Annotated in this window: 50 protein-coding genes (1 of these 50 running past the window's edge); 25 read left to right on the forward strand and 25 right to left on the reverse strand. The window is 65.3% G+C overall.

Annotated features, from left to right (window positions below; all coding sequences use genetic code 11):
- Window positions 1-102: 102 nt before the first annotated feature.
- On the reverse strand, window positions 103-1554 hold the full coding sequence (locus tag ACFWPK_RS23060) for a bifunctional ADP-dependent NAD(P)H-hydrate dehydratase/NAD(P)H-hydrate epimerase (RefSeq protein WP_378918938.1): 1452 nt from the start codon (window positions 1552-1554) through the stop codon (window positions 103-105).
- Between the two features lie 70 nt (window positions 1555-1624).
- Between ACFWPK_RS23060 and ACFWPK_RS23065 the strand changes: the two genes are divergently transcribed.
- Window positions 1625-2050 carry a plastocyanin/azurin family copper-binding protein gene (locus ACFWPK_RS23065; protein WP_378918940.1) on the forward strand — a complete coding sequence of 142 codons (426 nt, stop codon included), beginning with the start codon at window positions 1625-1627 and terminating at the stop codon, window positions 2048-2050.
- A gap of 35 nt (window positions 2051-2085) precedes the next feature.
- On the opposite strand, the gene glmS is transcribed toward ACFWPK_RS23065, so the two are convergent.
- Window positions 2086-3966, reverse strand: coding sequence for a glutamine--fructose-6-phosphate transaminase (isomerizing) (gene glmS / locus ACFWPK_RS23070; RefSeq protein ID WP_378918942.1), 1881 nt, complete (start codon window positions 3964-3966; stop codon window positions 2086-2088).
- A 36-nt stretch (window positions 3967-4002) separates the two neighbouring features.
- On the opposite strand from glmS, the gene ACFWPK_RS23075 reads away from it, so the two are divergent.
- Window positions 4003-4857, forward strand: a complete 855-nt coding sequence (locus tag ACFWPK_RS23075; protein WP_378918944.1) for a dienelactone hydrolase family protein — start codon at window positions 4003-4005, stop codon at window positions 4855-4857.
- Window positions 4858-4874: 17 nt separating this feature from the next.
- Here ACFWPK_RS23075 and ACFWPK_RS23080 read toward each other — a convergent pair whose 3' ends face one another.
- From ACFWPK_RS23080 to ACFWPK_RS23105, 6 genes are all read right to left on the reverse strand, one after another.
- Window positions 4875-6050 carry a serine/threonine-protein kinase gene (locus ACFWPK_RS23080; RefSeq protein WP_378918946.1) on the reverse strand — a complete coding sequence of 392 codons (1176 nt, stop codon included), beginning with the start codon at window positions 6048-6050 and terminating at the stop codon, window positions 4875-4877.
- Window positions 6051-6215: 165 nt separating this feature from the next.
- Entirely contained in the window at window positions 6216-6557 is a 342-nt protein-coding gene (locus tag ACFWPK_RS23085) for a hypothetical protein (protein ID WP_378918948.1), read from the reverse strand.
- 25 nt (window positions 6558-6582) lie between these two features.
- Entirely contained in the window at window positions 6583-8160 is a 1578-nt protein-coding gene (locus ACFWPK_RS23090; protein ID WP_378918950.1) for a hypothetical protein, read from the reverse strand.
- Between the two features lie 45 nt (window positions 8161-8205).
- Window positions 8206-8556, reverse strand: coding sequence for a hypothetical protein (locus tag ACFWPK_RS23095; RefSeq protein ID WP_378918951.1), 351 nt, complete (start codon window positions 8554-8556; stop codon window positions 8206-8208).
- A 94-nt stretch (window positions 8557-8650) separates the two neighbouring features.
- A complete protein-coding gene (locus tag ACFWPK_RS23100; RefSeq protein WP_378918953.1) occupies window positions 8651-8959 on the reverse strand; it encodes a DUF6802 family protein in 309 nt (102 codons plus the stop codon).
- Between the two features lie 91 nt (window positions 8960-9050).
- Window positions 9051-9245 carry a PspC domain-containing protein gene (locus ACFWPK_RS23105; RefSeq protein ID WP_378918955.1) on the reverse strand — a complete coding sequence of 65 codons (195 nt, stop codon included), beginning with the start codon at window positions 9243-9245 and terminating at the stop codon, window positions 9051-9053.
- A gap of 196 nt (window positions 9246-9441) precedes the next feature.
- Between ACFWPK_RS23105 and tnpB (ACFWPK_RS23110) the strand changes: the two genes are divergently transcribed.
- The 3 genes from tnpB (ACFWPK_RS23110) (at window position 9442) to ACFWPK_RS23120 (ending at window position 13157) form a co-directional block, all read left to right on the forward strand.
- A complete protein-coding gene (tnpB, locus tag ACFWPK_RS23110; protein WP_378918957.1) occupies window positions 9442-10905 on the forward strand; it encodes an IS607 family element RNA-guided endonuclease TnpB in 1464 nt (487 codons plus the stop codon).
- A 133-nt stretch (window positions 10906-11038) separates the two neighbouring features.
- Window positions 11039-12727, forward strand: a complete 1689-nt coding sequence (locus ACFWPK_RS23115; RefSeq protein WP_378918959.1) for an ABC-F family ATP-binding cassette domain-containing protein — start codon at window positions 11039-11041, stop codon at window positions 12725-12727.
- A 4-nt stretch (window positions 12728-12731) separates the two neighbouring features.
- Window positions 12732-13157, forward strand: a complete 426-nt coding sequence (locus ACFWPK_RS23120) for a hypothetical protein (protein ID WP_378918961.1) — start codon at window positions 12732-12734, stop codon at window positions 13155-13157.
- Here ACFWPK_RS23120 and ACFWPK_RS23125 read toward each other — a convergent pair.
- The 7 genes from ACFWPK_RS23125 to ACFWPK_RS23155 all read right to left on the reverse strand — a co-directional run bounded on the left by ACFWPK_RS23125 (window position 13154) and on the right by ACFWPK_RS23155 (window position 20353).
- The gene (locus tag ACFWPK_RS23125) at window positions 13154-13516 is read right to left on the reverse strand and encodes a hypothetical protein (protein ID WP_378918963.1); all 363 of its coding nucleotides are present in this window, start codon (window positions 13514-13516) and stop codon (window positions 13154-13156) included. The two genes, ACFWPK_RS23120 and ACFWPK_RS23125, sit on opposite strands and share 4 nt — an antisense overlap.
- A 132-nt stretch (window positions 13517-13648) precedes the next feature.
- Window positions 13649-14986, reverse strand: a complete 1338-nt coding sequence (glmM, locus tag ACFWPK_RS23130; protein ID WP_378918965.1) for a phosphoglucosamine mutase — start codon at window positions 14984-14986, stop codon at window positions 13649-13651.
- 167 nt (window positions 14987-15153) lie between these two features.
- Window positions 15154-15678 carry a 30S ribosomal protein S9 gene (gene rpsI, locus ACFWPK_RS23135; protein WP_378918967.1) on the reverse strand — a complete coding sequence of 175 codons (525 nt, stop codon included), beginning with the start codon at window positions 15676-15678 and terminating at the stop codon, window positions 15154-15156.
- Window positions 15675-16118: a 50S ribosomal protein L13 gene (gene rplM / locus ACFWPK_RS23140; RefSeq protein WP_194825954.1), complete on the reverse strand. Its 444-nt coding sequence runs from the start codon at window positions 16116-16118 to the stop codon at window positions 15675-15677. Before rplM ends, rpsI begins: the two co-directional genes overlap by 4 nt.
- Window positions 16119-16344: 226 nt before the next feature.
- Window positions 16345-17685: a hypothetical protein gene (locus tag ACFWPK_RS23145; protein ID WP_378918969.1), complete on the reverse strand. Its 1341-nt coding sequence runs from the start codon at window positions 17683-17685 to the stop codon at window positions 16345-16347.
- A complete protein-coding gene (locus ACFWPK_RS23150; RefSeq protein WP_378918971.1) occupies window positions 17682-17834 on the reverse strand; it encodes a hypothetical protein in 153 nt (50 codons plus the stop codon). Before ACFWPK_RS23150 ends, ACFWPK_RS23145 begins: the two co-directional genes overlap by 4 nt.
- Window positions 17831-20353 (reverse strand): ATP-binding cassette domain-containing protein, encoded by a 2523-nt coding sequence (locus ACFWPK_RS23155; protein WP_378918973.1) that lies wholly within the window; start codon window positions 20351-20353, stop codon window positions 17831-17833. The genes ACFWPK_RS23150 and ACFWPK_RS23155 overlap by 4 nt, the downstream gene beginning before the upstream one ends.
- 107 nt (window positions 20354-20460) lie before the next feature.
- On the opposite strand from ACFWPK_RS23155, the gene ACFWPK_RS23160 reads away from it, so the two are divergent.
- Window positions 20461-21906 (forward strand): metallopeptidase, encoded by a 1446-nt coding sequence (locus ACFWPK_RS23160; protein WP_378918975.1) that lies wholly within the window; start codon window positions 20461-20463, stop codon window positions 21904-21906.
- Here the strand turns inward: ACFWPK_RS23160 and ACFWPK_RS23165 are convergent.
- A complete protein-coding gene (locus tag ACFWPK_RS23165; RefSeq protein ID WP_378918977.1) occupies window positions 21903-23225 on the reverse strand; it encodes an FHA domain-containing protein in 1323 nt (440 codons plus the stop codon). The two genes, ACFWPK_RS23160 and ACFWPK_RS23165, sit on opposite strands and share 4 nt — an antisense overlap.
- Before the next feature lie 166 nt (window positions 23226-23391).
- Between ACFWPK_RS23165 and ACFWPK_RS23170 the strand changes: the two genes are divergently transcribed.
- Window positions 23392-23985 (forward strand): hypothetical protein, encoded by a 594-nt coding sequence (locus ACFWPK_RS23170; protein WP_378918979.1) that lies wholly within the window; start codon window positions 23392-23394, stop codon window positions 23983-23985.
- Between the two features lie 297 nt (window positions 23986-24282).
- On the opposite strand, the gene tnpB (ACFWPK_RS23175) is transcribed toward ACFWPK_RS23170, so the two are convergent.
- Together tnpB (ACFWPK_RS23175) and ACFWPK_RS23180 are read right to left on the reverse strand one after the other, a co-directional pair.
- Entirely contained in the window at window positions 24283-25611 is a 1329-nt protein-coding gene (gene tnpB / locus ACFWPK_RS23175) for an IS607 family element RNA-guided endonuclease TnpB (RefSeq protein ID WP_378918981.1), read from the reverse strand.
- Entirely contained in the window at window positions 25608-26183 is a 576-nt protein-coding gene (locus ACFWPK_RS23180; RefSeq protein WP_378918983.1) for an IS607 family transposase, read from the reverse strand. Before ACFWPK_RS23180 ends, tnpB (ACFWPK_RS23175) begins: the two co-directional genes overlap by 4 nt.
- A 143-nt stretch (window positions 26184-26326) precedes the next feature.
- On the opposite strand from ACFWPK_RS23180, the gene ACFWPK_RS23185 reads away from it, so the two are divergent.
- The 9 genes from ACFWPK_RS23185 to ACFWPK_RS23225 all read left to right on the forward strand — a co-directional run bounded on the left by ACFWPK_RS23185 (window position 26327) and on the right by ACFWPK_RS23225 (window position 38489).
- The gene (locus tag ACFWPK_RS23185) at window positions 26327-27526 is read left to right on the forward strand and encodes a hypothetical protein (protein WP_378918985.1); all 1200 of its coding nucleotides are present in this window, start codon (window positions 26327-26329) and stop codon (window positions 27524-27526) included.
- The gene (locus tag ACFWPK_RS23190; protein ID WP_378918987.1) at window positions 27523-28752 is read left to right on the forward strand and encodes a hypothetical protein; all 1230 of its coding nucleotides are present in this window, start codon (window positions 27523-27525) and stop codon (window positions 28750-28752) included. Before ACFWPK_RS23185 ends, ACFWPK_RS23190 begins: the two co-directional genes overlap by 4 nt.
- Before the next feature lie 383 nt (window positions 28753-29135).
- The gene (locus ACFWPK_RS23195; RefSeq protein WP_378918989.1) at window positions 29136-30128 is read left to right on the forward strand and encodes a hypothetical protein; all 993 of its coding nucleotides are present in this window, start codon (window positions 29136-29138) and stop codon (window positions 30126-30128) included.
- A gap of 41 nt (window positions 30129-30169) precedes the next feature.
- Window positions 30170-31327, forward strand: coding sequence for a hypothetical protein (locus tag ACFWPK_RS23200; RefSeq protein ID WP_378918991.1), 1158 nt, complete (start codon window positions 30170-30172; stop codon window positions 31325-31327).
- A 39-nt stretch (window positions 31328-31366) separates the two neighbouring features.
- The gene (locus tag ACFWPK_RS23205; protein WP_378918993.1) at window positions 31367-32608 is read left to right on the forward strand and encodes a hypothetical protein; all 1242 of its coding nucleotides are present in this window, start codon (window positions 31367-31369) and stop codon (window positions 32606-32608) included.
- Window positions 32609-32686: 78 nt separating this feature from the next.
- Window positions 32687-34270: a serine/threonine-protein kinase gene (locus ACFWPK_RS23210; protein WP_378918995.1), complete on the forward strand. Its 1584-nt coding sequence runs from the start codon at window positions 32687-32689 to the stop codon at window positions 34268-34270.
- Window positions 34271-34352: 82 nt separating this feature from the next.
- Window positions 34353-35915: a serine/threonine-protein kinase gene (locus tag ACFWPK_RS23215; RefSeq protein WP_378918997.1), complete on the forward strand. Its 1563-nt coding sequence runs from the start codon at window positions 34353-34355 to the stop codon at window positions 35913-35915.
- A 7-nt stretch (window positions 35916-35922) separates the two neighbouring features.
- A complete protein-coding gene (locus tag ACFWPK_RS23220; RefSeq protein WP_378918999.1) occupies window positions 35923-37191 on the forward strand; it encodes a hypothetical protein in 1269 nt (422 codons plus the stop codon).
- Between the two features lie 203 nt (window positions 37192-37394).
- Window positions 37395-38489 (forward strand): hypothetical protein, encoded by a 1095-nt coding sequence (locus ACFWPK_RS23225; RefSeq protein WP_378919001.1) that lies wholly within the window; start codon window positions 37395-37397, stop codon window positions 38487-38489.
- Window positions 38490-38891: 402 nt separating this feature from the next.
- Here ACFWPK_RS23225 and ACFWPK_RS23230 read toward each other — a convergent pair whose 3' ends face one another.
- The 3 genes from ACFWPK_RS23230 to ACFWPK_RS23240 all read right to left on the reverse strand — a co-directional run bounded on the left by ACFWPK_RS23230 (window position 38892) and on the right by ACFWPK_RS23240 (window position 40770).
- Window positions 38892-39179, reverse strand: a complete 288-nt coding sequence (locus ACFWPK_RS23230) for a WXG100 family type VII secretion target (RefSeq protein WP_378919003.1) — start codon at window positions 39177-39179, stop codon at window positions 38892-38894.
- Window positions 39180-39215: 36 nt separating this feature from the next.
- Window positions 39216-39548, reverse strand: a complete 333-nt coding sequence (locus ACFWPK_RS23235; RefSeq protein WP_378919005.1) for a WXG100 family type VII secretion target — start codon at window positions 39546-39548, stop codon at window positions 39216-39218.
- 397 nt (window positions 39549-39945) lie between these two features.
- Window positions 39946-40770 carry a hypothetical protein gene (locus tag ACFWPK_RS23240; protein ID WP_378919007.1) on the reverse strand — a complete coding sequence of 275 codons (825 nt, stop codon included), beginning with the start codon at window positions 40768-40770 and terminating at the stop codon, window positions 39946-39948.
- Between the two features lie 336 nt (window positions 40771-41106).
- On the opposite strand from ACFWPK_RS23240, the gene ACFWPK_RS23245 reads away from it, so the two are divergent.
- From ACFWPK_RS23245 to ACFWPK_RS23255, 3 genes are all read left to right on the forward strand, one after another.
- Window positions 41107-41307: a hypothetical protein gene (locus tag ACFWPK_RS23245; RefSeq protein WP_378919009.1), complete on the forward strand. Its 201-nt coding sequence runs from the start codon at window positions 41107-41109 to the stop codon at window positions 41305-41307.
- A 265-nt stretch (window positions 41308-41572) separates the two neighbouring features.
- Window positions 41573-41824 carry a hypothetical protein gene (locus ACFWPK_RS23250; RefSeq protein WP_378919011.1) on the forward strand — a complete coding sequence of 84 codons (252 nt, stop codon included), beginning with the start codon at window positions 41573-41575 and terminating at the stop codon, window positions 41822-41824.
- On the forward strand, window positions 41821-42234 hold the full coding sequence (locus ACFWPK_RS23255; protein WP_378919013.1) for a type II toxin-antitoxin system VapC family toxin: 414 nt from the start codon (window positions 41821-41823) through the stop codon (window positions 42232-42234). The genes ACFWPK_RS23250 and ACFWPK_RS23255 overlap by 4 nt, the downstream gene beginning before the upstream one ends.
- A 16-nt stretch (window positions 42235-42250) precedes the next feature.
- On the opposite strand, the gene ACFWPK_RS23260 is transcribed toward ACFWPK_RS23255, so the two are convergent.
- The gene (locus ACFWPK_RS23260) at window positions 42251-43681 is read right to left on the reverse strand and encodes a type VII secretion-associated protein (RefSeq protein WP_378919015.1); all 1431 of its coding nucleotides are present in this window, start codon (window positions 43679-43681) and stop codon (window positions 42251-42253) included.
- The gene (gene eccCa, locus ACFWPK_RS23265) at window positions 43678-47715 is read right to left on the reverse strand and encodes a type VII secretion protein EccCa (RefSeq protein ID WP_378919017.1); all 4038 of its coding nucleotides are present in this window, start codon (window positions 47713-47715) and stop codon (window positions 43678-43680) included. The genes ACFWPK_RS23260 and eccCa overlap by 4 nt, the downstream gene beginning before the upstream one ends.
- A gap of 187 nt (window positions 47716-47902) precedes the next feature.
- Between eccCa and eccD the strand changes: the two genes are divergently transcribed.
- The 3 genes from eccD (at window position 47903) to ACFWPK_RS23280 (ending at window position 51614) form a co-directional block, all read left to right on the forward strand.
- The gene (eccD, locus tag ACFWPK_RS23270; RefSeq protein ID WP_378919019.1) at window positions 47903-49369 is read left to right on the forward strand and encodes a type VII secretion integral membrane protein EccD; all 1467 of its coding nucleotides are present in this window, start codon (window positions 47903-47905) and stop codon (window positions 49367-49369) included.
- Between the two features lie 59 nt (window positions 49370-49428).
- Window positions 49429-50784 carry a type VII secretion-associated serine protease mycosin gene (gene mycP, locus ACFWPK_RS23275; protein WP_378919021.1) on the forward strand — a complete coding sequence of 452 codons (1356 nt, stop codon included), beginning with the start codon at window positions 49429-49431 and terminating at the stop codon, window positions 50782-50784.
- A gap of 62 nt (window positions 50785-50846) precedes the next feature.
- Window positions 50847-51614, forward strand: a complete 768-nt coding sequence (locus ACFWPK_RS23280) for a potassium channel family protein (protein ID WP_378919023.1) — start codon at window positions 50847-50849, stop codon at window positions 51612-51614.
- On the opposite strand, the gene eccB is transcribed toward ACFWPK_RS23280, so the two are convergent.
- Window positions 51611-53089 carry a type VII secretion protein EccB gene (gene eccB, locus ACFWPK_RS23285; RefSeq protein WP_378919025.1) on the reverse strand — a complete coding sequence of 493 codons (1479 nt, stop codon included), beginning with the start codon at window positions 53087-53089 and terminating at the stop codon, window positions 51611-51613. The two genes, ACFWPK_RS23280 and eccB, sit on opposite strands and share 4 nt — an antisense overlap.
- A gap of 113 nt (window positions 53090-53202) precedes the next feature.
- On the opposite strand from eccB, the gene eccE reads away from it, so the two are divergent.
- On the forward strand, window positions 53203-54846 hold the full coding sequence (gene eccE, locus ACFWPK_RS23290; protein WP_378919027.1) for a type VII secretion protein EccE: 1644 nt from the start codon (window positions 53203-53205) through the stop codon (window positions 54844-54846).
- Window positions 54847-54871: 25 nt separating this feature from the next.
- On the opposite strand, the gene ACFWPK_RS23295 is transcribed toward eccE, so the two are convergent.
- The gene (locus ACFWPK_RS23295) at window positions 54872-55432 is read right to left on the reverse strand and encodes an NADPH-dependent FMN reductase (protein WP_378919029.1); all 561 of its coding nucleotides are present in this window, start codon (window positions 55430-55432) and stop codon (window positions 54872-54874) included.
- Window positions 55433-55713: 281 nt separating this feature from the next.
- Between ACFWPK_RS23295 and tnpB (ACFWPK_RS23300) the strand changes: the two genes are divergently transcribed.
- Both tnpB (ACFWPK_RS23300) and ACFWPK_RS23305 read left to right on the forward strand, forming a co-directional pair.
- The gene (gene tnpB, locus ACFWPK_RS23300; RefSeq protein WP_378919031.1) at window positions 55714-57009 is read left to right on the forward strand and encodes an IS607 family element RNA-guided endonuclease TnpB; all 1296 of its coding nucleotides are present in this window, start codon (window positions 55714-55716) and stop codon (window positions 57007-57009) included.
- On the forward strand, window positions 57006-57671 hold the 5' portion of the coding sequence (locus ACFWPK_RS23305; RefSeq protein WP_378919033.1) for a GAF domain-containing protein. It continues 318 nt past the right edge of the window; the window shows 666 of its 984 coding nt (coding positions 1-666); the start codon lies at window positions 57006-57008; its stop codon lies beyond the right edge, outside the window. The genes tnpB (ACFWPK_RS23300) and ACFWPK_RS23305 overlap by 4 nt, the downstream gene beginning before the upstream one ends.

The following is a 57671-nucleotide window of genomic DNA, read 5'->3' on the forward strand; positions in this document are numbered from 1 at the left end:
GGCGACGAAGGAGCAAGCAACGGCGCCTAACCGGCGGCCCCTCGGGGCCGCGACTCGAGCGCGCCAGCGCTCCAATAAACACAGCGTCAAACCTGCCTGGGACTACCAGACCTCTGATCCCCCACCAACCTCCCGCAACACCCGCACCGCCCCCCGAACATGCCCGAGCAAAGGCGTAGCAGAAATAGGCGCCCCCGCATCCCACCCCTCATAAGCAGCCAAGTTAGCCGCCAAAGCATGCACCCGAGCCCCCGCGGCAGCAGCCCACCCCGGATCCCGCCCCGCAGCGAGCAAAGCCCCGATAACCCCCGACAACACATCCCCCGACCCCGCGGTAGCAGCCCAATCCCCACCCGCGTCATTCACAAATGCCGCTTCCCCCGGCGAGGCAACAACCGTCGCCCGCCCCTTCAACAGCACAGTCACCCCCCACTCATCAGCCAGCTGCCGCACCGCCCCCACCCGATCAGCCCCCACCGCCGCACCGGTCAACCGCGCGAATTCCCCCGCATGCGGCGTAATCACCGTCGGAGCCGAGCGCCCGCGAACCAGCCCCGGCTCCGTGGAAAGAATCGTCAACCCATCCGCATCGACAAGCACCGGCAGATCAGTAGCAAGCACCTCGGCCAACCGATCCCGCGCCCCCGGATCGGTACCCCCGCCCGGCCCGAACACCCAAGCCTGCACCCGCCCCGCCTCCGAAATCGAAGTACTGGCAACAACTTCCGGAAACTTCTCCAACACCTCGGTATCCGTCCCCACATACCGAACCAGCCCCGAAGTAGCCACCACCGCCGCCCCCGTACACAACACCCCCGCCCCCGGATACTTCGAACTCCCCGCACAAACCCCCGTCACCCCCTGGCTGTATTTGTCATCAGCAGGCCCCGGAACCGGCCAACCAGCCCCCACCGCCCCCGGATCGAGCTGCACCAGCCCAGCCGCCGGAAGCTCTAACCCGATCGGCACCAACACAATTCGCCCACAGTGCGGCACAGCCAGCGCGTGCACCGGTTTGAAGGCCCCGAACGCGACCGTCACATCCGCCGTCACCGCGGGCCCGTCCACAGCCCCCGTATCAGGATCGACCCCACTGGGCAGATCCGCCGAGATGATCGGAACATCCACGGCGGCAACAATTTCCGCAGCCTCGGGCCGCAACGGACCACGCCCGGAAATCCCCACGATCCCATCGATCACCAGATCAACCGCATCGAGCCGATCGACCACCCGTCCCCCAGCAGCCCGCAAGGCAGCAAGCCCCTCCCCATGAGCCCGTTCAGGATTCAACAGGACGGCCGATACCCGAACCCCCCGCCGCCGCAGAAAGGCCCCCGCCCACAACGCATCCCCACCGTTGTCCCCCGACCCCACAAGCAACCCCACCGCCCGACCGGCCACTCCACCGGTCCGCGAACGCAATTCGTCGACAACCACCCCCGTCAGCCCGAAAGCCGCCCGCCGCATCGGCATTCCCGCAGGCACCCGAGTGAACAGCTCGGCTTCCGCCGCCCGAACCTCGTCGACGGTGTAGTAGCCACGCCGATCCGACATAGTCGCCTCCCAGCTGCCCGAACGGGCCGCCGACCGGCCCAGGATCGCTCGCAGACTACGCTCCACACCCATGTCGATGGTTCGTCACCGCGCCGCATCCGCCCGGTTTGTCGCCGGATTCGTCGTGGCCGCCGCCCTGTTGTCCGCCGGCTGTTCCGGCGACTCGGGAAACGCCGCCACCACCACAACCCGCAAACCCCGCCCGGTCAGCACCTCGACCACCACCCAACAACACGCACCGACCAACCTCACGGTCGAGGTCGGCGGCATGGAATACGCCCCCGCCGACGCCACCATCAAGGTCGGCGAGACGGTCACCTGGAAGTTCTCCGACAAGGTCCCGCACAACGTGCAGGGCATCGGCGACAAGGCGATGGGCCTCAACAGCCCCATCATCGACAAGGGCGAATGGTCCTACACGTTCACCCAGCCCGGCACCTACCGCTACATGTGCACCCTGCACCCGGACATGCGCGGCAGCATCACGGTCAAGTGACCCTGCCGGCCTCGCGACGAGGCCGGCACGCAGCCTTATTCGACGGTGACCGACTTGGCCAGGTTGCGTGGCTTGTCCACGTCGTAGCCCAGCGTCTGCGCCACCTCGGCGGCGAAGATCTGCAGCGGCACCGTGGACAGCAGCGGCTGGTACAGCGTGGGCGCGGCCGGGATCTCGATCAGGTCGTCGGCGAAGGGCCGCACCGTGTCGTCGCCCTCTTCGGCGATCACGATCGTGCGGGCCCCGCGCGCCTGGATCTCGCGAATGTTGCTGAGCAGCTTGGAATGCAGCACCGCGCGCCCCTTCGGCGACGGCATCACCACGATCACCGGCAGACCTTCTTCGATCAGCGCGATCGGCCCGTGCTTGAGCTCGCCCGCGGCGAACCCCTCGGCGTGCATGTAGGCCAGTTCCTTGAGCTTGAGCGCGCCTTCCAGCGCCACCGGGTAGCCCACGTGGCGGCCGAGGAACAGCACCGTCGGCACATGCGCCAGCTCGCGCGCGATGGCCCGCACCTGCGGCGCGGTTTCGAGCACGCGAGAGATCAACTTCGGCATCGACTCGAGCTCGGCGAACTCACGAGCCACCTCGTCGGGGTATTTGGTCCCGCGTGCCTGGGCCAGCGCCAGACCCACCAGATAGTTGGCGGCCACCTGCGCCAGGAACGCCTTGGTCGACGCGACACCGATCTCGGGCCCGGTCCGCGTGTAGATCACCGCGTCGGATTCGCGCGGAATCTGCGCCCCGTTGGTGTTGCAGATCGCCAGCACGCGGGCCTTCTGCTCCTTGGCGTGGCGCACCGCCTCGAGGGTGTCCGCGGTTTCACCGGACTGCGAGATCGCCACCACCAGCGTCGACCGGTCGAGAACCGGGTCGCGGTAACGGAATTCGCTGGCCAGCTCCACTTCCACGGGCACCCGGGTCCAGTGCTCGATCGCGTACTTGGCGAGCAGTCCCGAGTGATACGAACTGCCACACGCGACGACGAACACCTTGTCGAACTCGCGCAGCTCCTGATCGGCGAGGCGCTGTTCGTCCAGGACGATCCGGCCGCCCTTCTCGTCGACGACGAAATGACCGAGCAGGGTGTCGGCGACCGCGGTGGGCTGCTCTTCGATCTCCTTGAGCATGAAGTAGTCGTGGCCGCCCTTCTCGGCGGCGGCGAGGTCCCAGTCGATGGTGAACGGCCTGCTGAGGACACCGTCGGTGTTGCCCGCGAAGTCGGTGACGCTGTAGCCGTCCTTGGTGATCACCACGGCCTGGTTCTGGCCGAGCTCGACCGCCTCGCGGGTGTGCTCGATGAACGCGGTGACATCGGAGGCGATGAACATCTCGCCCTCGCCGACCCCGACCACCAGCGGCGTCGACCGGCGGGCCGCGACGATCGTGCCGGGATGATCGGCATGAGTGAACACCAGCGTGAACGCGCCTTCGAGACGCCGCAGCACGGCCAGCGCGCTCGCGGTGAAGTCACCGGCGGTCGGTCCTTCGGCGTAGGCGCGCGAAACCAGGTGCACCGCGACCTCGGTATCGGTGTCGCTGAGCAGCTCCACGCCCGCGTCCTCGAGCTCGCGGCGCAGCGGCGCGAAGTTCTCGATGATGCCGTTGTGGACGACGGCGAGCTTGGCGGAGACGTCGCGGTGCGGGTGCGCGTTGCGGTCGGTCGGCGCGCCGTGGGTAGCCCAGCGGGTGTGGCCCATACCGGTCGACCCGGCGAAACGCTCGGTCCCCGCCTCGCCCAGTTCGGCTTCCAGATTGGCCAGCCGCCCGGCCTTACGTTCGACCGCGATAGCACCGTTTCCGTCGAGGATCGCGACCCCCGCAGAGTCGTATCCGCGATACTCCATGCGTCGCAGCGCGTCGACGACAACGCCGAGCGCATCCCGGTATCCGACGTACCCCACGATTCCGCACATGGTCCCCCACCCTACTGATCGGATACTCTTCTCGCCGTGTCGGTGTCTGCAAAATCGCTCCTGAGCACCCTGTCCGTGCGCGGCCCCCACCGGGTGCTGCGTGGGAATTTAGGGATCGCAGGTCAGCCGGGTGTGGTGTACACGCCCGAGTCCGGACTGAACCTGCCCGCTGTCGCGTTCGCGCACGGCTGGCTGACCAGCGCCGAGAACTACAAGAGCCTGCTCGAGCACATCGCGTCGTGGGGTTTCGTGGTCGCCGCGCCCGACACCGAGCGCGGCCCGATCCCGTCACATCTGGACCTCGGCACCGACTTGCTCACCACGCTCGACATCGTCAGCAAGGTCCGTCTCGGTGACGGCACCATCAGCGTCCACCCCGACCGCCTTGCCCTCGCCGGCCACGGCATGGGAGCCGGTGCCGCCGTGATCGCCGCAGCTCAACGCCGGGTAGCCGCCGTAGTCGCGCTCTTCCCGGCCCCCACCTCCCCCGCCGCGGAGAACATCGCCCCCGACATCGACACGCGCGCCCTGATCCTGACCGGCGACGACCTCGACTCGGTCAGCTCCAACGCCCGCGCCCTCGCCACCGCGTGGTCGGGCCCGGCGATCCTGCGCACCATCAGCGGCGCCTCCCACAACGGCATCATCGAAGGCCGTCGCCTCTTCGCCGCCCTCGGCGCGGGCCGCTACGAACACAAAACCGACAAGACCACCCGAGCCCTGGTCACCGGCTACCTCCTCGCCACCCTCATGGCCGACAAGAAGTACGCGGTCTTCGCCGACCCGGAGGGCGAGATCCCCCATACCAAGGTGGTCGACCCGCATGCCGAGATAGAGGTCGAGGCGCCGAAGCTGTCGATCGGCACGGTCGCCAAACTGATCCGCGGCTAGAAATCCGCCTGCGTCACCTACCAGTTGGTGATGTCGGTGAAGACCAGGACGAACAGCACGGCAAGCACTGCCACATAGACCAAGGCCAGGACCTGCCGTCGTTGTAGCGGCGGTTCACGATCCGGGAGGCCGGGCACGCCGGCCTCGTGCTGCACAGTCATCGCGGCCCACCCCGGCCTGCCTTTGACGACAGGCGGCCGCACGGGCCCGGAGTCGACCGCCGCACGATCGACCACCGCGACGGCCGTCATCGCAGGTCGCGGTTCCGTATCCGGTAGGAGCGCAACAGGACTGAGCGGCACCGGAATGGGCTCGACCGATCGGTGCGCACCCGCTGACACCTCGGTCGCGGCCCCCGGACTCGACATGTCGCCGGGCACCTCGAACGCGCGCCGCACCGCGTCCGCGAACTCCCCGCAGGAAGCGAACCTGTCAGCTGGACGCTTGGCCATCGCCCTGGCCAGCACCGCATCCAACGCCGACGGCAAGTCCGGCCGGAGGCGCACGATCGATGGCGGCGGGGCGGACATGTGTGCCTGGATCACCATCACCGGGTTCGTCGCACTGAAGGGTGCCGTGCCTGTCAGCATCGCGAAAAAGGTACAAGCCAGCGAGTATTGGTCGCATTGTGGATCGAGCGTCGATGCCGCCAACTGTTCGGGAGACGCGAATGCCAGTGTGGCAGTGAATGATCCGGTGCGCGTGAGCGGACTCTGGTCGACACGCAGACGCGCGATACCGAAATCGGCGAGCAGCACTCGCTCCGGCAGCCCGTGCACCGATTCGCCGAGCAGGATGTTGCCGGGCTTGATGTCCCGGTGCAGCACGCCGTGCGTATGCGCGAAATCGAGTGCCGTGGCAACCTCGGACACCACCCGCACCGCCCGCATCGGCTCGAACACCCCGACCGCGGCCGCGTCGGTCCCCGGCACATACTGCATCGCGATCCAGGGCCGATTCCCCGCCACCCCGCGGTCGTACACCGCGACGATGTTCGGATGGTCGAGCCGTGCGGCGAGATCAGCCTCCCGCTGAAACCGCGCCCGCACCTCCACGTCCCCGAACATGTTCTCATCCAGCAACTTCAACGCCACCGACCGAGGCAGCCGAGGATGCCGGGCCAGATAAACCGTCCCCATCCCACCCTGCCCGAGCACCCGCTCAACCGCATACCCGGCAACGAACTCGACCATAGCCACCCCTACCCACGTGTCGGCGGCGCCATCCTATCCAACAATGGCGCCCACCGCCGGGTGCCGAATCCGCACTGCTCGAGCGCCGATCCGACCGGAAGCCGGGCGCCCTGTCGCTCCGGCTTCCCGCGCGACGCCACCCCTATCCGGCGCCGCGCTGCGGAGTCAGACCAACCAACTCTTGCGGCGGTAGTAGTCCCCTTCGGGATCGTCGTCATCCATTGGAGCAGCGCGGTCATTGGCTCGCCTGGCGGCGATCGACCGTGCGATGGCCTCGCGTTGTTCTCTGGCCTCGGCTTCCTGACGCTCGCGTTCCTCCGCCTCGAGCCGCTCCCGCTCTTCGGCTTCGGCAGCTTCACGCTCCCTGACCGCTTGGATCTCGGCCAGGATCTCGTGACCATTGTTGTGAACGGCGAGGCTGTTCCGCATCTCGTCATACTCGTAGTCCAGAATCTGCACCCGGCGAAGGAACTCATAGGCGCCTTCTTCGATCCGTGATCGACTCATGACGAAACCCCCTCAACTCGTTGACTCACAGCGGTCCTGCCTCGGCCAAGACCGCACCGGTGTCACCCGGATCGGGTTGCTGGCCCACGGGGTATTGCTCCGCCCAATGTTCGCCGTCGGGCTCGTTGTCCGCACTCGGCGTCGACCCTGCCCCCGGCATGTTCTCGGCGGCATAGCCTTTGGCGTTCAGCGACCCGGTCGGATTGGGTGTCGCGCCCGAGGACGTCCCCTCCTCGGCGTCTTCCAGACCGGCCGGCCCCTGGCCCGTGCCGGTCTCCGGTGTGCCAGAGCCGATTTCGCCGCTGGACTGATCGTCGCTGATCACCGGTATGCCGTTGGCATCGAGCGTCATGCCGTACTCGTGCGAGTTTCCGGCGGAGTCGGTAGTGCTCACTGTCAGTTGGCCGTTCTCATCTGTCCCGACGCTGACCTGCGTCCCGTTCAGATCGAACGTCGCGCCACCGGACATCAAGCCGTTCAGCTGGCTCGAAATCGACGCGAAGCCCTCTTGGATCGAGGTGTTGAGCGAAGTGAGGCCGGTACTGATCGTCTCCGCGGTAGTCGTGAAGAGCGATTCGAGTTGACTGACCGATGACACGAGCGAGGTGAGGCCTGTCATCACCTCGCTGACCGTATCGGTGATTTCGCTTATGGTGTCGGTGATGTCGTCATCATCGTCATCATCGTCATCATCGTCGTCCTTGGTGGTCGACGGATCCTCGGTGGTCGCCGGCTTGGTCGACGTGTCCTCTGTTGTCGACGGTGTGCCGCCGGTCGACGTATCTTGTGTCTGGGGCTGCTGTGTCGTCACCGGCGTTTGTGGCTTGCTGGAATCCTGCGGCATCGGGTATGCGGCAGTATCCAGCCTGTTCAAGGCTTCAACAAGCACGCCGTAAATCCGACGCACCTCAGTGTCGACTTCCTTGCAGAGCTGAATGAACTTATCGTACGTTGCGTGAACGTGAGGTATGAATACCTCGACCAACCACTCCTTCGCCTTCTGACCCAATTCAGAATAAGGGCTCTGCGCCACCAATCGTATATAATCATCGATCGCTGCACGCCCCACTCCACTGCCGTTCTGCTGCGGGATGTCAGGTGTATTCGGAGACCAAAAGCTCTGGACCGTAACGGCTTTATGCCGCACAGCTGTGCGCAGCGCAGTTGATACGTTGCTGAGCTCCAGGGATATCGTCGCGGCTTCGGTACGATCTTGCTCGGCACGGATAATCTGCGCATTGAGCATATTGGACGCAGAGTCGCCCGCTTGCCCTTGCCAAATCGACGGCAGCGCCGAGAGTTGCCGCCGCTGTTCGTCGATCTCGCCGGGCAATTTGGCCATCACCTTGGATAAACCCGCAGACATCCGATCAATGGCGGCGATATCCATACCACGTTCAGTGTCGTATTTCGCATAGATCAACGTATTCAAGTCGGCGTTCACGAGTTCCGCTCGGCCCGCCGTCGACTTCGTTACCGCGAGTGCATTCTCATAACGCGGTAGATACTCGACGAAATACTGCAAGCCCTCGGCCCCGAGGTTGAGAATCTCGTCTGCGCTACCACCGGTGGGGATATTCGGCCACGTCGGAGAGTCAGCCATGGATGCCCCCTTCGAGCACGACAGAATCCGACGCCATTATGCGCATCAAAGGTTCACCCCAGCAGCAGTTATTTTCTTGACGTTGGCATCGTCGACCGTCGCATAGGTATCCGCACTGGTACCGAACTGAGCGCCCGTCTTGTCGACCGCGGTCTGCCAGTTCTTCAACCAGGTCTCGACCTTCCCAATCACGCCGCCGACCTTGGCCCCCTCCGCGCCGTAGTCGCGACCGGCTTGCGCGGCCGTGAAGGACCAGCCCTTGATGTCGGCGGTGTACGTCCCGATGTCGGCCGCCGACGCCTTCAAGTTCGACCCAGCCTTACGCAGAGCCGTCGGATCGACCGTAACTGAATCGCCCACTTCCCCCTCCTTCTGGTCACGCGCCGGCAGGCGCACTACTCCCTTAGACGCGCCAAGACCCGGATCGGTTCCACGATCACACGACGAATGCCGCTGTGCTCGGATTCGATCACAGCGGCACCCTCGTGCGCTACTTCTCCAGGTTCCCCTGATCGGTCCGCCGCCACTCCGACGTGCCGTCGGGATGGCGGTGGTACTCCCAGGCGGCGTAGTCGCCGTCTTCCTCGACGACGGTGACGTGGTCGGCGAGACCGTCGTGGTCGTAGTCGGACCAGATGCTGGTCGAGTCGGTGTCGCTGGTGGAGAGGGAGTCGACGACGCCGTCGTGGTCGAGGTCGAGGGATGGGTTGTTCAGCTCGACGGGGCCGAGGCCGCCCAGGGACGAGTGGGCGTCGATGTCGGGTAGGCCGAGGCCGGGGAACTCACCCGAGGTGACCATGACTGCTCCTCCAACGGGAAACTCGCGGATGACGACGTGGCGGGGTTGCCACCATCTTGTCATCCGCGAGCGGGTGCCGCGGGGTTCGGGGCTACTTCTTGGGAATGAGGATCCACATCGCCAGGTAGATCAGGAACTGGGGGCCGGGCAGCAGGCAGGAGACGACGAAGACCAGGCGGACGATGTTGGGGTTCCAGCCGTAGCGTTCGGCGAGGCCACCGCAGACGCCTGCGATCCAGGAGTTGCTGGTCGAACGGGTGAGGCGGCGGGCGGGGACGGCGGTCATGATTTTTGCCTTCCTGTGTGGTGGTGATACCTCCACTGTGCCGTCGCGACACCCGCGCCCGCATCGGTCCAAACACCTATCCGCACCCTGATTTCGACGACCCCGGCCTCAGGGGGTGAGATATGTCAGACGGCTATGGCATGGTGGTCGAAGATGGTGGGCAGCAACGAAACCTGGGGAACGGAGGTGAGCGCCGATGGCGAGGTTCGACATTCCTGACGGGTGGACAGTGCAGGCCTACCGATACGCTCTCGACCCCACCCCACACCAACTGTCGATGTTCAGCTCACACAGCGGTGCGGCCAGGTTCGCCTTCAACCACATGCTCGCCCTGGTCAAGGCCGTAGTCGATCAACGAGCGGCGGAACGAACCTACGGGATCGTCGACCGGGACCTGACCCAGTCGATCGGATGGTCTCTTCCACAACTCCGCAAGATCTGGAATCAGCGTAAACACGAGTACGCGCCCTGGTGGGCGGAGAACTCGAAAGAGGCCTACAACACCGGACTCGATGCCCTGGCCCGCGCCCTCGACAACTGGACCGCCTCCCGCCGTGGTCAGAGGGCAGGCAATCCGGTCGGCTTCCCGAAATTCAAAACAGCGGCCAGGTCGCGGCGGTCGGTGCGGTTCACCACGGGAACGATCAGGGTCGAACCCAGCCGCCATCACATCGTGTTGCCGAGGCTCGGGCGACTCAAAACCCATGAGTCGACCCGAAAACTCGCCCGCCGGGTCGAGACTGGAACCGCACGGATTCTGTCAGCGACCGTGACCCGGGACTCACGTGACCGCTGGTATGTGTCGTTCCAGTCTCTCGTCGAAGCAAAGACGCGACCCGCGCACGCGCGGCGGTCACCGTTTCCGGTAGTCGGTGTCGATGTCGGCGTCACAGCTGATGCCCTGATGGTGATCGCGACCCCTGACGGGCGTGAGGTAAAGCGTATTCCGGCACCGAAACCGTTGACCGCCGCCCAGTCCCGGTTGCGGGTGTTGCAACGCCGGGCAGCGCGCCAACAAAGCCCATTCGACCCGGTCACCAAGACTCGGCGGCGTCCGTCGAAACGATGGCAGGCCACCATGGCACATGTCGCCCGTACTCATGGGCGGACTGCCGCGATCCGTCGCGATGTTCTGCACCAGGCCACCACAGCGCTCGCCCAGCAGTACGAAGTGGTCACGGTGGAAACGTTGAACGCCGCCGGGATGCGATCAGCCGGTGGTGTCCGCAAGAAGGCGCTGAACAGGGCGCTCGCCGACGCGGCACTAGCTCAGATCCGACAGCAGTTGACTTACAAGAGCCGCTGGTACGGGTCGGTGTTGGTGGAGGCCGATCGGTGGTTTCCGAGTTCGAAATCGTGTTCGGGGTGTGGTGTGCGAAAGCCAAGCCTGACCCTCGCCGACCGTGTGTACGACTGTGAGTTTTGCGGTTTGTCGATTGATCGTGATCGAAATGCCGCGATCAACCTCGCCCGACTCGGCGAAAGCCGCATGCTGGGTGAACAGAGTCCCGCCGGGAGTGGACCGGTGGCAGGACGTGGAGCCATCCAGGAGACCGAGCCCGCATGCGTGGGCGACGCAGGAGGCCGTGAAACGTCAACCCCGCATCACCACCAGGTGAATCAGACGGGGACCGCCTCACCGCAAGATGAGGCTGCCTGATGGAGAGCAACTCGGTTTGCTCACAAACAGGCAACGGCGGTCATGGTGTTGCCTTTGCAGAGGTGCTCGACTGCGCCGTCGAAGCGCCCCGCGCCCGCATCGGTCCACAGACCTATCCGCACCCTGATTTCGGATGGCCCCGACCTCAGGGTTCAACCCCGAGACGGGCACAATTGTCGAGGTGAGCACGACATTGCACGCCAGCGGCCTGTCCGCGGGGCACGCCGAACGGACCCTGTTCGCCGACCTCGATTTCACTCTCGCCCCCGGCGATGTGATCGGGCTGGTCGGGGTGAACGGTGCGGGCAAGTCGACGCTGCTGCGGATGCTGGCCGAGCGGGAGCCGGGCGAGGGCACCATCGCGCTGAGCCCGCCCGACGCGACCGTCGGCTACCTGACGCAGGAACCGGAGCGCATCGCGGGCGAGACGGTGCTCGAGTTCCTTTCGCGCCGAACCGGGGTCGCGCACGCCCAGCAGGTGATGGACGCGGCAGCGGAACGGCTGGGCGACGGTGGTGACGACGATTACTCACCCGCGCTGGAACATTGGCTGGCCCTCGGCGGCGCGGATCTCGATCAGCGCGCCGAAGAGGTCGCCGCGGATCTGGGGCTGACCAACGGCTTGGCCAGTGGGCTCGACACCCCGATGACGGGCCTGTCCGGCGGGCAGGCGGCTCGTGCGGGGTTGGCCTCGGTGCTGTTGTCGCGCTTCGACATTCTGCTGCTCGACGAGCCGACCAACGACCTCGACCTCGACGGCCTCGACCGGCTGGAACGGTTCGTCACCGGCGTGCGGGTGCCGCTGATGGTGATCAGCCACGATCGGGAGTTCTTGGCGCGCACCGTCAACAGCGTCCTCGAACTCGATCTGGCTCAGCAGCAGACAGGCTTCTACGACGGCGGCTACGACGCCTACCTCGCCGAACGCGAGATCGCCCGCAAGCACGCCCGCGAGGCCTACGACGAATTCGCCGACACCAAAGCGGGTTTGGAGTCGCGTGCGCAGATGCAGCGCAACTGGCTCGAGCACGGCGTGCGCAATGCCCGCCGCAAGGGCAAGAACGACTCCGACAAGATGGGCCGCAAGACCCGCGCGGAATCCACCGAGAAACAGGCCGCCAAGGCCCGCCAGACCCAGCGCCGCATCGAACGCCTCGACGTGGTCGACGAGCCGCGCAAGGAATGGGAACTGCGGATGGAGATCGCGACCGCGCCCCGCAGCGGCGCGGTCGTCGCGACAGCCAACAACGCCACCCTCGCACGCGGCGAGTTCACCCTCGGCCCGATCACCACCCAGATCGACTGGGCCGACCGGATCGTGCTCACCGGCGCCAACGGCTCTGGCAAGTCGACCCTGCTCGGACTGCTGCTCGGCAAGATCGCACCCGATTCCGGTTCCGCCGCACTGGGTTCCGGTGTCGAGATCGGCGAAGTCGACCAGGCCCGCGGGCTGTTCCGCGGTAAGGACGCGCTGGCCGCTACCTTCGCCGCGGCGATGCCCGACTGGCCCGACGCCGAAGTCCGCACGCTGCTGGCCAAGTTCGGCCTGCGCGGACCGCACGTGACCCGCGCCTGCGACACCCTGTCCCCCGGTGAACGCACCCGCGCCGCCCTCGCCCTGCTCCAGGCACGCGGGGTGAACCTGCTCGTCCTCGACGAGCCGACCAACCACCTCGACCTGCCCGCCATCGAACAGCTCGAGCAGGCGGTCGAATCCTTCACCGGCACTTTGATTCTGGTAACGCACGATCGCCGAATGCTGGATTCTGTTCGTGCGACCCGTCGTTGGCATATGTCCGGTGGGCTACTCACCCAGGAATAGGCGCATGGACTACGTATTAGGCATCGACACCCGGATCACCCTGCTCATCACCGGATTCATCTTCCTGAGCGCCTTGCTGCTCGGGGTCTGGAAGTACCACGGCATCCGGGTCGCCGGGGCGGCACACGTCTATGTCGACATCGCCCACCGCGCCGCGCTGATGTACTCCTTCGCGGGGATCCTGCTCGCGGTGTTCACCGAGCTCAGCGCCTGGCCGACGATCGTCAACCTGACCGCTGACCTGGTCGTGCTCGCGTTCTTCGTCGGCGCGATCGCCAGTTACGCCCTGCACGGGCTGCGCCGCGACACCACCAACCAGTTCGGCGGGCAGGTCCCCGCCGAACTACGGCTGTCGATGTACGGGCTGATCGCGGGCGAGATCGGTGGTTTCGGAGTGCTGTTCAGCGGTTTCGTCGCCGGGCAGTTCTAGAACGACCGCACCACAACAGGTTCGCCTGCACCGAACAGCGAAATATCGGAGCCGAGCTTGGCCCCGATCAGTCCGGCACCGAGGGTGACACCGAGCACGGCGACCACCGCGATGAACGATCGCGAGCGTGGCACCCGCGGCGCCGCGAACGAGTGTGCGCGTGGCGCCTCGGCGACGTGCTCATACGCGGACTGGCCGTAGCCTTCGTCGCGGATCGGCACCGTGGGCGAATACTCTTGCGGCACTTCGCGGCAGCCCGGTCGTCCACAGGCGCCACCACAGCGGTGCGGCTGGTCGGCTTCGCCGTACTCGTACGGGTACTGATCTTGATAGTTGCGGGCAGGCAGCGGCGGAACCATGATCGGCCCCCTTCGAATCGTGCTGCGCGCCAAAATAACCGCCTGCGCCGAGCAGCACACACGCGCCACGGGCACACAGGTCCTTACGGCGTCTCTCGATACTAGTTGTACCTGACCCGACCCGCCAGACAACTAGACCGCGGCGACCTGCTTCGCCAGATCGTCGGCCAGCTGACGTGCCTGCACCGGATCGGTGGCCTCCACCATCACCCGCACCAACTGCTCGGTCCCGCTGGGCCGCAACAGAACCCGCCCGGACTCCCCCAGGATCCGCTCCGCCTCCGCGACCGCCTCACGCACCTCGGGAGCCGCCGCGACGGCGGCCTTGTCCGACACCGCGACATTCACCAGCACCTGCGGCACCGTGGTCATCACCGAAGCCAGCGAGGCCAGCGAAGACCGGGTCTGCGCCATCCGCGCCATCAGCCGCAGGCCGGTGAGCACCCCGTCGCCGGTGGTGCCGAACCGCGGGAACACCACATGCCCGGACTGTTCCCCACCCAGGCTGAACCCACCGCGCCGCAGTTCCTCGAGCACATACCGGTCACCGACAGCGGCGGTGATCACGGTGATCTCGGCGGCGCGCATCGCGATGTGCAGGCCGAGGTTGCTCATCACGGTCGCGACCAGCGTGTTGTCGACCAGCTCGCCCGCGTCACGCATCGCCAGCGCGAGCACGGCCATGATCGCGTCGCCGTCGACGATCTCGCCCGCGGCGTCCACCGCGAGGCAACGATCGGCGTCACCGTCGAGCGCGATGCCGAGGTCGGCGCCGTGTTCGAGAACCGCGCGCCGCACATTGTCCAGATGCGTCGAGCCGCAACCATCATTGATGTTGAGCCCGTTGGGTTCGGCGTTGATCGCGATCACCGCCGCGCCCGCCTCCCGGTACACCTGCGGCGCCACTTCGGCGGCCGCACCGTGCGCGCAGTCGACAACGACGGTCAGCGCGGACAGGTCCTGCCCGGTGGATTCGAGCAGATGCTCGACATAGCGTTCGTGTGTGCCCTCGACGGTGTAGTCCCCACGTACCCGGCCGATGCCCGCGCCGGTCGGGCGCACGGTGACGCCTTCGGCGATCAGGGCTTCGATCCGTGCCTCGATGACGTCGTCGAGCTTGTGCCCGCCCGCCGCGAAGATCTTGATGCCGTTGTCTGGCATGGGGTTGTGCGAGGCGGAGATCATCACGCCGAAGCACGCGTCGTACAGGCTGGTGAGATAGGCCACGGCCGGGGTGGGCAGCACGCCGACGGAGAGGACATCGACGCCGACGGAGGTCAGGCCCGCGGTCACCGCGGCCTCCAGCATCTCGCCACTGGCGCGGGGGTCGCGACCGAGCACCGCGACCGGGCGCTTCTTGCCGCGCGAGAGCACCTGCGCTGCCGCGGCGGCGACGCGCATCGCCAGTTCCGGGCTCAGCGACTCGTTGGCGAGTCCACGAACACCGTCTGTGCCGAACAGCCGTCCCATAAAAACCTCTATACCGGTAGTAGGTCCCCCGCATACAGCACGAGAGCAGGCGACCAGCCGTGCTGGAAGCCTGCTCTCGCATATGTGCTCCGCCGACCCGGCTCATCCCCACTCGCGCGGGGAGCATACCTAGCGTATGCGAAAGCCGAAAGTCGACAGTGCGTAAATCAGCGCTTCGAGTACTGAGGCGCCTTACGGGCCTTCTTCAGGCCGTACTTCTTACGCTCGGTGGCACGCGGGTCACGCGTCAGGAAGCCGGCACGCTTGAGGGCGGGACGGTCGTCCGGGGTGACCACGATCAGCGCGCGGGCGATAGCCAGACGCAGGGCGCCTGCCTGACCCGACGGGCCGCCACCGACCAGGCGAGCGAAGATGTCGAAGTTCTCGACACGCTCGACCAGAACCAGCGGGGACTTCACGAGCTGCTGGTGCACCTTGTTCGGGAAGTAATCCTCGATGGTGCGGCCGTTGAGCTCGAACTTGCCCGAACCGGGCACCATGCGAACGCGAACGACGGCTTCCTTGCGGCGGCCGACGGTCTGCACCGGGCGGTCGAGGCCGAGCGGCTCGAAGGCCAGCTCTTCTTCGACGTACTCGGCGTCATCGTAGGCTTCGCCGTCTTCGACGATCTCGACTACGACCTCATCGGTGGCGTCGAACTCTTCGGCTGCGAACTCTTCAGGAGCGGTCACTGGGCCACCTGCTTGATCTCGAACGGAACCGGCTGCTGCGCGGCGTGGGGGTGGTTCGGGCCTGCGTAGACCTTCAGCTTGCCCGCGATCGCGTTACCCAGCTTGTTCTTCGGGATCATGCCCTTGACGGCCTTCTCCACGAGACGATCGGGACGGGTCGCCAACACCTCGCCGACAGTGCGCGACTTGAGGCCGCCCGGGTGTCCGCTGTGGTGGTGGATGAGCTTGTCCTGCTTCTTGTTGCCGGAGATGGCAACCTTCTCCGCGTTGATGATGATGACGAAGTCGCCACCATCGACGTGGGGTGCGTAGGTCGGCTTGCCCTTGCCGCGCAGCAGGCCAGCGGCCTGCACGGCGAGACGGCCGAGGACTACGTCAGTGGCGTCGATGACGTACCACTTGCGGGTCACGTCACCCGCCTTGGGGCTGTACGTAGGCACAGTCGTTCCCTGTCTGTCGTCGGTGTTGCCGGCCCTGATGTGTGGATCGAGGCTGTCCTGGCGGCCGGTGGAGACCCAGGACATCGAGGTGACGCCGACCCGCGAACGGTTCGACGTTCCACACGCCAACCGGCAACGATACCAGCCACGCATCACCGACCCACAATCGGGCGATGCCCGATCACGATCGGCGAGGACACGATGGATCGGCGACCGGGTGGTGGCGCTAGATCACTACCGGCGGTCCGGGATCGGTCGCCCGCGCCGGGCCGGGGATGAGGTAGCGCAGGGTGTCGATACCGGGGGTGACGCAGGCGCCGTCGTCGACGAGCTCACCGCGGGCGGTCGCGATGCCCGCACGCGGAACCGTGTTCGTGTACGGGGTGAACGCGCAGCTCACCTGTTCGGCGGCCGTGGCGACGGCGGGATCGGGCTGGAACGCGACCAGCGCCAGCGCGCCGACCACGGCCGGTGCGCCGAAGAAGCCCTTCTTCACCTTGCCGAGCAGTTTGCCGCGGCGGTCCTCGTCGTCATCGTCGTGCTCGAGCGCGTGCCGCGGCGAACCACCGGGCCTCGGCGGCTGCGCGCCGGGCGGACCGGCGACGAACCCAGCGGGCCCCGGCGGCTGCGCGGCGGGCGGGGCCGTGGGCTGGGCACCCCATCCGACCTGCGCGGCGGCCGCCTGGCCGGGATGATTCGGCTCCGGGTAGTCGTCTTCTTCGTCGAGGTCGGGCTCGGTGACCAGCAGATGCGCGGCACCGAGTACCAGCGCGTGCATCGGATGGTCGGCCACGTGCAGACGCTGGCCGAGATGGTTCTGGAAGGCGAAGCGCAGCGCGTCGTTGAAACAGACATTGCCCGCCAGCAGCACCGTCGAGGTGTCGGCGCCGATCGAGCGGGCCGCGGCCATCGCCTCGATCACGACGTTGTCGGCCGTGCGGGCATCGCGCAGCGCCTCGGCGCTGACCGCGACCTCCGTCGATTCGGTCGGCTGTTCGTCGTCGCCGTGCACCGCGACCACCAGCAGCGCGCGACCGTCGGAGTAGATCCCGGTGGCGCCGACGCCGGTGTGATGGCGCTCGCTGGGCGGGGAGACCAGGCCGAGCGCGCGCACATAGCCCGAGAGCGCGACGCTTTCCGGCAGTGGTTCCACGACCACGTCGAGCTGCTCGACGAGCGCCGCGTACACGTCGACCTTGTCCTCGGGCCAGCTGTCCGGATACGGCAACGCGACCACCTGCGGCTTGCCCTGCAGGTGCTTGCCGATCGCCGCGAGCGGGTTGTAGAGCCGGGCCCGGAAGACGAGCTCGGCCGGCCAGGTGGCGCCTGCGATCACGATCTGCGGATGGCCGAGGATGTCGCGCACATCGGCGATCGCCATCCCCAGATCCGGTCGCTGCCGGTCGACACCGGCGGTGTGCAACCTGCCCGCGGCATCAGCGAGCAGGTAGGCGGGCGGGGTGTAGGTGCCCTCGACCTGTACCGGGCGGACCGGGGTCGCACCGCCACCCGCGGCCACGGACACCACGTCCCACCCCAGATGTAGGGCCCCAACTCGAACGGTCACAGGATCAAGTGTGCCCGGTCGGCGACAGACACGCGCATCTTGCCCACCGAAATGGTGCTGACCTCGCCGATCATGCTGGGTTCATCGAGGCATGCTCGGGCGCCCTGCGTGGTTACGCGAGCTGCCGCCTCCGGGCGCTGACCGCTCATGCCTGTGACTTCTTCAGCCGCAGGCGGCTCCAGGTGAGCAACGCGATGATCGAGGTGATCACGATGAGCATCACGATGTCGAGAATCCAGATCCCGATCGAGTGGGTCCACAGTGAGTCCTCCTGCGTGCCGAGGACCAGCTCCTTCAAGTCCACCGTCGACGCACCCGCCGCGTAACCCCAGCGCGAGGGGAACAGGTACGACACCTGCTCGAGGCCGACCCGGTCGGTCACCGGGATCAGGCCACCGGCCATCACCAGCTGCACCATGATCATGACCACGAGCATGGGCATGACCTGCTCGTTGGACTTGGCCAGGCTCGACATCAGCAGGCCGAACACCACACAGCACACCGCCGTCATCGCGATGTCGAAATACAGCTCGACGCTGCCGCTCGGGATCAGCGAACCTTCGCCCGGCGCCTTCTTGCCGACGAACGTGATGCCGATCAGCACCGCCGACTGCAGGAACGCGGTCACGCTGAACACGACGATCTTGGCCATCAGGTACGCCGACGGCAGCAGGCCGACAGCGCGTTCCCGCAGGAAGATCGACCGTTCGCCGACCAGATCACGCACCGTGAGCGTGGCGCCCATGAAGCACGCGCCGAGGATGAGCACCACCAGCAGCTGCTGCGCCTCACCGCCGCTGGCCCGCCCGAACGAACCATCGGGCAGCTGCACCAGCGGCGCCGCCGTGAACCCGTCGCTACCCGGCACCACCAGCGACAACGCGCCGAGGATGAACGGCAGCACCACCAGGAACGCCAGATACCCGCGGTCGGCGAAGATCAGCCGCAGCTGTCTTCGGATCAGCGTCGAGAACTGACGCATCCCGTTCGACTGCGGCGGCGCGCCCACATTGCCGCGGTTCGGTTGCGCGGGCGGCGGTGGCGGCACATACGCCTGCCTGGACCGATACTTCGCGAAGGCCTGATCGGGATTGGCCGCGACCTCGGCGAAGATCTCCGCCCAGTCGCTGGTCCCCATCGCCGCACCGACACCACCCGGATGACCGGCGAAAGCCGTCTTACCACCGGGCGCGAGCAGCACCACCTGATCACACATATCCAGGCAGGCGACCGAGTGCGTCACCACGATCACCACGCGACCGGCGTCGGCCAGCTCGCGCAGCATCTGCATGACCTGCCGATCCAGCGCCGGGTCGAGGCCCGAGGTCGGCTCGTCCAGGATCAGCAGCGACGGACCGGTGAGCAGCTCCATCGCCACCGACGCGCGCTTGCGCTGACCACCGGAGAGCCGGTCAACCCGGGTATCGGCATGCTGGGTGAGCGAAAGCTCTTGCAGCACACCGTCGATCACCTTCTGCCGGTCGGCCTTGGTGGTATCGGGCGGCAGCCGCAGCTCGGCGGCGAAGCCGAGCGCCTGGCGGACGGTGAGCTGACGGTGCAGCACGTCGTCCTGCGGCACCATGCCGATGCGCGAACGCAGCGCCTCGTACTCGGCGTGCAGGTTGCGCCCCTCGAAGGTCACCACACCGCCGGAGGGCTGGGTATTGCCCGCGATCAGCTTCGACAGCGTCGACTTACCCGCGCCCGACGGTCCGATCAGCGCGGTCAGCGTTCCCCGCCCCGCCGTCATGTTCACATCGACGAGCAGCTGCTTGTTGTTCTCGACCGTGAACCCGACCCCGTGCACCGACAGTCCCTGCTCGGCGACCGGCTTCTGCCGATGCGCCAGCGCGCCCTGAGTGACGACGAAGTCGATATTGCCGATGGTGACGATGTCGCGCTCGTGCAGCACCGAGCGCTGCTGGCGGTGACCGTTGACGAAGGTGCCGTTGGCCGACCCGAGGTCCTCGATCACCAGGCCCTCGGGCGAGGACAGCAGCTTCGCGTGCGCGCGCGAGGCCAGCGGATCGTTCACCACGATCTGGTTGTCCGAGGTGCGGCCGATGCTCAGGCCACCGGGCGGAATCCGGTCACCACGCGCGACCGGTTCGGTCGAGGCGGCCTTGCGGACCGGCGGCAGCATCGACGAATCGGCGCGGCGGGTCATATTGATGTTGTCCTGCGGCTGCGCGGGCAGCTGCGAGGTGGGCACGTATTGCGGTTGCGGTGGTTGCGGGCGCGAGGGCGGCTGGAAACCGGGTCGCTGCTGCTGCGGACGTGGCTGTTGCTGGTGCGGCTGTTGCTGGTGCGGCTGCGAAGGCGGCGCGACCATGGTCGCCGCGTGGCGCGCCCCAGGCGCCGCGGGGACCAGGTGCAGCAGCGGCCCGGTGATCGCGTCACCCAGGCGTACCTGGGTGGGCCGGTCGATCGATACGGGCTGGTTCAGCCTGCGCGCGTCGACGAAGACGCCGTTCGTGCTTCCGTTGTCGGCGAGTACCCAGGCGCCGTTGCTGAATCGCAGAGTGGCGTGCACACGCGAGACCAGCGGGCTGTCCACGAACAGGGTGACCTCGGGCGCGCGGCCCATGGTGATCTGCTGACTCGCTTCGAAGACTCGTTCGGTTCCATCATGGCGCACGGTGATGGTCTGCGCCCCCGGTGAAGACATGGAGCGGATACTATGCCATCGCCCGGACATCGGCGGTGCCCCCGAGACGGCTTGGAGCCCGATCCGGCGATCGACCTGCACGTGTATCCGGCCGACCAGGGGGACTGATGCCGAAAGCCCAAGTGTTCGTTGCGATTTCTGTCGTGCTATGCGCGCTGATGGGTGTCGGCTGCACACGGGCGGTCGACGGGCACGGAGTCTCCATCTACGACGACCCGTTCCAGGTGGCGGGATTGCCGACCACCGGTGGGCCGAACGGTCCGCGAACCGGCATCGCCGATTCGGCCCTCACCGCGGAAAATGGTGACGGCGGCGACGTGGACAAGCTGGCGCTCAACGCGATCGACGACATCCAGGCCTACTGGCAGGCCGGCTTCGGCACCGAATTCCCCGGCGAGACCTTCGACCCGGTCGAGAAGCTGATCTCCTGGAACGCGCGCGCCGCCCGCAACCAGGCGGTCGAATTCTGCTCCGAAACCACCTACCACCTGGTCAATGCCGCCTACTGCCGCAGCGACAACTCCATCGGCTGGGACCGCGAGATGCTGCTGCCCACCATGAGCGAGACCTTCGGCACGATGTCGGTGGTGATGGTGCTCGCCCACGAGTACGGCCACGCCATCCAGACCATGGCCAAGATGGTCACCAAGAAGACGCCGGTCCTGGTGAAGGAACAGCAGGCCGACTGCTTCGCCGGCGCGTTCATGCGTCACGTCGCCGAGGGCAAGTCGAAGCACTTCACGATCAACACCTCCGACGGGCTGAATTCCGTACTGGCCGCGACTGTTTCGATCCGCGACTCCGATCCCGACGACCCGGAGAGCGTGCACGGTTCGGCCTTCGAACGGGTCACCGCCGTGCAGATCGGGTTCACCGACGGACCGCGCGGCTGCAAGGGCATCGACGAGGACGAGATCGACTCGCGCCGCGGCAACCTCCCACAGAGTTTCGCCGACGACAGCGGTCGCGGTGAATATCCCGTCTCGAAGGAAAACCTCGTCGAGTTGAGCAAGGCGCTCCAGGCAATTCTGCCGGTGAAAGAGGCGCCGACCTACGACTACGCGGGCTCGCGCATCGACTGCAAGGACGGCGCGATCACCGATCCGGTCACCTACTGCCCGGCCAAGAACACCATCGCCACCGACGTGCCAGGGCTGGCCGAGCGTGGCTCCACCGATACCGACGACGACGGACCGCTGCCGGTGAAGGTCAGCGGCGATTACAACGGCTACGTGGTGTTCATCTCCCGCTACACCCTGGCCGTGCAGCGTAGCCACGGCCAGCAGCTGACCGGCGCGAAGACCGGTCTGCGCGCGGCCTGCCTGTCCGGGGTCGTCACCGGAAGACTCGCCCTGCCCGGCCGTCCGGTGAGCCAGGGCGACATCCAGCTGTCCGCGGGCGACCTCGACGAAGCGGTCTCGGGCCTGCTCACCGACGGCCTGGCCGCCAGCGACACCGAAGGCAACACGGTGCCCAGCGGATTCTCCCGCGTCGACGCCTTCCGCGCAGGCGTCCTCAACGGCGAAACCACCTGCCTGTCACGGTATTCCTAGCCGAACGGCGGCGGCGCGGCCGGTTCGTAGCGCAGCACCCGGTTGCCGATCATCACCTCGGTGCCGGGCACGAGCACCATCGGCTGATTCGGCGTGAGCCGGACCCAGTCGCGGTAGCCGGGGTGCCTGCTGCGAGTTCCGTTGGTGGAACCGCGATCGATGAGCTGCACATCCCAATTCACCAGGTGCACTTCGGCATGCGCGCGTGACATGCCACCGGAGGTATCGTCGATGCGCAGCGGGATGAGTCCACGCAGGGCCGCGTCGGAGTTCTCCGGGTCACGCCCGATCACCGCGTCGGCGGCCATCAGGTAGGTCATGCCGTCGTCGAGCACGAGCATGCCGAGCGGCGGGCGGACGACCTCGGCGAGCGCCTGGGTCTGGTCGACCGGCATGCCGCACACCGTGCAGAACGCCGAGCGGGGATCGCTGGGATGCGCACGCGCGCACTTGAATCCCATCACCTTCACCGCCAGCACCGTCGACTTGGCCGTGGCCTCGAGTCTGCGCTGCAGGTCGGGATCGGGTTCGGGCGCCGGATTGGTTCCGGAGTGCCTGGTTTCGGCGTTGTGCGGGTCGACGACAGGTGTGTCGACGGTGCCGTGCGCGTGGCCGGTGACAGCGTCCAGCATCGAGGTAGCCGGTTGCATCCCCGTCGCGGGCTGCTCGGAAGGTCGTGAATCCGGTCGCGGCGCACGTGGTTCCCGGTCGATGCGCGCGGTAGGCGGTGGCGGCCTCCTGGTCTGACCCGCCGGATCCGCGGTCCGCACCCGGCTGCGCACATCGTTGGACCACATCACGGCCCCGCCCGCCTGCGCGATTCCTTCGACGAGCCAACCGATTCCGCGCTCCGGCGGTACTTCCGGGATGCGCCCCTTGGCGTCGTCGACGAACAGCGCGACCGCCTTCGCCGGCTCCGAGGCCACCCGATCGACGGTGAACGCCGCGTCACTACCGCGGTAGTACTCCGGGCCACGATCATCGGTGAGAACCGCGGTCACCGAACCGTGCAGGAAGATCGCCACGCCACCGTTGTCCGCGGCCGAGAGCACCCCGAAATCGATCGGCACGCCCGGCGAGATCTGCTCGGCGTACTTCATGAGCCAGCGGGTCGCCTCACGCGCCACCACCGAACCCGGCCCCGACGGTGCCTGCTCGTGCGCGTCACGCACCAGCTCCGCCAGCGATTCCAGCGCGATCGCCGCGGTGTCACCGGGCGTGAGCTTGCCCTGCCCGCGATGCGCGACCACGATCACCGCGCCCGCGACCCGTGCGACCGCGTGACTTCCGAGCACCACTTCGACCTGCCGATCCCTCACAGGTATCGGCCTCTACCGGAACTGCACAGCAGGGGGGTCGCCATGTCATCCAGAGTATGGCAAGCACCCCACATAGGTCCCCCTGGGCGGGTTCGGTCCGGTAACTTCATACCTAGTGGGCGCAGCCGCGAAGCGTTCGTCACCTCTCTTGCGCACGGTCGCAGCGATGGCGGAGGAACGCGTATCGCGGGAGGACATCAAGGGGCATGTGATGATCGATTCGACCAAAATTCGCATCGCGCTCGCCTTGGGCGGTGCCCTGATCACCCTCACCGGCTGCGCGGTCAGCGGCACGCCTGTCGCCGGTGAGCCCGATGTGCGCGGTCTGGAGACCGGCACCTTCGCCACCGACCGGCACACCTACACCGACACAGCGGGCAACAAGGGCGCGCTCGTCGAGGGTGCGCGGATGTCGGCGGCGGTAGTGTCCGCGGTGCGGATCGATCCTTCGCTGTCGCACGGACGCGGCGGTGTCGTCATCCCCGATATCGAACGCGCGCTGGATTTCGTCGCCAATGTCTCCAAACCTGTTCTGGAGAACCGCAAATTCATCACCGGCTACGTCGCGCTCGGCGCCGACCAGGCCGATCCCGACGGCGAATCCCGCCCCGGCCCCGAAGCCACCGCCCTGACCACCGCCCTGTTCCGGTTCCCCACCGCGGCCGCCGCGACGCTCGCCGCGCGCGAACTCGAGGACGTCGACCTGGCCGTCTCCCCCGACAATCGCAAACTCGCCTCCGCCAAATACCTCGACGCCTAACTCCTTCGCCTCCTACCCCTCACAACACCTCGTCAACAGGGCAGCCGACCTCACCGCCCGCCAAAATCTGGTCCACGCAACAGGAGTCGAGGCCCACGCGGTCGTCGACGGCGGCGCCGTCACCCTGGTACGCGACCAGTCCGCCCGGCCAATCCCTCGTGCGGGGGCTCATCGATTCGGCGGGCCATTACGACCCGATCACCGCCCCCGCCGACATTCCGACCGCGACCTGCCTGAAACTCAACGACAACGACAACGACAGCAAAAGAAGAAGAAGATCACCGCCCAGTACGCCGTTCACGAAACGAGTAATTCTGTCTCGTGATCCATGTTCTTGCGAACATGGCCTTGGCCGCTTCGCGGCCTTCCCGTGGCAGTCTCACTGCCCGGCGCGGAGCCAGGTCTGACATGAGTTCCAGCGGGCTGCTCCCGAAGCAACTCTCCGGGGGTTCCGCCAGCGAGGGCGGCGAGGTTCTGCGCGGCGTTGTGGTCCCGGTCGAGCACCAGGCCACACGCCGTGCAGGCGTACATCCGTTCCGAGAGAGCCAGCTTGGCTTTCGCTGTGCCACACCCGGAACAGGTCTTGCTGGAAGCGAACCATCGGTCCGCGACGACAACACCGACACCCGCAGCATCCGCCTTGTAGGACAGTTGGCGCCGGAACTCGGCCCACCCGGCGTCCGTAATGTGCCGTGCGAGACGACGGTTACGCACCATGCCAGCGACGTGCAAGTCCTCGATTCCGATGACATCGAACTCGCGCACCAGTCGCGTGGTGATCTTGTGCAGGCTGTCCCGACGTTGGTTCCCGACACGGGCGTGCAGCCGGGTGACCCGCGCCTGTGCCTTGCGCCAGCGATTCGACTGTGTTTGCCCTGTGCGCCTGTCCGGCCCCTGCCGGCGGGCCGTGACTCGCTGCGCCCGCCGCAGCTCCTGCTGCGCCTTGTCGAGGTGGCGAGGGTTGGCGAGATTCTCGCCGGTCGACAAGGTTGCGAGCGCCGAGATGCCGAGGTCGACACCAACCACCCGTTGCCCGCCACGCGGGGCGGCATCGGTGTCGGGCAGTTCGACCGAAAATGAGATGTGCCAGCGGCCTCGCTGGTGCGAGAGAGTCGCCGACATGATCCGGGCGGTACCGGTCTCGATCTTGCGGGAGAGCTTGCGGGTCGACTCGTGCGTGCGGACCTCACCGATCCGCGGCAGCTTCACATGTCGACGGTCGCGGCCGATCCCGAACGCTCCGGTGGTGAACCGGCACGACTGGCGGGCGTGTTTCGACTTGAACCGCGGCATCCGAGCGCGACCGTCGCGGCGGTTGCCGAGCGCGGTCGACAGGTTCGCGCAGCCGGAGGCGTAGGCCTCCTTGCTGTTCTCCACCCACCACGGCGCAACCTCGCCCTTCGCCTGGTTCCAGGCTTTGCGCAGGCTGTACGCGGAGGTGTTGATCCACGGCGTGCGGTCCGCGTCGGCGATCCCGTAGGACTCCTCGGCCTTGCGCTGGTTCCAGTTCGCTTTCACCTGCGCGAGCGCCCAGTTATAGGTGTACCGCTGTGCCCCGCAGTGCGAACGAAACTGATGTTGCTGCTCGGCCGTGGGGTCCAGCGCGAACAGATACGCCCGGATCACTCAGTATCCCGGTGGGCTTCGATCGCGGCGATCGCCGCCTCGGCTCGGCGTCGGGCGGACCTGCGGCCATATAGCCGGCCGCACATGGACGTGAGCACGTCAACCATGTCCTGTACCAGGTCGTCGGGCAGCTCGGCCTCGTCGAGGACGACGAGAGTGCGCCCGGACGCAGCCAGGGCTTGCTCGACGTACTCGACCCCGAATCGTGCGAGCCGTTCGCGGTGCTCGACCACGATCGTTCCGACGGTCGGGTCGGCCAGCACCTTCGCCAGCATGGTGCGATGCCCGTTCAGTCCCGAACCGACTTCGGAGACAACACGATCCAGGACGAGCCCTCGCTGCGAACACTCGACCGCCACCCGGCCGACCTGTCGTTCGAGGTCTTCGGCCTGGTCACTGCTCGACACTCGGCAGTACGCGACCGTCAGCCCGGTCGAGGCTTGCGGCGGCTCGACCAGGATCGTCCCGGTCGGCAGTTGACGGGCAGGGACCGGCAACGTGCCAGCGTGGAACCAGTTCAACGCTGTCCGATAGGAGATGCCTTGCACCTCCGCCCATACCCGCAATTTCATGTCGTCATTTTTACATAGAAGAACATAGAACAACACATATTGGCCTACAGCATCGAACCCAGCAGGCCACCTTGTGAGTTCGCTCGGCCCTACTCCTCGAAAGCGGTGAAGTAGGATTCCGCCGACAATCGTTTCGGGGAGGAATGATCGCGTTGCGAGCCACGAAAGTCGTCTGCGTCCTGGCGACCGCACTGTTGACCACTGTCGTCACGGCCTGCGGTGGTCCCGACGAGATCACCGTCACCGACGCCCCCGTGGACCTCGCCACCCTCGATGTCGGCAACTATCCGACCCAGCCCCGCCAGATCGGCACGGTCGCGAACCTCGACCAGGGCCGCTTCATCGAGGCCGAACGCCTCGGCGACTTCGTGCCGACGCCCGCCGATATCGATCCCCGGTTCGTTCACACCAATCCGTCGATCGCGTCGGTCTTCCTCGACGCCGAAGCCGCGCTCGGCAAGATCATGGCCGTCGACCGCTTCGCCGAGGTCGCCCCCGATTTCATCGGCGGATTCGTGAGCTCGGCGGAGACCGAGCCCAACAATATGGGCCTCGACATGGTGAACGCGGTCATGATCTTCCCCGACGCGCAGAAGGCCACCACCGCCGCCGCCGAGCTGGAGAAGCTCGACTTCGGCTACGCCCCGAACAATCAGCGCATCGAGATCCCCGGTTACCCCGCGGCGATCGCGCACTGGCAGCCCGACCAGCAGTCGATCGGATCCTGGTTCGCCACCGGTCATCTGGTGATCTACACCTGGTTCTACGACTACCTGAAGATCTGGCTGGAGAAGGTCGACAAGCAGGCCCTGCTCGATCTCACCCGCAAGAGCCTGGACACGATCGTCCCCTCGGTCGCGAAGTTCACCCCAACCACCGGCGACCTGATGACCTTGCAGCGCGACCGCGACGGCATGCTCGGCCGCACCGCACCCCGCCCCCGCGAGGATTCCTGGATCAACCCGCCGGGTGTCTACGCGGGCCGCACCGCCCGCCATTTCCTCTCCGACCCGGTGAGCGCGGCGAAGATGATCGACGACTACGGCATCGACCTCTACGCCAACGACGGCGCCGAGGTCTACCGTGCCCGCGACATCGCCGGCGCCCAGGGTGTCCGTGACGAACTCGGCGGCGTCACCCGCAAATTCACCGCCTCCGCGTCACCGAAGAACCTGCCGAGCGCCCAGTGCAAGGAATACATCGGCAGGAAACAGCGGATCGCGATCCGCTTCTATTGCGCGGTGTCCTACGACCGCTACGCCGCCTACGTCTGGTCGAACCAGCTCCTCGACGCCCAGCAGCGGATCTCGGCCCAGTACGCATTGTTGGTGAACGCGAAATGAGAATTCGATACGCCTTGATCGCCGTGCTGACCACGGTCCTGACCGCTTGCGGTTCCACCCTGTCCGGTCAGGCATTGCCCGGCGAGATGGATGTCCGGACCCTCGACGTCGGCTCCTACCCCACCGAGCCGATCAACGCCCACGACGACGACCCCGTCCCCGCCTTCTACGCGATGTACGAGGTGGCGGCGATGCGGATCGCCGACTATGTGATCAACTCCCGCGACATCGACGCCCAGATGGTCTACGGCAAACGCGCCCGCACCGTCTCCGGGGGCGTGATGCCGTCGGCCCTCGGCGACGAGACCGCGATGTCGGTCGTCGCGAAGAAGCACAAGATGCTGTACGGCTTCGAATCCAGTGGCGCGGCCAAGGATTCCCGCGTCGAGACCTACGGCGGCTGGCCGACCAAGAAGGCCGACAACAGGGTCACCGCCACCACGATGGTCCTCCAATTCCCCGACACCGACCGAGCGGCCGCCGCGGCGAAAGAGTTCTACGACACCGATTTCGGCATGCAGGAAGGTCGCAACCAGCCGGTGGCCGTCCCCGGACACCCTGCGGCCCTGTCACATTGGCGTCCCGACTCACCTTTCCTGCGCACCGTGCTCCCACACGGCCCCTATGTGATCGCCTTCCTGCTGTCGGTGGCCACCCCCGACCAGCAGGCGCTCACCGCCCTGGCCTCGAATGCCTACACCGAGCAGATCGCGGCACTCGCCAAAACCACACCGCTGACCGACGAACAGGTCATGACCCTGCCCTGGGATCCCGACCACCTCCTGATGCGCACCCTCAATCCAGAGCAGCTGCCCAGCCCATCCGGCGACGGCTACTACGTGGTCACCGGCAAGCACGGCATCCTGCACTACGCCGGCGACCAGCTCCCCACCGACCGCCACTACATCGACGAGCAGCTCACGAAGATGAGCGCTCAGCAGGTGGCCCTGTCCTGGGGCTCGATCGGCATCCGCACCCCCGACGCGCAGACCGCCCGCCGCGCGGTCACCGAGAAGATGTTCCCCTGGCAGGTAGAAGCCGAAGCCGCGAGCCCACCCAACCTCCCCGATTCCGCCTGCGTGGAGAACAAACGCCCGGGCGCCTCGAAACGCTTCAGCTGCATCCTCGCCTACAACGAATACGTCGGAATAGTAAGTGGCAACCAGCTTTTGGATGCCCATCAACGTGCGGCCGCGCAATATGCACTATTCGCCAACAGCCGCTAGCCCACCGGCGCGCTCACACCGAGTTGACTGACGACGGTCGTGCTCCTTCGCACAGAGCGTCGGTGTCACGATCGAGTAGTATTCTCGCCGAGCACAAAGCCCGAGGCGGCCGACCCGACCACACTGTCGCGAGTCGACGTCGCCACGGTACGAAGAATCGGGGGGATCCGGTGAAGTTGCGAACACGGCTGCTCATGCTGGCCACAGTCACTGCTGTCACAGCAGTCGGCTGTGCGACCACCGTGCCCGGTACGGCTACACCGGGCACGGCTCCCGTCGACATCTCGAGGCTGAGGCTGGGCAACTACTCGCCCGAGCCCACCCCGTACGGTCTTCCGGATTCGTCGGAGGTCAAAGACGTTCGCCGACACGAGTCGAAGCGAATGCTGAACTACATCATTCCGTCCACCGATGTCGATCCCGCGATCAGCGAGTTGACCGCTGTCGAGACCTTCACTGTCCCGGAAGACCCGTTTCGTTCACCGGTACTACCGGAGAAGTACAGACCTGCAATGTTCGATAACAAGCTGGTCGCGGGCGTCTACGTCGTGCGAACCAACGGCAATACGCGCAGTCTCGAGAAGCTGATCATTTCGGTGCTTCGATTCCCCACCGAACAGGCCGCGCGCGGTGCCGGCGACCAGATGGTCCAGGCCACTCTGGTGGACCCATCTCAAGTGTTCACTGTCGACGGACACCCGAATGTGCGCGCCTCGTCGAAGGACTGGACAGCCGGCGTTGCCTACGTCACCAGGGGAAGCTACTTGGTTATCGCCAATTACGGTGTACCCCAACCTGACGAGACCAAGGTCAAGACAAACATCAAGAAGACGCTCGACCTCCAACTCGCCGAACTGGAGAAGTTGACACCGACCCCATTCGAGGATGTCCTCGATATCCCATTCGATCCCGACGGCATCATGCGGCGAGCTCTCCCCGAGGCCTCGGACTATAGCGATCCGTTCTCGTCTGACCTCGACTTCTACGCCTACCAGCCGTCGGGACAGCTGCATTACGAACGGAATCCGGCGGTGATGAAGCAAGCCTTCGCCGACAGCGGAGTCGACCTGATCGGTAGACGTGTCGGAATCGTTTACCGCACAAGAGACCTCGCTGCCTCATTTCATCTGCAATCCGCGTTGGTGACGCTCGGCAAGAACGATGAAGAGATCGCCCCTCCCCCCGGTCTCTTGGATGCTCGATGTATCCAACTGTACGAAGGAGATCCGCTGCGCCACTATGACCTGCTGTGCGCCGTGGTGCGAGGCCGATACGTCGGCGTCGTGGTTGCCAAGACCAAGCTGGGTGGAATGGCCAACCCCGGGCTGTACGAGCGGGCGGCAGCCCAGTACGTGGTCCTGGCGAAGAGCGAGTGAGACGAACCGTGAGATTTGATGTGAGACGCTGCGTCAGCCTGATGGCGATTGTCGCGATAGCCGCCGGATGCGGAAATGACAGCCAGCCCACTACGCCCACAGTAGATCTGAGCCAACTCGATACCGGCAACTACCAGTCGACGCCCCGCGACCCGAATACCTCCAAAGCTGACGACACCGGCCAGGCGATCGAAGCCATCCGTCTCGGCGCGGCGGTCCCGCTTCCCTACGATGTCGACCGCAGTTACGGGTTCCAGCGCCTGCGCAGCCCAGCCGTCCGCATGACGTCGAGGATTCCTGGAGCGATGACCAGGATCGACGACGAGGTGTTCCCGGAAGTGACAACGGGGCTCATCGTCGGATGGGAAACCAGTGGTGAACGTCGCGACCAAGCGTTTCTCGGCCGCCAAGCCTGGATTTACGTCTATCGATTCGGAACTGCAGCCGAGGCCGCGACCGCAGCGCAGCGTATCCCCGAGATGCAACAGAAACGTGGTGCCGGCCGCGCTGTGGGTATCCCAGGGTTTGCGAATGCCCGCAGCAATTGGGCCGGCACTGCCCTCGATTCGTGGATGGCGCAGGACACCATGGTCTTCGGCGTGCGCCTGGACGACCCGATGACCGAACCTGCGGACCCCGCCGCGGGGATCGAATTCACCACCAACGCGTACTCCAAGATCATCGAGATGCTGCAGGGGTATGTTCCTACCCCGGTCGACAAGATCGCCGCGCTGCCGATCGATATCGACGGAATGCTGAGCAGGACCCTGCCCAGCAACGAGGACCAGTGGGTCGGCAAGGTACCCATTGGCGCCGTAGAGCCTGCCCAGGCCGCACTGGTCTACGACCCCACACCAGGAACCACCAAACCCGCGTTCATCGACGCCGGAGTCGACCTGGTCTCGAGCGATTCCTATTATTTCCGTGTCTACCGAGCTGAAGACGCCAAGGCGACAGAGCGTCTCCAAGCAGCGCTGATAGCACCGCATCTCGAGTTTCTGAAACCAGTCGACAGCCCCCGAAACCTTCCGCAGGCCGCCTGCTACGACAGGAAGGACGACACGGCGCGGACGTCCGGCTACGGGCCGATCTGCTACGTCGCCTATGACCGGTACCTCGCGCGCGTCACCGGCTCGAATGTTCAGGATGTCCGGCAGCGGACTTCCGCCCAATACAAGATGCTCGCGGTCGACCGCTGACTACGGCGTGTTCCTCCCCCTCAGAATCGAGAGATCTCAATGACTGTCTTCGGCGGTGACAAGAACCGTCGCGTCGTGACGGCAATACTCACGGTATGTCTGCTGACAGCCGCGTCCGTCGGCTGCGGTTCGACAGTTTCCGGTGACGCGCAACAGGCCACAGCCAAAACCACCTTGGACGTCGGGAACTATCCATCGACACCGGGGACCATCGGTAATGCCAAGAGCAACAAGCAAGCTCGCGCTCGGGAGTCCCAGCGACTCGGCGACTACGTCGTTCTCCCCTTCGAAGCCGACCCTACTTACACCATGGTGACAGGGTTCTTCCCTTCCCCGATCGTGCTGAATCGCAAGGGCCTCAGCAAGATGATCGTCAACGACACCTTCGACGATGTCGCCAAGGATCTGACTGCGGGATGGGTCAACTCGTGGTCGACGGGTGACAGCGCGTTGGACAAGGGCCACCGTGTAAGCCTCGCGGTATTGATGTTCCCGGATGCCGCAACCGCAGCGGTGGTCGGCCCAACACTCGAGCACGACGACTTCACCTACAACTCCGACAACGAGCCGGTACAGATCACGAAATACCCAGGGACCACGGCGCATTGGCGACCTGGAATCTCATCCATCGGGTCTTGGACAGTCCACGATCGGTATGTCGTCTTCATCAAGCTCGACGACGAGACCCACCCAGCCGATCTACCTTCGCTCACCGGCCAGGTAGAGCGCATGCTCGAAGTCCAGTTGCCGCTGTTGGATAAGTTCACGCCGACCCCGACGCCGGACCTGCCCCATGTAGCACTCGACGTCGACGGATTGCTCGGCCGTACGCTGCCGAGCAGCCCTGACAACCCGACGCGGGCACAACCTGATGGCGTATTCACCGGGCGTGGGGTGTTCTCGTTGCTGGTCAACGCAGGCCCCGCGACGTTCACGCGATTGGACGAGTTCGCGATCGACCTCATCTCCTTCGGCGAGTCCGTAATCTTCCGTAGTCGCACACAAGAGGCGGCTGAACGTCACTTCGCGGATCAGGCGAACGCAGCTGCGTCGATGGCGACATCGAATCGTATTTTCAAACCGATCCCAGCGCCGCCTGGCCTCGGCCAGAACGTCGCCTGCTACGCGATCGCCGCGACAGTCGACGGCAAGGAGGTAGGCGCCACCGCCAACTACTGCGGGTTCCAGACCGATCGATACTACGTCGAAGTCGAAAGCACTCAGGTTCAGGACCTCTATCAACAGGTCAACGCCCAGTACGCAATGCTCACCGGCAAGTAAGCAAGATCAGTCGCACGCTTGCTAGATTTCGTCCGAAGGCTCGTTGTCCGGGCGTTCGACAACGAGGAGGAGGACCGAATGGCGTTGCGGCCCGGCGCAATTGTCGGTGGATACCGAGTGCTCAACATTCTCGGCAGCGGAGGCATGGGCACGGTCTACCTGGCCCAGAACCCGATCCTGCCCCGAACCGACGCGTTGAAGGTGCTCAGTGCCGATCTGTCCACCGACGCCGAGTTCCGTGCCCGGTTCGAGCGTGAAGCCAACCTCGCCGCAGGTCTGGATCACCCGAACATCGTCGCGGTATACAACCGTGGCGAGGAGGACGGCCAACTCTGGATCGCCATGCAGTACGTCGATGGCATCGACGCGAGTGATGAGGCGAAGAAGGGACCCTCGGTGATGACGCCTGCGCGCGCACTGAGGATCGTGTCAGAGGTAGGCAAGGGCCTTGATCACGCGCACCGTCGCGGACTGCTGCACCGTGACGTGAAGCCCGCCAATTTCCTGCTCGCGAAACCCGAAGATCACGCCGAGGATGAGCGCGTACTCCTCACCGACTTCGGTGTCGCCAAGTCCGCGGAGGATAGCCAAGACCTCACAGCGACCGGCAGTTTCATGGCCACGGTCGCCTACGCACCGCCTGAGCAGTTGGTCGCGAGCAAACTCGACCACCGAGCCGATATATACAGCCTCGGCTGTGCGTTCTTCAAACTCGTCACGGGGCAAAACCCCTATCCTGCAACAGTGCCAGCGCTGGTCATGATGGGCCATCTCCACGAGCCGCCGCCTCGGGTGACAGCTGTTCGTCCCGATCTGCCACCCGCGCTCGATCGCGTCATCGCCCGAGCGATGGCGAAAGATCCGGCTGATCGATACAACACCTGCAGAGAATTCACCCGTGATGCCGAGGCCGCCCTGTTCGGGCCGCCCAACCAGGCGCCAGGGCCCCATTCGACGGAACCGAACCATGCCACGTATCAGACCGGCCACTCACCTCAGACCGCCCGAACCGATGTCCACGGAAGCTACGTGCCAACATCGGGATTCACTCCGTCAGGAGAGTCCGCCGAACAGAATCTTGTCGACACCCTGCGCCGAGGGAGCGGCGGCACTCGACCTAAACGCCGACGCATCCTCGTGCCGACGATCCTCGCCGTTGTCCTCGCCGTCGCAGTCGGCTCGGCAACATATTTCCTCACCAGACAGTCCAACGATCCCGCCGCGTCGACTCAAAGCATGCTCGCTGACATCCGGGCGAAGCATCCCCAGTTCGACAACAAGTCCATCACGGCGGTCAACTACACCGGGTCTTCATTGGCGGTCTACCTAAACGGCGGACCGCAAGCTAAGTTTTTGCAGGACATCGGGTTCCGATACACGTCGAAGTACAAAACCGCGGGCGACGAAACAGCCCCGCGCTCGATCTCGCTCAACTCGTCATCGACGGATTTCGATTCCGACATCATCATGGTCCTGCGGACCGACATCCAGGCAGGCAACGGAGGACTCCGCGGTCTCCCGTCCGGGTTGATGTACGGCTCCGCGAACCTCGTCGTTATCGATGACCTCAATGCTATACAGCCATTCCAGGTCTGGACCGATCAGTCGCCGGACCGCCTGGTGAAGACACTCGTTCCTACCATCGCCAAGACGGTGACCTAGGCTGACCGGTGGAATCGCTGCAGTACGTGCGGACCCTGCGCAAGGCGGCTCCGTTCTATGTCGAATCAGGAGTTAGTGGAACATGGCGTTGAATCCCGGAACCCTCGTGGGTGGGTATCGCATCCAGCGGGTCCTCGGCGCGGGCGGCATGGGCACTGTCTACCTCGGCAAACACCCAAGTCTGCCTCGCATGGACGCGCTGAAAGTGCTCAGCGCCGAACTGAGTCGCGACCCGGAGTTCCGAGCCCGTTTCGAACGTGAAGCAAACTTGGCCGCGGGCCTTGACCACCCGAACATCGTGTCGGTGTATAACCGCGGCGACGAACACAACCAACTGTGGATCGCCATGCAGTACGTCGAAGGCACGGACGCAGCAGCGGAACTGGCTCGTGATCCGCACGCGATGACGCCTCTGCGCGCCCTGCGGATCACAACCGAAGTCGGCAAGGGTCTGGACTACGCGCACCGTCGTGGTCTCCTCCACCGTGACGTCAAGCCGGCCAACTTCCTCCTGTCCACCTCCACCGATGATGACGAAGAACGCATATTCCTCACCGACTTCGGTGTCGCGAAGTCCACCGACGACGCCACCGAACTCACCCAAACCGGCAGCTTCCTGGCCACGATCGCCTACGCACCACCAGAACAACTCAGCGGTGCCACCCTCGACCACCGCGCCGACATCTACAGCCTCGCCTGCGCCTTCTACAAACTCCTGACCGGCCAAAACCCTTACCCCGCAGCACAACCCGCCATGGTCATGATGGGCCACCTCCACGAGCCCCCACCCCAGGCAACCCGAATCCGCCCCGGCCTACCCCACGCCATCGACCACATCTTCGCCCGCGCGATGGCCAAAAACCCCGCCGAACGCTTCGCCACCTGCCGCGAGTTCACCGACGCGGCCGCGAACGCGCTCACCCCCGGTTTCAACCCGACTGGGCACAACACCTCGCCCACGTATCCGATCCAGGTGATGCCGCCCCGCGAGCACACCGATCCGCGGGCGGCAGCGTCGTTGCCGGGTCTCACAGCTTCCACTCCGAGCGCGGCCCGCAAGTCCAAGCGTGCGGTATTGATAGGCAGTGCGGCGGTGGTCGCAATCGCTCTGACTGCCGGTATCGGCGTGTTCGCGCTGTCCGGCGACGACACTCCCAGCACCAGTTCGTCAGGTCCCGGAACCTCTTCCGTGGCCGGGGCTGCAACGCTGACCCCGCTCGAGCAAGCGCGTAAGGACAACCCTGCGTTCCTGGGGAAGACCGTCACGATCATCGATGTCACCCAGGCGAAGGGCTTCGGCGTCTATTTGACTGGTTCACCGCAAACACAGTTCATCGAAAAACTGGGATTCGTATACAACTTCGAATATACGAATACCGAGGGAGAGCCATCTCCCAAGGCATTTACCGACATCTACGGCTCCATGAAGTCTCCCGATGACGGCTACATCATTGTCATACGTAGCGACGAAAAAGCTGGCGGCGGCGGCCTGCTCGGGCTTCCATATCAGATCACAAGCTCCCGAGCTACGGTAATTCCAATCGATGTGCCGGCAACGGTCTCCGCGATGAGAAATTGGTCCGCAGACTCCGAACGCATCCTGGTTGACCAGATGGTTCCGATCCTGAAGTCCAAAATAAAATAGCATTGCAATGCAAAAGGGGGATGTTTTGAAACTACACCAAAAGCTGCCACGCCTCACCGAAGTTCCCGCGCGGGGCATCGCAGTCACAGCCATAGCTATCGGCATGCTGCTCATAGCAGCCTGCGGCAGCGACCCCAAGCCATCGGCTCAGATTTCGTCCGATCCTCAGATAGATCTCAGCAAACTGGATCTGGGCAATTATGCTGCGGTACCTCAGTCGATCGAAAAGCCCACTAACGAAGCGCATGGACGTGCAGTCCAGGCCCAAAGGCTTGCAAATTACATTCCATTACCGATGGAAATCGATCCCCGGCTAGAATACGCTTCCAGTATTCGACAGAGGGTATTTACAACCATAGATTACGAGACAATGGGCAGCTGGGTGGGATCCGACCTAGAACCACATAAGAACTCCCTGGCGGGATTCATTTCAGGATTCACTAGCGCAGCAAACTCCGACGCTCATCGAAATCTTTCGATGTCACTAGAAAATCGCACACTGATATTCGATAGCGAAACAGCAGCGTCCACCGCGATGAACGCAATTGTCGATTCAGAACTCGCAGCTGATCCTGGGAAGGAAACCTTAACTGTTCCACAGTTCCCCAATGCACGCGCGTATTGGAAATCAGGCCAACCAACGATGTGGTCGTGGTATGCCACGGGCAAATTCGTTATCTTCACGCTGGTTTGGGACCACCTGAGCGGCGAGCTGTCAATAACAAACCCCCCGGGCATGATGGACCTTGTAACCAAGAGCCTGGCCGCGATTCCCGATAAGATCTCCAGGTTTGACCCTGCCTCGGCACCAGAGCGGGACTCTTCGTCGCCCGACTGGGACGGCATGTTGGCTCGTACCGTCCAAGCCATCGACGATCAGACTCCCGGACTCACAACTCCGGGAGTCTACGATCGTCATGGCGGATTACACATATCACGGCGGCCAGATCTAGATCGCACCTTGTTCGAAACCGCGGGAGTTGACCGCGTTGCATTCAACGGTGGCTACCTCTACCGCGCTAAGGATCCGGCAGCAGCAACCACGCTCACGAACCAACATTCCTTATTCACCAAGTACTATCGCAAAGTCGCGCCACCAGCCGGATTACCAGTCGCAAGATGCTATGAGTTGAAGAACCCAACAACAAAGAGCAAGATGCGCTACTACTGCAGCGTCAACTTTGACCGGTATGCAGCAGACATCTCCGCCAACCAACTCTCCGACGCCTACCAGCGGATCTCTGCCCAGTACGCACTTCTGGCGAGCGGCAAATGATGTCCAACTCCCCGAAGCAGAGGAACTTGATGCATTCCAGAATCGCGCGGACTTGTGCGATGGCAATCATTGCAATCGTTGCCTCCGGGTGCGAATCAATAGTCACAGGCGCAGGTACCGCAGGAGAGATCGACGTTCGAACTCTCGACGTTGCAAAGTATCCGGTTGAGCCAATAGATACGATTTACGAATATAGCCCTAGTATGAGTAGTTCAGAGATTCTTGCGGCAAACCGGCTTGCAGGCAATATTGCGCTCGGTACAGATATTGATCCCGAACTCAAATATGGAGCGGGTAACGCCCTGACGTCAGCTGGCACCGCAGCTTCATATTTAAGCAAGGCGACACGAGGAGTCCTCCAGGAAAATAACATGCTTTACGGTTGGGCAAGTGGGAGCACCGACAAACAAGAATTTGCCATCTTATCCAACACTGCGGGTGACGATGCACTAGCCGAACTCCAACGCAAACGCATGACGCCAAAATTCACCGGTATCACGGTGCTGCAGTTCACCGATGACGAAACTGCCATCCGCGTCGCAAAGGATATATCGAACGCCGACTTCACAGTTGCTGCCAACGAAAACCAGCCGGTCTCTCTGCCGAATTACCCAACAGCCAGCAGCCATCGGCGACCAGGAATTCCGACACTTGGATCGACTCTTGCTCACGGGCGCTATGTTATCTACCTACACGTCGGCGTCCGCGACGACGATGTCACCCAATTAACCACACTGGCAGAGAAGACTTATCGTACCCAAATATCATTGCTAGACAAGCTTCCTTCCCTTTCGCCAGCCGAAATGCTCAAACTTCCGCCAGACCCCGATGGGATGCTTCGCAGAGCGTTGAACCCCAAAGCGATGCCAGGTGTGGGCGGGGTTGAATATTTCACCCTCGATAGAATCGGCTACTACCAGGCGAATCGCAAACAGCACCTGAATGATGCACTATATTCGGAGACTGGCGCCGACCGGTTCACGCGATCATGGGGTACCGAACTCATAAGAACACATGACGAAGAATCAGCGGAAACCCTGCGAAACAAAGTGATCGACCTTCTCGTCCCATCTTCATCGGCCGCCGATTCGCCACCCAAGTTGCCGGACACTAAATGTGCCGAGAACACTGACCCTCGCCTGAAGGACAGGTTCGTTGATACCGGAGAGCGCAAACGTTTCCAGTGTGCCGTGAGCTATCGACGCTACGTTGCCGTGGTCGAGGCCGACCAGATCCAGGACGCGCATCAGCGGGCGGCCGCGCAGTATGCACTATTGGCGAATAGCCAGATCCAGTAGTACTTCGCAACTGATCCAGGGAATCAAAAGCATCAAACTCACAGTCGTCGTAGGCAGGTAGTCGCGATCTGACCGGATCTGGTGTGGTGCATGATGTTCGGTCGTGACCGACAAACTATCGTTGCGGTTGGTGCCTGATGAGCTGTGGGAGCTGGTCGAGCCGTTGTTGCCGGCGTTCTCACCGCGCCGCAGGCGGCATGACCGCACCAACCGGCGTTTTTTCTCCTGCGCCGTCCAGTACCGCCGCTACGTCGCGCACGTCCAGAGCCAGCCCTTCCCGATGCCCATCAGCGCGCTGCAGCCCAGTACGCGGTGTTGGCAACCAGCCAGTAGAAGCGTCGAGCAGCTGCCACAAATAGTTCGCGCCCCTGCACAGATGTGCAGGGGCGCGAACTATTCGGATCAGAACAGACCAGCGAGAGCCTTGTCCTTGTCCTGGAGTTCGGAGTTGCCCGAGTCCACCAGACGACCGGCGCCCTGAAGGGTCTCGTTCAGCTGTTGGACGTGCTGGTTCCATGTGGCCTGGTACGCGATGACGGCTTCCTTGGCCTGACCGCCCTGAGCCTGGAAGAACGCATCAACCTGCTTGTGGAAGTCCTGGAGGTCATTGGCAAGAGCCTCCGCGTCGGCAACGAGCTTCTTGGCGTTCTCGGCGACACCGTCGAAATTGGCAGAAATCACACTGGACATGGGATTTTATCCTCTCGGAGTTCGTGAGATAGAGATTTAGACTGCGGGAAGATCCAGGCTGGAGAGCTGCGCGTTAACCTGCCCTGAGAAGGCCGCGTCGTGGTCGGTCAGAGTCCCGCTCATCTTCCGCAGGTTCTCGGACGTCTGCATGAGCTGATCGTTCATCTTGTCAGCCTGGAAGTAGTACCGCTCCATGAACTGGTTGAACGCGTTGCGGGCAGCACCCTGCCAGTTGGACCCGTTGGTGATGCGGTCTTCGTTGTCTTTGAGCCCCTTGATCGCGGCAGCGATCTGATCGTGGCGCTGGACGAACCGGGCGACCTCTGAATCGAGACCGTCGATTTCGGCACTGAAGTTGGTAGTCGTCATTGCTTTACTCCCTGCTCACGGCCAACGTCGCGGGTCGGTTTGGCCTCGTTCATATAGTTGGACGCGCTCGGTGCCCGATCGGTTCCATCGATTCGAAAAAACCTTGGCGCACGGTCACGGTAGCCCCCGTTGTCAGCACGTAGGTGCGTGTCGAAGACAGGATCACCTGGCCAGAGGCACATACGGGGCCGAGTGCTACGGCCCTCAGACTTGACGTTCTGCACGTCGTTCAGATCTCCCCCCGCTACTCCCCTGGCGTGTGTCCGGCTCCATCCAGCACGAGCCAACGAGGCCACCTTAGCTGAATCCCCGCGTGCGCCGCTACGGCTCTACTGGCTGGCAGCACGTAATGGCAGGTCGGCTGAGGTACCGGCGATGAAGGGCTGCCGGACAGAATTCAGAACCCAGCGCGCTCGAGAAACTTCAAGGCGGAGTCTTTGTCCTTGAACCCTGACATCGACATGTACAACTTCGTCGTGGTGTTGAAGGTCTCGATCGTCGCGCCACCGCCGGGGATCGTGTCGTCGATGCGGAACTTCTTCTCGCCCTTGTCTGTCAGCCACTCCGGGTGCTGGCTGCTCCACTGACGGAGGAGTTTGTCCGGGTTGGTGTCGATCCAGGCGATCGGGTAGCGGTCGATGTCGACGGCGGTCCTCAGGAGCCCTACGGTCAGGCTGTTCTTGGCCGGCACCGTGAACACCACTCGCACCGCGTACGGGTCGTTGCCGATCGGGGCTTTCTCGGTGATGTTGTTGACGGCGACGACTTCACGCAGGGGTGCGGGCAACGCTTCGAGGACGGCCTTGGCGTCAGCCGAAACAGGTTGCGGGGTGGCCTTGCTCGTCGTCGGTGCGGGCTTGGAGGTGCTCTTTGCCGAGGTGGGTGCGGAGGGCGCTTCCTGGACTGCGGATGGGGGCGCTGCGACCGTTCCCGCTTCGTCGTCGCCTTCGCTGGATACGGCTACAACACCGACTACCAGTGCACCGACCACCACGACAGCGCCACCGACCAGCACGAGCGGCGATTTCCACCACGGATTCTGCTGCGGCGGCTGACCCCATCCTTGTTGCGGGTGGGGCTGACCACCCTGCTGCGCACCGTACTGCGGCGGCATGGCCTGCTGCGGCTGCATCGGCGGATACGGCTGCTGTCCGGCGTACTGCTGCGGCGCACCCTGCCTCGGCGCCAAACCCGGACCTTGCTGCGGCGGTGGATAAGTCATGGTTTCCCCTCCCAACTTCACAGGCCGCACCCGATGAACATGCGACCCGCAGCGAGCGTACTTGCGCACGCCTCCGAACCCGAATCGAGCGGGCTGTCAGCGATCAAATGAACCTGTGGGCACGGAAGGTCCTGGGAAAGTCATTGCAAGAAATTTGACATGTCCACGCAACATGCAAAGAAAACGCCAAAAACTTTACATATCAGTGGCCGCGACAGCGGCGAACCGCTGGCAGCGATCAGCACGGTGGACTGGAGGCTGAGTATCGCGTCCAGCAACAGGTTTCACACCACTCGGCATTAGATCGGATCGACCGTGGCGTAGTTTGTGCTGGAGATGCTGCGCGCTGAAGGCGCAGCCAAAGGGCAGGCCGACTTGCTGATCCGGATGCTCGAGCACAAGTTCGGTGACGTACCCGAATCGACCGTTGATCAGGTGCGCGGTGCCGATCCCGGTGACATGCATCGCTGGGCCGACCAGATGCTCACCGCACCCACTCTCGAAGAGACCCTCGCCCAACCCGGTTCTGGAGTATGAAACCCTCGTCCTGAGCCTTCAGCTTTGGCGATTTGGGCGGTGAGGACTCCAAAAGTGTCACAGCAGTCGGTTACCTAATTGTTCACAACAGTTTCCGGCCCAGGCCCGCCTGGCGGGTCTGCGGAGCATCCGCCAGTGCATCTTCTAGCGCGGCGTTCCAAGCCTCGACCTCAGCAATGTGCTGGCCCCAGGTCTGGGTGTGGGTTCTGGAGGTCGATGCATGGCTCTGGCCTGCAAGTTCGCGTGTGACGGCTAGAATCGAGGCATGACTGCAGCGCACGACTACGAAGACCTGCACGGGTTGGTAGATCGGCTCACACCGAGCCAGGCTCGTGCGCTGCGCGCTGTCGCATTACAGTTGGTGGTTGCGGACGGACCTCAACCGGATACAGCCGCCGAGCCTGCCGGCGGTCGTCGGCGCCGCCTGTCGTTCGCCGGTCTCATGCACGCTGAGCCCGATCTCGCTGAGAGGTCAGAGGACTACCTTCGGAAAGAGCGCGGCGAGCAGACAAAGTGATTGTCTGTGATACGGGCCCACTGGTAGCGGTACTCAACGCCAACGACGCTGCGCACGACCGTTGTTTGGCGTTTCTCGAGCATCATCCCGGGCCTGTGCTCATTCCTGGGCCTGTGCTCGGCGAGGTCTGCTACTTCCTCGAGACACGAGTCGGCCCCAGCGCTGAGGCACGTTTCTTGGAGTCGGTCGCAGCCGGGGAAATTGAGCTGGTCGGCCTCACCGATGTCGACCTGGCTCGGATGGCAGAGCTCGTCCGGCAGTACGCGGACTTCCCTTTGGGCGCAGTTGACGCGTCGGTCATCGCGGTCGCTGAACGACTTGGGGTGACGGAGATCGCCACCCTGGACCGCAGACATTTTCATGCCGTACGCACTCGACATCGTGATCCGGTGCGGCTTCTACCAGACTGACACTGGTCGCCGAATCTTATGGACCGACGTGGACCGCTCCGACGACCTGCTCGCAGGCGGACATCACACCGGCCCAGCCGTTTTCGGCGTACTGGCAGCCGATGCTGACCTGGACTCCGCGTTCGACCAGCACCTGCCAGCGGACGGTGGATCCGTCGGCGGGGCGTTCTTCGTAGGAAAGGCCGGGGCGGCCGGCGAAGACTACGTCCTGGCGGACGGGCGTGACCGTGCCTGCGGGCTTCTTGGCGATCTGGGCGGTGAGGTCGGCGGCGACCTCGTCGTAGCCCGCTCCGGGTGTGACCGGTTTCTGGGTGATGGTGATGCGGTGGCGGGCGGCGTCGTCGGGGACGAGGTCGGCGCGGGCATCAGTGGCGGTGGTGCGATGCCAGCCCGCGGGGACTTCTATGACGACTCGGCCGACTGTCGCGGTGGAAGGTTTCGGCTTCGGCTTCGACGTCGTGGGCGGTGGCGCGGAACTGGTGGTTGCCTGCGTCGTGGTGGGTGCGACGGCGGCGGTCGCCTCCTGGTCACCGGAGCCGAACAGGAAGAAGCCGCCGATACCAGCCGCGGCGACGACAGCGACCAGGGCCGCTGCGCCGATGTAGAGGGGACGACGATCGACCGGGTTGGTGGCCGCGGCGCGCTCGCGCAGGGGTTGCATCCACTCGGCCGCGGGCGGGATGGTCGGCGTGTAGGCAGGGGTCTTCTGGGTGGGGCGGGCGAGGTCCGTTCCCGTCAGCGTGCTCACGGGTACCCCTGCGCCGCAGACACTTTCGACGACCGCGTTGACCGAGGCCAGTACCGCGGGATCGGTGGTGCCGAACACCTGCACGACATCGGCGGGGCGATCGGCGAGCAGGCGGCCCAGAAGTGCCGCGAGGTGGCCGAAGCCGTCCTCGTCGGCGAGTTCGGAGGCCGCGAGGTTGGGTTCGACCTCGACTGCCTCGACATGGGTGCCGTTCGTGTCGTAGATGACCGAAGACGCCGAGGTCGACAGCATGCCGAACTCGATGATCGCGGTGCGGCGACTGCGGCTGGCGGTGACGTCGACCGCCGACGCGCGCAGGGCGCAGGCCTCGAACACGACCTCGTGGGTGAATTGCCCTGCGGCGGTACCGAACAGGTCGAGCTCGGGCTGCCCCCACGAGGTGGGGTGCACGACGACGATCCGCTCACACAGCGGCGTCACCCGCAGGGTGTCCATGATCGCACCGAGCACCGCGGACAGCGCCTGGCCCACCGTCGGCATCCGAGGAGGCAACGCGAGCACACCGCCGGCCAGGTACTGCACCACCGACACCGCCTGGGTGGGCGGGGTCAGCGGCTCACCGACGACGAGATCGGAACCGTTGCTGCCCAGCACAACCGACGGCGCGACATCCCAGTGGGTGGTGGCGCCACGCGCCCACACTTTGGCTTCGCTGACAACCAGCTCGACGACGGTCATTCCGCTTGCGGCATCCAGGCGGTCTGGACCAGGCCTTCGGTATTACGCGTGACGAACGTGCCACGACCGGCAGGCTTGGGGCCCGGACGCGTGGTGCCGACCATGACGCCTTCGTCCTTGCTGCAGCTCATCACCAGTGCGGCCGAACCGAGGTCCTTCATCCGCGCCAGTGTCGCCTCGTACATGGCGCGGCTGGCGCCACCGGAGCGGCGGGCGATGATCAGGTGGAAGCCGAGATCCCGGGCATGCGGCAGGTGCTCGACGAGCGCGGCGACCGGGTTGCCCGACGAGGTGGCGACCAGGTCGTAGTCGTCGACGAGCACATACAGCTCGGGACCGGACCACCACGAACGCTCACGCAGCTGCTGTGGCGTCACCTCGGGACCGGGGGTCCGCTTGGCCACATAGGCCGCGAGATCGGCCATGTTCTGGGTGAATTGCGGTGCGGTGGAACCGTATCCGGCCTGGTAGCCCTCGGGGATGATGCCCAGCATCGAGCGGCGGTAGTCGCCGACGATGAAGCGCGCCTCGTTCGGGGTGTTCGACGCCGCGATGCCCTCGATGATCGAGCGAAGCAGCGTGGTCTTACCCGACTCGGAGTCACCGATGATGATGAAGTGCGGGCTCTCCGCGAAGTCGATGTAGACCGGGGCGAGCTCGGCCTCGTTGATACCGATCGGGATGCGCATGCACTTGGTCGAGGGATCGACGCGTGATGGCCAGTTGCCTGCCAGGTACAGCAGCTGTTCGCGGGGCAGATTGTCGGGCAGCATGCGGACCTGCGGTGCGGGCCGTCCCGGTGTCATCCGGGCGATCGTCTCCACGGCGCTCGACACCGCCTGACCCAGGTTCGACGGATCGGCGGAACCGTCGATCCGCGGCAACGCGGTGAGCATGTGCAGGCACTCGGCGGTCATACCGCGACCCGGCCTGCCCTGCGGAACCAGCGACGCGAACTTACGGCCGAGATCGGAATCCATCGGGTCACCGAGGCGGAGCTCGATGCGGGTGCCGATCTGGTCTTTGAGCGCGGGGCGGGCTTCCGCCCAGCGCGCGAGCGCGATCACCACGTGCACGCCATACGAAAGACCCTGCACCGCAAGGTTCATGATGACCTGCTCGAGCGCGTCGAAGTCCTGTCGGATCGAGCCGTAGCCGTCGATGACAAGGAACACGTCACCGAACGGATCCTCGTGTGCGCCCTGGGCGGCCGGGCTCGACGCCGGGTCCATCGAACGCAGCCGACGGAACTCGACCATCGACTCGATGCCGAGCTGACGGAACTTCGCCTCACGGGTGCGCACGATCGTGGTCATCTCGGCGACGGTGCGGCGGACCTGGTCCTCGTCGAGACGGCTGGCCACCGAACCGACGTGCGGCAGGCCGAGCAGGCTGGTCATCGTGCCGCCACCGAAGTCCAGGCAGTAGAACTGCACCTGCTCGGCGGTGTGGGTCAACGCCATCGCCATGATCATCGAACGCAGGGCGGTCGACTTGCCCGACTGCGGGCCACCGACGATCGCGACGTTGCCTCGTGAACCCGACAGGTCGACGACGAACGGGTCGCGGCGCTGGTCGTAGGGGCGGTCGACGATGCCCATGGGGGCACGAAGGGTGGCGATCGCGGAGTACTCGCCGGTGAGGATCGAGCGCGGCACGAGCTGATCCATGGTCGGCGCCTCCTCGAGCGGCGGCAGCCAGATCTCGTGGGCGGGACGGCCGTGGCCCGAGATGCGCGAGACCAGCATGTTCAGGTTCGACATCTGTTCGTTCTCGTCACCGACCGGCTCCGGCGCGAACTCGGCTTCCACCGGCAGCGGAACCCGGTCCGCCGCACGGAATCCGACGTGGGTCGCGTTGAACGGCCGGGCGTTGACATCGATTTCGCCGCCGACGATGCCCGCGCTGGTGACCTCACGCGCCGATCCACCACCGACGTACGCACCGGACACGTACGAGGCCTGGAAGCGCTGGATCTCGCCCGAGTCGGACTTCAGGTAACCGCCACCGGGGGTGCTCGGCAGGTTGTAGGCGTCGGGGACGCCGAGGACTTGGCGGGACTCGTTGGCGGAGAAGGTCTTCAGACCGATGCGGTAGGACAGGTGCGATTCCAGGCCCTTGAGCTTGCCTTCCTCCAGACGCTGCGAGGCGAGCAGGAGGTGGACCTGCAGCGAGCGGCCCAGGCGGCCGATCATCACGAACAGTTCCGCGAAGTCGGGGTGCTGGGTGAGCAGTTCGGAGAACTCGTCGAGCACGACGAACAGCGCGGGCAGCGGGTCCAGGTCGGCGCCCGCCGCGCGGGCCTTCTCGTATTCGGAGACGTTGGCGAAGTTGCCCGCCTGGCGCAGGACTTCCTGGCGGCGGTTCATCTCGCCCGCCAGTGCGTCCTTCATACGGTCGACGAGGTCGGCTTCGTCCTCGAGGTTGGTGATGACCGCGGCGACGTGCGGGACGCCGTCGAGGCCGAGGAACGTCGCGCCACCCTTGAAGTCGACCAGGACCAGGTTGAGCTGGTCGGGCGAGTGGGTGGCGAGCAGGCTGAGCACCAGGGTGCGCAGGAATTCCGACTTACCGGAACCGGTCGCGCCGATGCACAGGCCGTGTGGGCCCATGCCGTTCTCGGCGGCTTCCTTGATGTCGAGTTCCACCGGGGCACCGTCGGCGCCGATGCCGAACGGCACGCGCAGACGTTCGCGGCCGTAGCGGGGACGCCAGGCGCTGGCCGGGTTGAAGTTACCGATATCGCCCAGGCTCATCAGCTGTGACCAGGTGGAGATCGTCTCGGTCTCGTCGGTCTCGACATCGCTGCTGCGCTGGGTGGCCGCACGGTAGGGCGCGAGCCTGCGAGCGAGCTGCTGGGCCTGCTCGGCGCTGACGCGGTCGATGGTGGCGAAGCGTTCCTGGTTACCGGTGGCGCCGCGACCGAGGCACTCGCCGTCTTCGACGACCATCTTGATGCCGCGTGAAACGGCAAGGCGTGGTGCGTAATTGCACAGGTCGATGATGGTGACACCCTCGTACCCGGACTCGCGCAGCTGGTCGTCCTCGGCCTCGAGCAGACCGCCGTCGACGACGATCACCACGTGCACCATGTTCGGGTTGTTCGGCTGGTTACGCGAGTAACGCACCCGATTGCCGAGCAGCGGATGCAGGCCGCTCATGGCCTCGCGGATGGAGCCGTAGAACATGCGCTGGGTGCCGATGCCGTCCTGCACCTCGGGGTGCTGGGTGTGGGGAAGCCACTTGGTCCACTCCCACTCGCGGGCGGTGTCCGGGCCACAGACCACGGCGACGAGCACCTGGTCGGGCGCCTGGAACATGCACAGCTGCAACAACATCGCGCGCGTCATGTCGCGCGCCTGGGCGCGGTCGCCGTCGAGGGCGACGGTGCCGAAGCCCTTCACCGCGATGGCGGTCGGCAGGTCGGGAACCGTGGAATGCGCGCGCACGAAACGGCGCAGCGACACCGCGGCGATGGGCTCGAGTTCCTCGACGGGGCCGGTTTCCGGGGCCACCAGCCTGGTCGCCAGACGCTGACCGCCCAGGCCGATGCGCGCGTGGCAGAAATCCTTGTCGCCGGAGCGGCGCTCCCACATCCGGCTGGTACCGGCGAGCATCCAGATCAGGCCGGGCTCGGGGTGACTCCACTCGACGGCGGCGCGCTGCTGCTTGGCGGTCTCGTCGACATCTTTACGGACCTGATCGAGGTAACGCAGGTAGTCCTTGCGGTCCTCGTTGGCCTCGGCGGCCTTGGCGCCCTTGCCACCACCCTGTCCGAACATGGTGACCATCGACATGATCATCATCATCGGGAACATCATCGACATCGGGTTGGACAGCATGCCGCTGCCCTGCGTGAACATCAGCGCCATCATGCCGACCATGCCGACCACCATCACGACGGGCATCAGCTTCATCAGCAGGCTGCCCGGGGTGATCCGCGGGATCTCCGGCGGCGGCTGCAACGTGACCTCGCCACCGGGTGTACGCGGCATCTCGCGCCGGGCACGGCGCTGGAACCTGACGGTGCTCATGGTCGAAGACTCCCCCTGCTTGACTACTCGCTCATCTGTCGTCGCGACGGGCTCAGTGTAGAGGTCGCGGCCGACATGTCGTATGGTTCGTCAGGCATTCTGCTGTCCGAACGGTGGGTTCCGCAAACTGTCGACCGTTAAGAGCGGTCGAGCGGAAACACGAGGTAGAGACGGAACTGGGGGAGTTTTGACGCACGCGCGACTCGATCATGTGGAAGAGGACTCCGCGCGCGGCATCGTGCGCGCGCCGGACCTTGCCCGAGTAACCATCCTGGCCAAGCACACGCAGGTAGACATGGCTATTCCGGTCGATGTACCGGTCGCCCTCGTCATCCCCAGCGTGGTCGACATGGTCGCGCAGCACAGCCGCTCGAATGATTTCGACAACGACGGCGAACGCTACGAGCCTGCCGAATGGGTGCTCGCGCGCATCGGCCACCCACCGTTCTCGAACTCGCTGAGCCTCGGCGAACAGGGCGTGCGCGACGGCGAGCTGCTCATGCTCGAGAGCGCCTCGCACGCGGCGCCGACGCCCCTGTTCGACGACATCATGTACAACGTCGCGGTCGCCGACGCCGAGCACTACCGCAGCTGGACGCCGAAGACGGCCCGCATCACCGGTTCGGTGCTCGCCGCGCTCACCATGCTGGTCGGCTGTTTCGGCCTGCTGGCCGCGCCGGATGCGTTGCCGTTCTGGGTTTCCGGGTCGCTGGCGCTGTTCGTCGCGATCCTCTGCGTGGTGGCGGGCACGGTGCTGAGCCGCATGTACCGCGACGCCTCGGCCGCACTCGTGCTGGCCGGCTGCGCGCTGCCGACCGCGTTCACCGGCGGCATGCTGCTGGTCCCCGATCACTACGGCGCGGCACATCTGCTGCTCGGATTCGCGCTGCTCGGTTCCATCGCGGTGCTCGCATGGCGGGTCACCGGCATCGGGCTCGCGCTGTTCATCGGGACGGCGACCGTCTCGGTGTTCGGGGTGCCCGCCGCGCTCGTCGGGTTGCTCACCGATCAGCCGGTCAAGGCGATCGGCGCGGTCGTCGCCGCGCTCGGTCTGGCCGGACTGTCACTCTCGCCGCGTGTTTCGATGCTGCTGGCCAAGCTGCCGCTGCCGCCGGTCCCCTCCCCCGGCACCCCGATCGACCCGACCGAGGACGATCCGGACGACCACCGCGCCCTGCCGACCCTCGATGCCCTGCGCGCGCGGTCGGAGCGGGCCCGTAACTACCTCGCCGGCCTGGTCAGCGCGACCACGCTGGTCACCGTCGTCGGCGCGCTGCTGGCGATCAACGCCGGCGCCGAGGATCCCTACTGGCCCGGTATCTCGCTGGCGCTGGTGTGCGCGGTGGTGCTGATGTTCCGCAGCCGCACCTACGCGGGCGCCGAACAGGCCATCGTGTTGATCGCGGGTGGCTCGGCGATCGTGCTGATGATGCTGATCGGCGTCGCGCTCGAAATGCGCCAGCCCCTGGTCGTTTTCGGCGCCGCGCTGGTGATTCTGATCTCGGCGCTGGTGATGGGCTTGATCGTGCCGAACCAGTCCGCGACCCCGCCGATGCGCCGGGCCGTCGAGCTGCTGGAGTACGCGTTCGTCGCCGCGGTGCTGCCGCTGGTGTTCTGGGTCGCCGATCTCTACTCGCTGGTTCGCGGGCTGTGAGGCTCGGCTTTCGACTGACGGCCGTTGCTCTTGTCGTCGGGCTGAACGCCGGATTCGGTGTGAGCGGAACGGCTTTCGCTGATCGGCCGCCCGCGATCGACCCCGGGATGTTGCCCGCGGGAGATCCCGCCGCGCCGCCGGACAAGACCGAGCGCGGCAGTGGGACCAACGGACTGTGCTTCCGTACCCAGGCGAGTACCTCGCTGGCGGTGATTCCGCCGAGTCAGCGCTCGCTCGATCTGGAGCGGGCCTGGCAATTCTCGCGTGGCGCGGGACAACTCGTCGCGGTGATCGACACCGGCGTTGAGGCCCACCCCCGCCTGCCCGATCTGTGGGCGGGCGGCGACTATGTGGCCGCCGGTGGCAACGGCACCGAGGATTGCGATGTGCACGGCACCGTGGTGGCCGGAATCATCGGCGCGACCAAAGTCGACAACCAGGGCTTCTCCGGCGTCGCCCCCGAGGCCCGCATCCTCAGCATTCGCCAGACCAGCTCGCTCTATCAGTCCGAGGGCGCCGGGCGGAACAAGGGTCCCGACGACTTCCCCGAGGGCTACGGCAAGGTCTCTTCGCTCGCTAGCGCGATCCGGCGGGCCGCGGATTTCGGCGCCAGTGTGATCAACATCTCTCTCGTTGCCTGCAACAGCGGCTCCCCGGCCGGCGAGGCAGCGTTCCGCGCCCTCGGCGCGGCGGTGCAGTATGCGGCAGTCGAGAAGGACGCGGTGATCGTCAGCTCGGCAGGCAACTCCGACAATGCCTGCAAGTCAGGCAATCCCGGGCCAGACCCGCTCAAGCCAGCACAGGATCTGTGGAGCACGATCCGCACCTACGTGAACCCCGCCTGGTACGACGAGTACGTGCTCTCGGTGGGCTCGATCGGCGCCAACGGCGCACCGTCGTCGTTCACCGTGCCCGGCCCGTGGGTCGGCATCGCCGCACCGGGAGAAGGCATTACGTCCCTCGATGCGAGGACCGCCGGCATCTCCGACGGCAAATACGACAACCAGGGCAAGTACATGGCTTACAGCGGAACGAGTTTCGCCTCGCCGTATGTCGCCGGTGTCGCCGCGCTGGTGCGCGACAGGTTCCCGGATCTCACCGCCAAGCAGGTGATTCAGCGGTTGCAGGCAACGGCCCACGCACCCGCGGAAGGCTGGAATCCGTATATCGGTTACGGCGCGGTCGACCCCGTCGCGGCGCTGACGAACGAAGTGCCCAAAGAACTTCCGCCGAAGCAGGCGAGCCCGGCGCGCAGTCAGCAGCTCGCGGTGCCCGCACCGCCGCCGCCCGCGGACAACACCGCGCGCAATGTGGCCCTGATCGGTTCCGGTGCCATCGGCCTCATTCTGGTCCTCGGCGTGCTGGCGTCGTTCCCGATCCGCCGCAAGTTCGGGATGTCGGCCGACGATCTCTGACCTGCTCGACCAAAGAGCAAGGTACGGTCGGCGGGCACGAGCCCGTCGATCCAGGTAGCCGCATGAATCCGTCAACGTCCGAACGTCCACTCACTCGCCGACAGCGGTGGGAGCGCGCGACCAATCTGCCGTTGATGGTGCTCGCGGTGGTGTTCGTCATCATGTACGCGTGGCGGGTGCTCGACACCGATGTGTCACCCCGCCTCGACACCGGTCTCGTCCTGGCGGATATCGCGATCTGGGCGGTGTTCTTCATCGATTTCGCGGTCAGGTTGTGGCTGTCGGGCGAGCGGCTGCGCTTCGTTCGCAAGCATCCACTCGACCTGCTGGTCGTGCTCGTGCCGCCGTTTCGGCCGCTGCGCCTGCTCCGGGCTTCCCTGCTGCTGCTCGACGCCCTCAACCGCGCGACGCACCCGCGCACCCGTCTGGTCACCTTCGTCGCCACCAGTTCCGTGCTGATCCTGCTGCTGTCGAGCCTGGCGTTCTTCGACGCCGAATACGGCGCACCCGACTCCAAGATCGCGACCTTCGGCGACGCACTGTGGTGGTCGGCGGTCTCGGTGACCACGGTCGGCTACGGCGACGTCTACCCGGTGACCACCGAGGGCCGACTGGTCTCGCTGGTCCTGATGACGTTGGGCATCGGCCTGATCTCCTTCGCCATCGGCACCATGACCAGCTGGGTCGTCGAACAACTCAAGACCGTCGACGACGCCGCCGACCGCGCGGAGAGCACGCTCCGCGAACTGGTCGACGAGGTGAGAGCCCTGCGCACCGAGGTCGCCGAACTCCGCTCCGATTCCGCGAAGCAGGCGACCCCGCCCGACTAATTCGCCGCGGCGACAGGCTTCTTGGCGGGCGAGGGATCCGGCGCGACACCGTCGTGCGCGACCATCGCCTCTTCCCGACCCATCGTCGGCCCACCCGCGAGCAACCCGATGATCGGCCACGGCGCCGGTTCGGCGGTGACTTTCTCGAGGCCGAGTGCCTTCACCGCGTCGGTGTTCTTGATGCCGAAGCGGACGCCGGTGTCGGCGATGTAGAACAGGCTGTCCTTGCGACGGCTGTTCGGTTCGATACCGGTGGACTGCACGTAGGCGCCGGAGGCCGGCGGGATGAAGACGGTGTCCGCGTTGGGGCCCGCGCCGTCGGCCTGCGCGAGGTCGACCATCTTGGCCTTGTCCGGGATCGGCAGGTCGATGCCGGACAGCAGAGTCAGTTCCGCGCGCGCGGTGGCGTCGGTGTTGTCGGTGGCGCCCGCGATCGGCTTCCACGACATGCAGCTGACGGGCTGGTCCTTGGCGGTGATGAGGGTCGGCCGGTCGCGCGGGTAGTCCTGCACCTTCAACGTCTGCACGATGGTCGCGTAGGTGCGGTCGGTCGACTGAATGGTCGTGCCGTTCATCATCGTCGGATAGAAGTTGCGGATGATCTGGGCGGTCAGCGCCGAAATCTCCTGTAGTCCGTCCTGGAGCACCACATAGTTCTGGTTGGGCTCGTTGAATACCTGGACCACGTCACCGATCTTGTGGCCGCTCACTTTGTAAGTCGGTGTGCCACCGGGGTTGTCGATGACCGGCGTGATCAGCGGCAGCACCTCGGGAATCGCGTTGAGCAGACCCTCGCCGATCGGGCGCGGCGTCACGCCGGTGATCCCGAGCCCGTGGGTGACAGCCGGATCGTCCATCTTCACGCGGGCACGCTTGCCGTCGTAGACCAGGTAGACAGCGTCTTTGCCCTTGACGAGCATGGCCTTGCCGTCTTCGACCTTCGATGCCTTGGCGCCCAGACTCGGGTCACCGGCCAGCACCGACGTGGTCAGATCCGCTGTGCCGTCGGACTTGAGCTGATCACACACCGTCCAGGTTCGGCCCTTGCCGCCCTTGTCGTAGAGGATCGACGACGGGGCGCCGGGGATGCCGATCAGCTGACCGCGCGGCTTCTTCCCGAGCTCGGATTCCTTGACGATCGCCGCCTTGGACGCCTCACCGGCCGCCAACCGGGCCGAGGCCAGGTTCAGCGCGGGGTGCACGACATTGTCGACGACCACGTAAACGCCGCCGGATTCCTTGGCGATCAGGATCTTGCTGTCGCCGATCTTGTCCTGCGGGCGCAGCAGTGCGAGGACACCGCAACCGGCGAGGACCACGATGCCCAGCACCAGTCCGACCACGTAGGCACGGGTCTGCGCGCGCATCGGGTCGTGCAGCATCCGCACATCCCGGCGCACCAGGGCGTGCTCCATTCGCCGCACCAGGAAGCGGTATCCGCTGACCTGCCAGCGCGTTGTGGGTTTTGAAGGCATGGTTCCTCCCCCGAACAGTGCTCTCGTCCGGGCAACACAGTACAGTTCCCGGCAGCAGTTGTTCGCATTCGGCCATCGGTCGATCGACAATCGGGTACCTGGGGGAGGAACGAATGGCTGAGTTCACCGGGGCGGGACCGCGCCCGCTGTTCGGTCGGATTTCGCTGCCGCACCTACTCATTGCGCAGGTCCTCGGCCTGATCGCGGGGGTTGTCGCGCTGATCTGCGGGCTCGACGCGCTGCCGTCGCTCGGCATCGCCATCGCGGTGGCGCTGGTGCCGCTGATCCCGTTCGGCAAGCGCACGATCCTCGACTGGATCTCGACCATCCGCCGGTTTTCCGGCAAGCGCGACTACACGCTCGGCGACACCGTCGACTTCCGTGACACCGACGGCCGTTCGCTCGGGCTGTACTGGGACGGCAGTCGCGTGGTCACCGTTGTCGAGGTACTGCCGCCGCGCGGCGGGCTGACCAGAATCGCCCGCACGGCCGTGCACGCCTCGCACCTGTTGCCGCTGCCCGAATTGGCCGCGTGCCTCAACCAGCACGACATCCTGCTCAGCGGGATCGACATCATCAGCCACGGTCACCGCAGCCGGTCCGGCACGCCCGCGGGCGCGATCTACGAATCGCTGCTCGGTCCGCTGCCCGCGACCGCGCACCGCACGGTCTGGCTCGCGATCAGCTTCGACGCGGTGGCCTGCCCGGACGCGACGGCTCGTCGCGGTGGTGGCATCGATGGCGCTTCGCGCTCGGTCACCATCGCCACCCAGCGGATCATGCGCACGCTCGAGGACGCCGATTGCAACGCGCGCATCCTCACCGCGCCGGAGATCCGTAAGGCCGTGCAGCAGATCACCGCCGGTCTCGATCCGCGCACGCTGAGTCAGCGGTGGAAGTACGCCGAGATCGGCAACGCGGTGAATATCGGCAGTGCGGTGGATCCCAAGCAGCTGGGTTCGGATCTGCTCGCGCAGCTGTGGGTCGCGCCGTCCCGTGGCACCACGGTCGCCGTGCGGCTGCGTCCCGGTAGCGATGCCGAATCCGTCAGTGTCGGTGCCGCATGGCGATTGACCGCGCGCGAACTTCCCGAGAAGACCAATTCCAAGGGCATGGTGTCGATGAGCGGTCGTCATCGCGACGCGCTGCTCGCGCACCTGCCGATCGCGGTTCCCGGTGTCGATGACACGATCCCGACCATCGAGTACCCGATCGATGTCATCGGCGCGCTGCATCTTCCGTCTTCGGGCTGCGGGCAGCTGCTCGGCTCCGACGACGAGGGCAACGGCGTCGCCACCAGGATCGTCGGTGTCGGTATCTCCACCGTGTATGTGGCCGGTGAGCTGTACCTGGCCCAGCAGTTGGTGTTCCGCGCGCTGGCCGTCGGCGAGCGGGTACTGGTGCGCACCGACCGGGCGCAGGCCTGGGAGCAGCTGGTGACCACCGTCGGCAATCCGGAGCGGCTGACCATCGCGGTCGAAACACACCAGTCCGACGCGGGTTTCACCGCCACGGTCGTCGACGGTGTGCTCGCGCCCGCCCCGCACGCCGGTGTCACCACGATCTACCTCACCGGCGATCCCAACGGCTGGCCCGCTTCTCGCCCCGACCTGGAGATCTTCCAGCCGGGCGCGATCGGCAACCGCGTCGTTCTGCGCACGGGAACGACCAGGGTGAACCTCACGCTGGTGTCGATCCCCCGCGAGTCGACCTATATCGGCCAGCCGCGCGGTCAGCGCACGATGGCCAGCGCCTGAGCATGCGCCCGCCCCGCACGGCCGATCAGCCCGGATAGGGTTCGACCGTGCGGGCTGCCCGCAAAGTGGTTCCCCACCAGGTCAATTGGTTCAGCATGCGGTCGCACGCGTCGATCGCGGCGTTGTCGTCGGTCATGCCGGTCTTGTCGAAGCGGCGTTTGGCCTGGGCGAAGCTCACCGATTCGCGCACCGACACCATGTGCAGTTCCGCGACCACCTGACGCAACTGCTCGACCGCGCGCAACCCACCCGACAGACCGCCGTAGGACACGAACCCGATCGGCTTGGCCCGCCACTCGTGCTTGGCGCTGTCGAGCGCGGTCTTCAGCGAAGCCGGGTACCCGTGGTTGTACTCGGAGGTGACGGCGACGAACGCGTCCGCCGCGGCCAACCTGGCCCGAAATGCCTCGACCTCCGCCGTTTCGGTGAGGTCGACAGGCAGCGCCAGATCGAGCAGATCGAGCACCCCCACCTCGAATTCCGGCCGCTCGCCCAGCGCGGTGACCAGCCAGCCCGCCACCACGGGCGCGAATCGCTCGGGGCGCGTACTGGCGACGATGATCTCCAACCGCAGCGGTGCGTTCATGCCGCCGAGCTTATCGACACCGCACTCCCCCCTGATCCGCCCCGCTCGACCGATCAGGCAAGATAGAGGGCAGTCGTGCAGAGCTCATGGGGGCGCGGGGTTGTGAACTGCTCGAGGGAACTCGGGTGAACGTAAGTATCCGTTTGCGAATCTGACTGACTCGGGGGTCTGAAGTTGGCTGAGTGGACCAGGCACAAGCAGCTCGGGGTAACCCCTCCGGCGGTTTCTCGCGACGGCCGAGCGGCTGATTCGGCCGCTGTCAGGGCCGGGTGAGCAGGCGCATGACGACGTTTCAGATCCCCGACGGTTGGACCGCCCAAGCGTACCGGTTCGCGTTGGATCCCACCCCGTCACAGGAACGTGCAATCCGCTCCCATTGCGGGGCAGCACGATTCGCACACAATCACATGCTCGCGCTGGTGAAAGCCGTCATCGATCAAAGGTCCTCAGAGCGTTCCTATGGTGTGCCCGACAACGAGATGACCCCTGTGCTCGGCTGGAGTCTGGCGGCGTTGCGTAAGAAGTGGAACACCCGCAAGAACACGGTCGCACCGTGGTGGGCAGAGAACTCCAAAGAGGCATACAACAGTGGATTAGACGGCCTCGCACGAGGATTGAACGCATGGTCCGCGTCGAGAAGCGGTGTGCGAGCAGGCGCCAAAATCGGGTTCCCTCGTTTCAAGCCCAAGCATCGGGTGGTGAACTCGGTCCGGTTCACCACCGGCGCAATCCGAGTGAACCTCGACCGACACCACGTCACACTGCCAGTACTCGGCACGATCCACACCCACGAATCGACCCGTAAGTTGGCACGCCGTATCGAGGCGGGAACCGCACGCATTCTGTCCGCGACAGTCAAATACGACGGTCAACACTGGTACTGTACGTTCGCAGTGATCGTGGAAGGCAAACACGGTGGCGACCGAGCTCGCCGATCACCGCATCCGGTGGTGGGTGTCGATGTCGGAGTGAAAGACCTGCTGGTCGTCGCAGCAGCGGACGGCACCGAGATAGAGCGCGTGCCGGCACCGAAACCGCTGACCGCCGCGCAAACGAGGCTGCGGGTGTTGCAACGCAAAGCCGCACGGCAGCAGGGTCGTTGGGACCAGACAACCGAATCCCGCCAGGACCCGTCGAAGCGGTGGGTGCGCACCCAAGCTCGCATCGCGAAAACCCATGCTCGTGTAGCGAACATCCGCCGCAACGAGCTCCACGCCGCCACCACCAGACTCGCTCGCAACCACGACGTGATCGTGGTCGAAGACCTCAACGTCGCTGGAATGTCTCGCCGTGGCGGTGCCTACAAGCAGGGGTTGAACCGGGCGATCGGTGACGCCGCGCTCGGCCGGATACGAACCTTGCTCGGCTACAAGACCACCTGGAACCAGGCACGGCTCGTCACTGCGGATCGCTGGTTTCCTTCTACTCGAACATGTTCGCGCTGTCAGGCGATAACCAAGCTGACGTTGCGTGACCGTGTCTATCACTGTCGTAATGGGTGTCCGCCGATTGATCGGGATACCAATGCGGCGATCAACCTCGCCCGCCTCACTCTTCAGGTAACGGGTCGCACGTGATTATCGGACGTTGGCAGTTGGTGGAGACGTTGGGGACACCGCAGACTTGGTCGATGTTGACCGCGGGCACTACGCCGCGTGAGTGGGCGTCGTATCAGCGGGCGATTCCGGCTCGGCTGCAGCCTTTGATCGCGGCCGCGCATGATACGGGGGCGCCGGTGGAGGAGGTGCTGCCGAAGTCGCGTAATCCATGGTCGGAGTTGCGGTTTCGTGCTGTGCCGGTGCTGTGGCCCGGTTCCTCCGCGCATGCGGTGAAGGTGTGGGTCGGGCCGGAGGTGCCGCGGGACGAACTGCGCGTCGCACCGTTCCAGGTCGACGCGCGCGCCCGCGTGATGCGCACCCATCCCGCCGGGCTCGGGCCCCATTTCGGTTCGGCACCGGTCGAATACAGCGGTGCCGAGCCGTTCCAGCGTATCGAGCGTTTCGATCAGGCCCTGGAATTCGTTGCCACGATGTACCGTTCGGACCCACGGAGCCGATGGTCGGGAGTCGCCACCGTGCACTCGCGGATCGGCCCGCGTTCGCTGTTGGTGGCCGCGCGCAACGGCAGCGGCGACCAGCAGCGGTTCGCGTGGCGTGGGGTCGCCGTCGATGTCACCGACAGCATTGCCCCACAACACAAGTCGTTCGAGGCCGCGACGCTCGAGTTGCTGCGCGAATCC

The sequence above is a fragment of the Nocardia sp. NPDC058519 genome (assembly GCF_042719755.1).
Lineage (GTDB): Bacteria > Actinomycetota > Actinomycetes > Mycobacteriales > Mycobacteriaceae > Nocardia.

Coding starts and splice junctions, on each gene's coding strand:
- ACFWPK_RS23280 (WP_378919023.1), top strand. CDS start 50,847: ATGAATCCGTCAACGTCCGAACGTCCACTCACTCGCCGACAGCGGTGG.
- ACFWPK_RS23115 (WP_378918959.1), top strand. CDS start 11,039: ATGGCCCCGACCTCAGGGTTCAACCCCGAGACGGGCACAATTGTCGAG.
- ACFWPK_RS23250 (WP_378919011.1), top strand. CDS start 41,573: ATGACTGCAGCGCACGACTACGAAGACCTGCACGGGTTGGTAGATCGG.
- ACFWPK_RS23060 (WP_378918938.1), bottom strand. CDS start 1,554: ATGTCGGATCGGCGTGGCTACTACACCGTCGACGAGGTTCGGGCGGCG.
- ACFWPK_RS23200 (WP_378918991.1), top strand. CDS start 30,170: ATGGCGATTGTCGCGATAGCCGCCGGATGCGGAAATGACAGCCAGCCC.
- tnpB (WP_378918957.1), top strand. CDS start 9,442: ATGGCGAGGTTCGACATTCCTGACGGGTGGACAGTGCAGGCCTACCGA.
- ACFWPK_RS23080 (WP_378918946.1), bottom strand. CDS start 6,050: ATGGTCGAGTTCGTTGCCGGGTATGCGGTTGAGCGGGTGCTCGGGCAG.
- ACFWPK_RS23065 (WP_378918940.1), top strand. CDS start 1,625: ATGTCGATGGTTCGTCACCGCGCCGCATCCGCCCGGTTTGTCGCCGGA.
- ACFWPK_RS23100 (WP_378918953.1), bottom strand. CDS start 8,959: ATGGTCACCTCGGGTGAGTTCCCCGGCCTCGGCCTACCCGACATCGAC.
- ACFWPK_RS23160 (WP_378918975.1), top strand. CDS start 20,461: ATGCCGAAAGCCCAAGTGTTCGTTGCGATTTCTGTCGTGCTATGCGCG.
- ACFWPK_RS23195 (WP_378918989.1), top strand. CDS start 29,136: ATGCTGAACTACATCATTCCGTCCACCGATGTCGATCCCGCGATCAGC.
- ACFWPK_RS23180 (WP_378918983.1), bottom strand. CDS start 26,183: ATGAAATTGCGGGTATGGGCGGAGGTGCAAGGCATCTCCTATCGGACA.
- ACFWPK_RS23295 (WP_378919029.1), bottom strand. CDS start 55,432: ATGAACGCACCGCTGCGGTTGGAGATCATCGTCGCCAGTACGCGCCCC.
- ACFWPK_RS23230 (WP_378919003.1), bottom strand. CDS start 39,179: ATGTCCAGTGTGATTTCTGCCAATTTCGACGGTGTCGCCGAGAACGCC.
- eccE (WP_378919027.1), top strand. CDS start 53,203: ATGGCTGAGTTCACCGGGGCGGGACCGCGCCCGCTGTTCGGTCGGATT.
- ACFWPK_RS23105 (WP_378918955.1), bottom strand. CDS start 9,245: ATGACCGCCGTCCCCGCCCGCCGCCTCACCCGTTCGACCAGCAACTCC.
- ACFWPK_RS23150 (WP_378918971.1), bottom strand. CDS start 17,834: ATGAGCGGTCAGCGCCCGGAGGCGGCAGCTCGCGTAACCACGCAGGGC.
- ACFWPK_RS23220 (WP_378918999.1), top strand. CDS start 35,923: ATGCAAAAGGGGGATGTTTTGAAACTACACCAAAAGCTGCCACGCCTC.
- ACFWPK_RS23090 (WP_378918950.1), bottom strand. CDS start 8,160: ATGGCTGACTCTCCGACGTGGCCGAATATCCCCACCGGTGGTAGCGCA.
- ACFWPK_RS23120 (WP_378918961.1), top strand. CDS start 12,732: ATGGACTACGTATTAGGCATCGACACCCGGATCACCCTGCTCATCACC.
- ACFWPK_RS23205 (WP_378918993.1), top strand. CDS start 31,367: ATGACTGTCTTCGGCGGTGACAAGAACCGTCGCGTCGTGACGGCAATA.
- ACFWPK_RS23185 (WP_378918985.1), top strand. CDS start 26,327: ATGATCGCGTTGCGAGCCACGAAAGTCGTCTGCGTCCTGGCGACCGCA.
- ACFWPK_RS23215 (WP_378918997.1), top strand. CDS start 34,353: ATGGCGTTGAATCCCGGAACCCTCGTGGGTGGGTATCGCATCCAGCGG.
- ACFWPK_RS23155 (WP_378918973.1), bottom strand. CDS start 20,353: ATGTCTTCACCGGGGGCGCAGACCATCACCGTGCGCCATGATGGAACC.
- ACFWPK_RS23245 (WP_378919009.1), top strand. CDS start 41,107: ATGCTGCGCGCTGAAGGCGCAGCCAAAGGGCAGGCCGACTTGCTGATC.
- tnpB (WP_378919031.1), top strand. CDS start 55,714: ATGACGACGTTTCAGATCCCCGACGGTTGGACCGCCCAAGCGTACCGG.
- ACFWPK_RS23085 (WP_378918948.1), bottom strand. CDS start 6,557: ATGAGTCGATCACGGATCGAAGAAGGCGCCTATGAGTTCCTTCGCCGG.
- ACFWPK_RS23240 (WP_378919007.1), bottom strand. CDS start 40,770: ATGACTTATCCACCGCCGCAGCAAGGTCCGGGTTTGGCGCCGAGGCAG.
- ACFWPK_RS23190 (WP_378918987.1), top strand. CDS start 27,523: ATGAGAATTCGATACGCCTTGATCGCCGTGCTGACCACGGTCCTGACC.
- ACFWPK_RS23210 (WP_378918995.1), top strand. CDS start 32,687: ATGGCGTTGCGGCCCGGCGCAATTGTCGGTGGATACCGAGTGCTCAAC.
- ACFWPK_RS23235 (WP_378919005.1), bottom strand. CDS start 39,548: ATGACGACTACCAACTTCAGTGCCGAAATCGACGGTCTCGATTCAGAG.
- ACFWPK_RS23170 (WP_378918979.1), top strand. CDS start 23,392: ATGGCGGAGGAACGCGTATCGCGGGAGGACATCAAGGGGCATGTGATG.
- eccB (WP_378919025.1), bottom strand. CDS start 53,089: ATGCCTTCAAAACCCACAACGCGCTGGCAGGTCAGCGGATACCGCTTC.
- glmS (WP_378918942.1), bottom strand. CDS start 3,966: ATGTGCGGAATCGTGGGGTACGTCGGATACCGGGATGCGCTCGGCGTT.
- eccCa (WP_378919017.1), bottom strand. CDS start 47,715: ATGAGCACCGTCAGGTTCCAGCGCCGTGCCCGGCGCGAGATGCCGCGT.
- glmM (WP_378918965.1), bottom strand. CDS start 14,986: ATGGGACGGCTGTTCGGCACAGACGGTGTTCGTGGACTCGCCAACGAG.
- ACFWPK_RS23225 (WP_378919001.1), top strand. CDS start 37,395: ATGAGTAGTTCAGAGATTCTTGCGGCAAACCGGCTTGCAGGCAATATT.
- ACFWPK_RS23260 (WP_378919015.1), bottom strand. CDS start 43,681: ATGACCGTCGTCGAGCTGGTTGTCAGCGAAGCCAAAGTGTGGGCGCGT.
- ACFWPK_RS23125 (WP_378918963.1), bottom strand. CDS start 13,516: ATGGTTCCGCCGCTGCCTGCCCGCAACTATCAAGATCAGTACCCGTAC.